Genomic DNA, 45,364 nt, shown 5'->3' on the forward strand with positions numbered 1-45,364 from the left:
TGCAGGATCAAGCGTTACGGCGCCTTCTGGACCACCCCCACCTCCAACTCCTCCCCACAAGGGCTAGCGAATTCACACATCTGGGTCGGCAGGATACGCTGGAGACACCACGGCTCTCCCTCCCCCCTCTGCGGGGGAGGGTGGCCCCCGAAGGGGGTCGGGAGAGGGGAGCGACGGTGCAGGATAGAGCGCTTACCCTCACGCCTGCTCTGCTTCATCCGGAAGCCGGGTTCCCCTCTCCCGACCCCTGCTGACGCAGGGGCCACCCTCCCCCGCAGAGGGGGGAGGGAGCGCGCTCCTGCCCTTCCGGACCAGGACCTGCCGGTACCGGCATGGCACCAAGGGGAGTTGTGTGAACGTCGTAGCCGCAAGGGGGAGGAAAGCGTGTCGCGTCTCGCCCGAACGCTGTGCCAAACACCTCGAAAGGGCTGGCTCCGAGATCATCGGGAGCAGCCTATGTGTCGACGGAATCGGTGAGCGGAGCCGGCTGCGACGTGTTGTAGCGATGCCAACAAAAGCTCCAGACATTGAATAGAGTTTGTGCCGTGTCAAACTTGACATTTTCCGGGTTATGTCAGTCTATATGATGATATGTTGTTACATTTAGGCTCGGAAGTATGACGCCACAGGTGCGATATGAGATCTTGGATGGGCTGAGAGGAGTTGCTGCAGTCGGGGTTATGCTTTTCCATCTGTCGATCATCGATTTGCCGCTCGCGCCGCATGGCTATCTGGCGGTCGATTTCTTCTTTGTCCTGAGCGGCTTCGTCTTGTCCCACGCCTATGCGGGTCGACTCCGCGTCATGCCGCTCAGTGATTTTATGCGGCTGAGACTCATCCGGATGCTTCCGCTCAGCGTGCTGGGACTGTTGGTCGGCAGTCTTTATTTCTTGATGAGATTTTATGTTCAGAACTATTCGCAATACGGGTTGGCGGATATCACCATTGGAACCTTGTTCAATGCTGCCTTGCTGCCGAAGCCATGGACGAGTCCGGCGCCGACGGACACGATCTTCACGACCAATTCGCCCCTCTGGTCCTTGTCCCTCGAAATGCTCATGAACATCGTCTGGGCCGCGTTCTTCTACAGAGCGCGGTCGTCGATCCTGTTGCTTCTGGTGCTTGTGTCCGCGATCAGCATCACCGTTCTCGCCATCGAGAATGGGTCGGCCGATATAGGCGCCACCTGGCCCACCTATCCGGGCGGTCTCGCCCGGGTTGGATTTGGGTTCTTCATCGGTGTCGTCCTGTGGCGGTACCGGCCAGAACCTGATCGCGGCGGCTTTCTGCCCGAAATCGCGGCGGTTCTGCTCATCGCCGTCCTGTTCGTGCCGGATATCGGCCCGGAATTCGATATCTTCGCGATCCTCGTCGTGTTGCCGGCGATCATCTATCTCGCGGCCTGTTCGGATTATCGCAAGGAACGGGCGCTGTTCAGAGTCGCCGGTGCGCTGTCATACCCCCTCTACGCCATCCATGTTCCGATCCTGCAGTTCATGGTCGGCTTCATGAAGATCCTTCACCTGGAGGATCGCCGGGCGTTCGTCGCCATGCTCGCCGTGCTCGTGTGCATCGGGATCGCCTATGCGCTGGATCGTTTGTACGATCGCCCGGTGCGCAGGTTGTTGACGCAGGCGTTCGTCCGCTGAACGTGCGCGGGTCTCACCCCAGCCGGTAATCCGCCATCCGCGCCCGCCGGGCGCTGCGGCGGTAGGCCATCACCGAGTCGGGCCACAGGGTCGTGTTGCGCCCCTGGGCATCGAGGTACCAGCTGCGGCAGCCACCCGCCTGCCAGATGCTGTCGGCGAGCCGGGTCCGGATCCGGTCGAGGAACCGGGCCTGCGCCTCCGGGCGGACCTCGATGTCCCGGGCGCCCCGGCGCAGGGCCGCCAAGCAGTCGAGCACGTGCTGCACCTGAACCTCGATCATCGCGATGATCGAGTTGTGCCCCAGCCCGGTATTGGGCCCGAGCAGCATGAAGTAGTTGGGGAATCCGGCGACCGTGATGCCCTGGTAGGCGCCCATCCCGCCGCCGGCCCAGGCATCGGCCAGGCGCAGGCCGTCGCGCCCGACGAGCTTCATCCGGGCGAAGCTGCCGGTCACGTCGAAGCCGGTGGCGTAGACGATCACGTCGAGCTCGTGGGCGGTGCCGTCCGCCGTGGTCACACCGGACTCGGTGATCCGCGCGATGTCGGCGGTCTCAAGCGTGACGTTCGGGCGCTGGAGGGCCGGATAATACGTGTCGGAAATGAGCACGCGCTTGCAGCCGAGGCGGTAGTTCGGCGTCAGCTTCGCCCGCAGGTCCTTGTCCTTCACGGCCTTGGCGAGGTGGTGGCGGGCCAGGCCCTCGGCCTGCTTGGTCAGCTTCGAGACCTTGGTGAAGCCGAACAGCGCGCGCAGCTCGTGCAGCCAGAACAGCCGCGCCCGCTCGATCTGCCGGAGCAGCGGCAGGCGCCGGTAGCGCGCCTTCGTGGCCTCCGCGATGGCGTGGTCGTGCTTGGGCATGATCCAGGGCGGGGTGCGCTGGAACAGGGTGAGGTGGGCGGCGACCTTGGCGAGTTCCGGCACGACCTGAATCGCGCTCGCCCCGGTGCCGATCACCCCGACGCGCTTGCCCGTCAGGTCGACCGAATGGTCCCACGCCGCCGTGTGGAAGGCCGGACCCGCGAAGACGTCCCGGCCGGGCAGTGCGGGATAGGCCGGATGGTGCAAACCGCCCATGGCTGAGACGATCGAACGGGTCGTCAAAGGCCCGCGATCGGTCTCCACGTGCCAGAGGGCGCGGGCTTCGTCCCAGGTCGCCCCGGAGAACGCGGTGCCGAGCTGGATCAGCGGCGTCAGGCCGTGGCGCTCGGCGGTCTCGCGGAGATAGGCCTGGATTTCCGGCTGCGGGGCATACATCCGCGTCCAGTCGGCCTTGGGGGCGAAGGACAGCGAGTAGAGGTGCGAGGGCACGTCGCAGGCCGCACCCGGATAGGTGTTCTCCCGCCAGGTTCCGCCGATATCGTCCCCCTTCTCGATCACCCGCAGGGGACCGATCCCGGCCTGCTTGCAGCGGATCGCCATGGCGAGGCCGGAGAAGCCGGCGCCGACGATCAGGACCTCCAGGGTCTCAGGGGCGGTTGCGTGCGCACTCATCGCGAAGCACTCCCCGATCCGCCCGCGTTCTGCGGGGCATGGGCCTTCAGAAAGTCGGCGGCCTCGTCGAGGGAGGCCCGCGCCTCCGGCAGCATGTGCGCGGCGAACTGCCAGGCATGCGACACGACCGGGAAGACCTTCAACTCGGTCACCACCCCGGCCGCCCGGGCCTTCTCGGCCATGCGGATGGAATCGTCGCGCAAAACCTCGCGCTCGCCGACATGGAACAGCAGGGGCGGGTAGCCGGTCGGGTCGGCGTTGATCGGAGAGATCCGCGGATCGGCCGGGTCGGCTTTGCCGAGATACATGGTGCGGATCACCGCCAGCGCCCCGGGGTCGAACATGGCATCGCGCCACGCATTGGTGTGCCGCGAGCCGTCCTCGGAGACGAAGTCGGTGGCCGGCGAGAACAGGGCCGCGGCCCAGGGCAGGGGCAGGCCGCGCGCCCGCGCCTCGCCGATCAGCACCAGGGCCATGTTGGCGCCGGCCGACTCGCCGGCGACGCAGGCCGGCCCCTCGGCGCTGAACGCCTGCCAGACCGCCATCACGTCCTCGACCGCCGCCGGGAACGGGTGCTCGGGGGCGAGGCGATAGTCGGGGACGAACAGCGTGAAGCCGCGATGGGCCAGCGCCCCGGTGACGGGCCGGTGGGTCCGCGGCGAGCAGGCGATGAAGCCGCCGCCATGGATGTACAGCATCCGCAGCCCGGCCCCTGATTTCGGCCGGACCCATTCCCCCCGCACCCCGCCGACCGTGCCGGGCTCGTAGGTGACGCCCTTGGGGTCGGGGAAGGCCGGCGCCTCGAAGATCCGGCGGAACGCGGCCGCGTCCCGGGCCTTCGACAGGGGGCCGCGGACCTTGTTGCGGACCATCCAGGTGCCGAGATACGCACGCAGGCTCGCCATCTCAGACCTTCCCGCCGGACAGGCGCACGATCGTCTTCCAGTAGCCCGACGGCATCAGCCTCTGGATCAGGGCCGCGCTGTTCGCGTCCTTGCCGATCAGGATACGGGGCTGCCGGCGCTCGATGCCGCGGATGATCGCGGCCGCAGCGTCCTCGGGCGAGAGCGTCAGCAGCTTGCCGAACGCCTCCCGGGCCTTCTCGTCCTCGACCCGGGCGCGCTCGGCCGCTTCCGGGTCGGTGGGCGGCCGCGTGCCCCGAGCGCTGCGGGCGATGGCGGTGGCGACGCCGCCCGGATGGACAACCGTGACCCCGAGCCCGGTGCCGGCATATTCGTGCCGCAGGGCCTCGGTGAAGCCGCGCACCGCGAACTTGCTGGTGGCGTAGGCGACCTGGCCGGGCGGGGCGATCAACCCGAACAGGCTCGACAGGTTGACGATCTGGGCCGCCGGCCGGGCGCGCAGCATCGGCAGGAAGGCATGGCACATCCGCACGACGGCGCGCAGGTTGATGTCCATCAGCCACTCGAAATCTTCGAGATGGGTCTCGTCGAACCGCCCGCCCAGCGCCACGCCGGCATTGTTGATCAGGATGTCGAGGCGGCCGAAGCGGCCCTCGGCCCAGTCCGGGAGCTTTTGGATCGCCTCGGCGTCGGCGAGGTCGAGAACCTGAGTCTCCACCGCGGCGCCGGCCGCGCGGGCCTTGCCGGCGACGGCCTCCAGGGCCGCCGCGTCGCGGTCCACCAGCAGAAGGCTGCAGCCCTTGGCCGCCAAGCCCAGCGCCAGGGCGGCGCCGATGCCGCTCGCCGCGCCGGTGATGAGCACCACCGCGCCCGCGAGTTGGAGTTTCTGGGCCAAGCCTCGCCTCCCGTTCCGCCGGGCAGGCCCGACGACCGCACGGGGATAGCCTCCACCGCGCGGATTGTCTAGGGTGAATACCCTAGATCGGATTTGGAGATCATGCTGAAGGGCGACGGCCGAAGAGGGCAGGGGGGCGAAGGCCTGGAGCGACCCACGGGGACGCGGGAAAAAATCCTCGCGCAGAGCCTCGCGCTGTTCAACGCCCGCGGCCTCGGCCGGGTGACCACGGCGGAGATCGCCGCCGCCTCCGGGATCCGGGAGGGCAACCTCCAGTACCACTTTCCGCGCAAGAGCGGCCTGGTGGAGGCGCTGTTTGCCGCCTTCGAGGTCGAGGCGGAGGCGGTGGCCGGGCGGATGCCGGCCGATCCCGCCGCTCCCGAGGCGCTGCTCACCTATCAGCGCGGCTGGTTCGACCTGATCTGGCGCTATCGCTGCGTCTACCGCGACGGCATCGCCATGGTGGAGATCGCCCCGGCTTTGCGCCCGCGGGTCCATGCCCTGCGGGTGCGGACGCAGGCGCTCGCCCGCGGCGTGTTCGAGGCGGCCGTGCGGGCCGGGCGGCTGCGGATCGAACCGGACGCCCTCGGGCGGCTCATCGACAATGCCTGGATCGTCTCCAGCCACTGGATGAGCCACCGGCTCCAGGGCAACACCGAGCTGACCCAGGCCGATCTCGACTGGGGTTTCGCGCAGGTCAGCGACCTGTTCGCCCCCTACCTCGGGGCCGATCGCCCGGGTTGACGGGGACTTGGCCCGAACCTTCCATCCGGCGGCCAAGCTCGAGACCCAAGGAACCGATGCCCGACCGACTGATCCATGCCGGCTTCTCCGTCCTGCTGCTGCTGGCGATCGCCGCCCTGTTCTCCACCAACCGCCGTGCGATCCGCCCCCGGGTCGTGCTCACCGCCCTGGCCTTGCAGGTCGGGCTCGGCGCCCTGGTCCTGTTCCTGCCCGCCGGGCAGGCCGCACTGAAGGCCGCCGCCGACGTGGTGGCGACGGGGCTCTCCTACGGCGACCGCGGCACGGCGTTCCTGTTCGGCGGGCTGGTCGAGCCAAAGATGTTCGAGCTGTTCGGCGGTTCCGGCTTCATCCTGGCCCTGCGGGTGCTGCCGCAGATCCTGTACGTCTCGGCGCTGATCGGGGTGCTGTACCATCTCGGCGTGATGCAGGCGCTGGCCCGGGGCCTCGGCGCCGTGCTGCGGCGGATCCTCGGCACCTCGCCGATCGAATCGTTCTCGGCGGTGATCACCATCGCCATCGGCCAGAGCGAGATCGCGGTGGCGTTGCGCCCATTCCTGCCGCTGCTCACCGGAGCGGAGCTGTTCGCCGTGATGGCGAGCGGCGCCTCCTCCACCGCCGGGTCGATCCTGGCCGGCTACGCGGCGCTCGGCGTGCCGATGACCTATTTGCTCGCGGCCTCCGTGATGGCGATCCCCGGAGGGCTGCTCTACGCCAAGATCCTGATGCCCTCCACCGAGCCCACCCGGATCGCCACCACCCGCGTGGAGTTCGGCGAGACCCGGGCGGCCAACATCATCGAGGCGGCGGCCGACGGCACCCAGAAGGGCCTCGCGGTAGCGGTCTCGGTGGGCGCGATGCTGATCGCCTTTGTCGGCCTCATCGCCCTCGCGAACGGGATCGTCGGCTATCTCGGGGGCCTCGCCGGCTTTCCGGCGGCCTCGATCGAGGGCGTGCTCGGCTGGGCGCTCGCCCCGCTGGCCTGGCTCCTGGGCGTCCCCTGGGACAGCGCCACGCTGGTCGGCGGCGCGATCGGCCAGAAACTCGCCTTCAACGAGTTCCTGGCCTACGCCAACCTGTCGCCGAGCCTGAAGGGCGGCGCCCTCGATCCGCGCTCCCAGGCGATCGTCTGCTTCGCCCTGTGCGGCTTCGCCAACTTCGCCTCGATCGCGATCCAGCTCGCGAGCTTTTCCAGTCTCGTCCCCGAACGCCGGGCCGAAGTCGCCCGCTACGGGCTGCGGGCGATCCTGGCCGGGACGCTGTCGAACCTCACCAGCGCGGCGATCGCCGGGATGTTCGTGGCCTGAGGGGCTCCGATGTTCACACAGCGCACGGCGAAAGGCGCGGCGCGCGCTCCTCCCCCTTGCGGCTACGGGCTACACAGACTTGAAACACAAGCGTTGTTGCAGGCCGCGACGCACCCCCTCTCCCGTGCGGGAGAGGGTTGGGGTGAGGGACCAGGTCTTTCCGGAGAGGTCGCATCCCTCACCCTGTCCCTCTCCCGCACGGGAGAGGGGACCCGCGCCTTCTGCACCCGAGGCATGATCACGGCTACGACATTCGCACATCTCACTCTGGTGCCATGCCGGTACCGGCAGATCCTGGTCCGGAAGGGCAGGTGCGCGCTCCCTCCCCCGCAGAGGGGGGAGGGAGAGCCGCGGTGTCTCCAGCGTATCCCGCCGACCCCAATGTGTGCCTCCGCTCGGCCTGAGCAGAAGGCGCGTCAGGGACCGAAGGCCGGGCCGTCGTATCCGCTCTCTTTCGGCGACACGTAGGACGGGTCGTGCGCGAAGGGCAGGGGCCGCCCGTCCCGCAGGGCGTCCAGGATTTCGGCGAAGCCGGTCCGGCAGCGGAAGCCGAGCGCGGTCTCGGCCAGACGCGACTCATAGACCCGGCCGATGCTGGCGGGCAGCGTCCAGCCCCTCCGGGCGTAGAGCGCGGCGGCGTCGGGGAAGTGGCGCGCGATGACGGCGGCCGCGTCCCGCTTCAGGTCCCGGGCCTCGGCGCGGTCGAACGGCGTCGGCGCGGACAGGATGAACAGGCCGAACCCGAGCGCGGGCGCCCGCATCAGCGCGGCGACGTGCGCCTCGGCGGCGTCCTCGACGGTCAGGCGCCGGTTCAGGAACTCGTTCGCCTTCAGGTTTTCGCCGGAGAGGTCCCGATGGGTGTCGTCCTCCTCCGGAAAGAACCGGCCGGTGCGCAGGACCACGCAGGCCAACCCGCGCTCGGCAGCGGTGAGGCGGCACAGGCCCTCGGCGGCGAGCTTGGTCACCCCATAGATGTTGCGCGGCGCCAGCGGCCCGCTGGTCTCGTCCAGCCAGATCGCCGCCTCGCCGGCTTCCTCACGGATCGCCTGGCTGATCATCAGCGAGGTCGTGGAGGTGAACACGAACCGGTCGTTGCCGGCCGCCACCGCCGCTTCCAGGAGGTTCAGCGTGCCCGTGACGTTGCAGTCGACGAAGGCCTGGGCCGGGTAGCGCGCGATGTCGGGCTTGTGCAGGGCGCCGGCATGGATCACCGCCTCGATGCCCCGGTCGAACGCCCGGCTGACCAGGCTCCGATCCGCCACCGAGCCGACCAGATCGGTCTCGGGCCCGGGGGCCAGGTCGAGGCCGGTCACGCGATGGCCGAGGGCCCGCAGGCGCGGGGCGAGGAACCGGCCGAGCCAGCCGGAGGAACCGGTGAGCAGGACGTGCATGGCCCGACCCTAAAGGACCGGCGCCCCCGTCTGGGAGAGCGCCACGACTTCTCGAAGGATCCCGGGCGGCGTCCGCTGCACGCGAGCGCCGAGGGATGAGGTCGGGGCTAAGAAATCCGAAGTGCCGCCGGCGATCAAGATCGCCCAGCGGGACACCCCACAAACAAAAAGCGCCGCTTCAGCTGAAGCGGCGCCCAAAAACGTCCGAGGAACGTCTTAGTTGAACGTGTCGATCTCAGCCGACTCGTAGCTCGTGACTTCCATGCCGACGCAGATCTCGGACACGACGGGAGCGGACCAGGCCATGATTTCCTCCAAGGAATAGATGTTTGGTGATTAAGACCGCCATCCCAGGATCTACAGCGATCCAGGGACTGAGTCGACTCAGTTGAACGTGTCGATCTCGGCCGACTCGTAGCTCGTGACTTCCATGCCGACACAGATCTCGGACACGATCGGGGCAGACCAAGCCATGGCGTCTCTCCTCGTTGTTGCTGAGATCCATATAGGCAATATCTTGGACGCAATACAAGTGAGCACAACACTTATATTTCTCATAGGCGCCTGACCCGCTTCGGTCGTCCCTGGCCGCGGCGTCCCGGCCACAGCGTGCCGCGCGCGTGAAACGGGCCCGGGACGGAGGCCGGTTTCGGCTTGACGGATTTTTCCCGCAGGGGCACGAGGCAGCCGTGCGGGGCCGCCATCCGGGGGGCGCCGCGCTCCCTTTCAGCATCGACCAGCGAAGCGACGTGCCAGACCGATCGTGCCTGCCGTGCCCGGCGACGCGCCGTCATCCCGCCTGAGCCGCTGAGGGGCCCGGCCGCGGGGTGCGCGGCGTGGCTGACCGGTCGCGGCCCTGAGAGCCAGCAAGACCGGCGGCGCGCCGTCTCGTAACCCGCGAGGCGAGGCCATGAACGAGATCGCCCCCATCGACGCGCGCGTCGACCCGTCCGTGCTGGCCGCGCGCCTGTCGGACGAGCGCGCCCCCGACATCGTCGAGGCCTTGAACGAGGAGGCCCCCGAGGTCGCCGCGGCGATCATCCTCGGCCTGCCGATGGAGCGGGCGATCGAGGTCCTGGACCAGCCGGAGCTCGACTGCGCCGCCGACATCATCGAGATGCTGCCGCGCGACCGGGTGGCCGCCTACCTCTCGGGCATGTCGGCCGACCGGGTCACGGACGTGTTCCGGGAGATCGAGGAGCCCGGCCGCTCCGACCTGCGCGCCCGCCTCGACGCCGAGACCCGTGGCGCCGTCGACCGCCTGTCGGCTTACGGCGAGGAGACGGTCGGCTCGCTGATGACCACCGAGTTCGTCACCGTGCCGGGCACTTGGACGGTGGGCCAGACCCTGGAGCACATCCGCCACGTCGAGAAGACCCGCGAGACCATTTACGCGATCTTCGTGCTCGACCCGCGCACCCGGGCGCTCACCAAGGCGGTGCCCCTGCGCCGGCTGATCTCGGGCGACCCGAACGACAACGTGCTCAGCGTCGCCCCCGGCCGGCGGCCGCTGGCCGTCTCGCCGACCGCGAGCCGCGAGGAGGCCGCCCGGCTGATCTCGAAATACGACCTGCTGGCGCTGCCGGTGGTCGACGCGGTCGGGCACGTGATCGGCATCGTCACGGTCGACGACATGATCGACGCCATGATCGAGAAGCAGACCCAGGACGTGCAGCGCTTCGGCGGCATGGAGGCGCTGCCCGAGCCCTACATGGATATCGGCTTCTTCACGATGATCCGGAAGCGCGCCGGCTGGTTGTGCGCGCTGTTCCTCTCGGAGATGCTCACCGCCTCGGCCATGCAGGGTTTTGAGGGCGAATTGGAGAAGGCGATCGTCCTGACCCTGTTCATCCCGCTGATCATGAGCTCGGGCGGCAATTCCGGCAGCCAAGCGACCTCGCTGCTGATCCGGGCGCTGGCGCTGCACCAGATCCGTCTCAGCGATTGGTGGCGGGTGGCCCTGCGTGAATTGCCCACCGGCATCGTGCTCGGCAGCATCCTCGGTGTGATCGCAGTGATCCGGATCGTGGCCTGGCAGAAGCTCGGCCTCTACGATTACGGCGAGCACTGGCTGCTGGTCGCCGCCACGGTCGGCGCGGCTCTCGTCGGCATCGTGATGTTCGGCTCGCTCGCCGGCTCGATGCTGCCGTTCATCCTGCAACGGATCGGTTTCGACCCCGCCACCGCCTCGGCCCCGTTCGTGGCGACCCTGGTCGATGTCACCGGGCTCGTGATCTATTTCTCCGTGGCGCTGCTGATCCTGCGGGGGACGCTGCTGTAGGGGCGCGGTCGCCCACATCCTTCATCCTCGGAGCCGGCGGATCGGGTCGTTGCACGGCGTGACGGCCGGCGGATGGATCGACCGATGCAGGGCCGCCTTCCTGAGTTCCGTCTGGCCCTGATCCTCTGCGTCGACCGTGGCGCTTACGACCGAGCCCGATCTATGACTCCGCCCGTCCGGTCACGGCGCCACCGACCAGAACCGCTGGCGGTTGAACAGCATGTCCCGCGTGCCCACCGTCGGGCCCTCGGCCGGCTTGGCGCAATCCGGCTCGCGCGGCTTCGGGACGGCGGCCAGGGCCGCCACCACCGGCGCGGGCCTCAGGCCGAGGCGCGACTGGACTTCCGGTTGCCGGGCCGCCGCGATGGTCAGAACGGCGGCGATCAGACCACCAGCCACTGTTCCGAGGAAGAAATTCAACATCTCTGACGCGATCCGGAGGCCGGTTTTCTGGGGCCACAATCTCTGGTCCCTGTCCAACCCGGCGGGATCATGGCGGACCGCATGCTCACGTGGCCTTAACACTTGATCTGCGACAGCTACACGCAAGCCTGCCCGCCCGGCAGGTCTGATGACGGGGGCTGGACCACCTATGAACTACGCCGCCAACGCCTATGCCCGGACATCCCGGTCGGCTCCCTTGACGCCGCGCGAGGCCGAATCGGCGGTCCTGATCAAGGCGGCCCAGCAGCTGATCGGCGCCAGCCACGGGCTCGCCACCGGCAACACCAAGCAGCTCAACGAGGCCCTGTCGTTCAACCAGCGCGTCTGGACCATCCTGGCCTCCGAGGCGACCGCCGACGAGAACCCGTTGCCGGTCGATATCAAGCAGGGCATCTGCAATCTGGGCGTGTTCGTGCTGCGCAACTGCCTCGACACGATGATCGACCCGACCCCGGAGAAGATCGCCAACCTCGTGGCGATCAACAACGAGATCGCGGCCGGCCTCCAGGGCAATCCGGGCTGAGATCGGGTTTCGGCGCGGTCAGGCGGCCGCGCCGGGCTCCGGGGGCTTGGCCGCCTGGGCCAAAGCCGCGCTCTCCCACTCGACGAGCTTCCGGCCGAGCTTGATCGCCGGATAGAAGGTCCCGGCCTCCACGGCCTCGGCAATGGCGGCGATCTGCGGGGCCGCCGCCGGCGCGAGCCGAATCAGCTCCGCGGCCTGCCGGAAGAACAGGTCGATGCCCGACGCCGGGTCGTCGGCGAGGTAGATCACCGTCAGGGTCAGGTGGATCTGCTTGCAGGCCGTGTCGGCCTCGCTCTCCGTGATGATCTCGCTCTCGCGCAAAAACTTGCACTGGGTCTCGATCAGGAAGGTCGAGCGTCGGTCGCCGTTGCGAATCAGGGCGCCGTTGATGATCAGCCGTTCGAACGGCTTGAGTTCGAGGCGAAGCGGCATCGCGTGTTCCTTTCTAGAAGACGCGCCGATCTGATTCCGAAAGCGTTAACGTTTGGACAATGGTTGCCGACCCTCGGCATCCGGGCCGGCGATCGGGACAAGATTGTCGCGACCCGCTAAACCTCGACTCTTCGAAGAGCCTTCGCAGGGTTCGTGATTCTGCGACGCCTCAGCCTTCGGAGAATTGCCGATGTCCTCTTCCTCGACGCGCGCCATCTACCCGTCACGGCGCGACAAACGCATCCTGGTGACGGGCGGCGCCTCCGGGATCGGCGAAGGTCTGGTCGAAGCCTTCGTCGCCCAGGGCGCCCGCGTCGCGTTCTGCGACATTGCCGATGAGGCCGCGCAATCGCTGGTCGCGCGGCTTTCCCCGGGCGCGGCGCATCCGCCGCTCTACCGGCGCTGTGACCTCACCGATGTCGAGGCGGTCCGCGCCCTGGTGGCGGAGGCGGAGACGGCGCTGGGCGGCCTCGACGTGCTGGTCAACAACGCCGGAAACGACGACCGCCACAAGCTCGAAGACGTGACGCCGGCCTACTGGGACGACCGGATGGCGGTGAATCTGCGTCACCTGTTCTTCGCCGCGCAGGCCGCGGTGCCGGCGATGCGCCGGGCCGGCGGCGGCGTGATCCTGAACTTCGGCTCGATCAGCTGGCATCTCGGGCTGAAGGACATGCCGCTCTACCAGACCGCCAAGGCGGCGATCGAGGGGATGACCCGGGCGCTCGCCCGCGACCTCGGCCGTGACGGCATCCGGGTCTCCGCCATCGTGCCCGGCAACGTCCAGACGCCCCGTCAGGAGCGCTGGTACACCCCGGAGGGCGAGGCCGAGATCGTCGCCTCCCAGTGCCTGGACGGCCGGATCCAGCCTTCCGACGTCGCCGCCCTGGTCCTGTTCCTGACCTCCGACGACGCCCGGATGTGCACCGGGCACAATTACTTCATCGACGCGGGCTGGCGCTGAGGCGCGAATTAAGCTCACGAGTCACCCGCGACACGCGGCGGAGGAGCCGGCCGTCGATGGCCGCCAGGCCGCAGCCGATCAGCGCCATGCCGAGATAGTGCCGCGGCTCGAGATGCTCGCCTAGCACCAGCGCCCCGAGCAGGATGGCCGAGACCGGGATCAGGAAGGTGACCAGCGAGAGGTTCGTCGCCCCCGCCCGCGCCAGGATGCGGAAATACAGCACGTAGGCGAGCGCCGTGGACAGCGTCGCGATGCCGAAGACCGCACCCCAGACGGGCGCGCCGGGGATCGGCAGGGTCCAGGGCCGGTCGACTGCGAGCGCCACGGGCAGCAACACCAGCGTGGACATCGTGACCTGTCCGGCCGCCACCGCGAGCGGCGGCACGCCGAGGCGTAGGAAACGCCGCCCGAACACGCCCGCGAAGGCATAGGATAGGGCCGCGCCGAGCACGGCGAGTTGCGCCAGGAGGCCGGCACTGAGCCCGGCCAACGCCGTGGGCCCGACCATCACGGCGACGCCGCCCAAGCCCACCAGCACCCCCGCGAGCCGGTTGCCGGTCATCCGCTCGTCGGCGGTGAGCAGGTGGGCGACGATGACGGTGAAGAGCGGCGTCGTGGCATTGAGGATGGCGGCGAGGCCGGACGCGATATGGGTCTGCCCCCAGACGATGAGACAGAAGGGCAGGACATTGTTCAGCAGGCTCATGCCGAGGCAGGCCGTCCAGATCCTGAGCCCGCGGGGCAGGCGCAGCCCGGTCAGCGGCAGGACGAGGTTCAGGATCAGCGCGGCGAGCCCGACCCGCAGGACGACCAGGGTGAGGGGCGGCAGCTCGGAGAGCGCGATGCCGGTGAAGAAGAACGAGCCGCCCCACAGGTCGGACAGGGCGAGCAGCATCGCCCATTCGGGCGCGGACATGGAGCGGTTTCCGGCGGGCGACATAGCGGATCTCCAACAGGTCGATCCGAGCCTAGGGGTCCGCTTCGGGAGCAGGCAACCCGTTTCTTGCTGTTGAATTCACCCAATCCAAGAGACCAAGGAATCGATTTCTGATCAGATGAAATCGTGCCTCACGTAGATCGGCAATCATTGCTGAAATATTTTCTTCTGATGCCTCAAATGGGGATTTTTTGACTTAGACCATATCCTGAATGACTTCGGCGCAACGAGAGCCTCGGCGAAGCCCGCCGGCCGGCGGCGCGTTCTCTGGATTCCACCGCCAAGGGATGCGCACGCCTCCGATCGCGAGGGGGTGCTCGATAGCCGGCAGATCAGGCCGCGCCGCTCACGCGGTTTCCAGCCCTACCAGCCGAAAACAATGCGCCACGATCTTGGGCTCGATCGCGTCCGCTTGCCCTTTCCTGGCGGCGTCCAGGATGACGCCATGAAGGGCGTTGAACAGGAAAACGGCCGTGAAACGCGCGTCGTCGATCGCCCAGGTCGTCGCGTCGCCGCCATCGGCGAGCAGTTGCGCCAGATGGTCGATCAGGACGTTGTCGGCCAGACCGTCCTGGTTGGGCGGCGGCACGTCGGTGAAGACGATGTCGTGCAGGCGCGCGGATGCGGCGTACCCGCGGCCGCAAGCCGTCGCCCAGGCCGCCAGCTTCCCGCTCCAGTCCCCGTCCGGCTGTTCTTCGACCGCGGCCGCGATGGTGCCCAGCAATCGCGCGACGAAGCGCCGGCGCAGGCCCTCGACCACATCCTCTTTCGAGGCGAAGTGCAGGTAGAAGCTGCCCTTCGCCACGCCCGCCCCGGTCGTGATCTGCTCGATCGTGGTCGCGGCGACCCCCTGATCGAGGAACAGGCGCTCGGCGGCGTTCATCAGATCCTCGCGCCGTTCCTGGGGGGGCTTGGTCCTGGGCGTGGTTCTCGGCTTGGGCTTGGTCGGCACGAAGCGATCTCATGACGGGCGGGCGTTCGGCCCCTGCCTGGCCGGATATCGCCGGGATGGAAAGGGGCTGGGCGGGGCCCCGGTAGCGGCGAGCACAACGTTGAGCGGAACTCCGCAGATCATAATTGACTGACCGCCAGTCATTTTGTTAGGCCGGCGTTGCCCCGGCGGCTGCGGCTTTGCCCGCGCGCCGCAAACCCCATCTCGGAACACGCCATGCACTGTCCAGTCGAGCGTTGCCGCGAAGTCCGGCTCCTCGCCTATCCCGATGGGATGATCCAGCCGCGCGATCTCACCATCGTGGAGACTGCCTTATCCGAAGCTGGCCCGAACGATCTGGTCGTACGCAATCGCTGGTTCCGCATCTCCATCTCGACGCGGCTGATGGCCAACCCGGATGCGCAGGCGGTCGAGGGCATTCCCTTCCCGGTGCTCAAGCCCGGCGATGCGCTGGCGGATGGTGCAATCGGCGAGGTCGTGGCCTGCCCGGCCGGCAGTGGGTTCGAGGTCGGCACGTATGTCTCGCATCCCCTGGGCTGGCGCGACTATGCCGTCGTCGATGCCGGAAGCTGCGTCGCATTGGGCCGGGGGCCGATCGAGCCGGCGGCCTATCTCGGCCATGGCTGGACCGCCTATGCCGCCCTAACACGCGGCATCCGGATCTGGCCGGGCGACACGGTCTTCGTCTCGAGCGGTGCGGGGGCGATCGGGTCGATGGCGGGGCAGATCGCCCGCCGGCTCGGCGCCTCGCGGGTGATCGGCAGCACCAGCACCCAGGACAAGGCCGACTGGATGACGACCGATCTCGGCTATGACGCGGTGATCCTGCGCAATCGGGGCTCGATCACGGATCAGCTGAGAGCGGCGGCGCCCGATGGCGTGGACGTGTTCGTCGACATGGTCGGCGGCGAGCAGCTGGCCGCTGCCGCTGCCGCCGCGCGCGCGGGTGCGCGGTTCGTCCTGCTCGGTGCGCTCACCGCCGAGTTGAACGTCGCGGGCGCCAGCATCGTCGCCCCGGTGGAACTCGACTCGTTCCAGCTGATCCTCAGAGATGTCACCCTGCGCGGCTACAGCGCCGACCGGGACAGCGCGGAGGCGTTCCCGGAATGGATCGCCTGGCAGCGCGAGGCGGGGCTCCACTTCGCCTGTTCGACGGTCGCGGGGCTGGAGAACGCGCCCCGCGCCCTGCACGACGCCTGTGAAGGCCGGCTTAGGGGCCTCGTCATGGTGGAGGTGTGACGACCGACTTGTTGCGAGACCGGCCGATCAGCCCTTGCTGGCCTCGTAGCGTGCCTTGTTCTCGGCGTTTGGCGGGTAGAGGCCCGGGAGCGCCGCACCCTTGCCGACCTCCTCCATGATCCAGCCCTCGAAGCGCTCCTGCTCCGGGGCGAGTTCCATCACGGCGTCGATCAGGGCCGCGGGGATCAGCACGGCGCCGTCCTCGTCCACCACGATCACGTCATCGGGGAACACCGCGACGCCGCCGCAGGCGATCGGCTGCTGCCAGGCGACGAATGTCAGGCCGGCCACGGAGGGCGGGGCGGCCGCGCCCTGGCACCAGACCGGCAGGCCGGTACCCAGGACCCCCGCGACGTCGCGGACCACGCCGTCCGTGACCAGGGCTGCCACGCCCTTCTTGGCCATGCGCGCGCACAGGATGTCGCCGAAGATGCCGGCATCGGTGACGCCCATCGCGTCCACGACCGCGATGCAGCCGGCCGGCATCGCCTCGATCGCCGCCCGTGTGGAGGTCGGTGACGACCACGATTCGGGGGTAGCGAGATCCTCGCGCGCTGGAACGAACCGCAACGTGAAGGCGCGGCCGACGATCCGGGGCTGACCGGGCCTCAACGGCCGGGTGCCGCGCAGCCAGACATTGCGAAGGCCCTTCTTCAGCAGGATCGTCGTGATCGTGGCGGTGGTGACCTTCGAGAGGGTCTCGACGATCTGGGCGTCGCTCGACATCGGCGTATCCTTCCCGGCTGGGGCGGACGGTGTTGCCCGCTGCCGAGCGCTGTACCCGATTGCGATCCGATCGGGTACAGCCTTAAGTCGCTGTTTTGCTATGTTCTTTCGGTGTCATCGAATCAGGCGACGAGCGCCGTCCTTCCGATGCCAATCGCCCGATGCGACGCCGTGCTCAGTCGCACGTTTCTTTCTTGACGGTCTTCGAGTCGCCCATCTCGTCTTCCTTGCGCACCGTCTTGGTGACGCAGCCGTCGCCGTGATCGTGGACGGTGACGGACTTCGACTCGGTGGCCGGACGATCGACCACCACGGCGGGCCGGTCGCGCTCGATCACGGTGGTCTGGGCTTGGGCGGCGGCGCCGAGGCTGAGCAGGGCGGCGGCCGCGAGGAACGTCTGGCGCATAGGAAACTCCGGATCCGATTTCGGTCCCGAGTAACGGCGGCCCCAGCTTGAGCGTTCCGCAATTTCTGGTGGTTGGACACGATGCTGAAAAGCGGGCCGAACCCGTAGAGGAACGCGGCTCGGCCCACGTGCCGTTCGGCTTGAAACGCGGCCGGAGCGACACCGTGAAAGACCCCGGGACCGCCTTTCTTTCAAGAGCGGCGGACTACGTGCCGGGATTTCCGCGGGCTCAGAGCCTCTTTGACGTCGCGATCTCGGTCGGAAAACGGGTCCGAGCACACGATATCCCAATCTCTCCCCTCATCCTTGAGGTGCGAGCGCAGCGAGCCTCCAAGGAGCCCTCCAGGGATCGCGCGGCCGGCTGGAGACCTCCTTCGAGGCCTCCGCTTCGCTCCGTCGCCTCAGGATGAGGGCAAGGATGGGACAGATTGGTCAAACAGGCTGTCAGCCGCCGGTCATCGGCGGGAAGAACGCGATCTCGCCGGCGCCTGCGATCATCGCATCTGGTTTGGCATGGGCCCGGTCGATGGCCGCGCGGACGACGCCCGGATCCTCGAAGGCGTAGGCGTATTCCTCGCCGCGCCCGCGCAGCCAAGTGACCAGATCGGTGACGGTGGCGACCTCCGGCGGCGGGGCCAGCTCTTCCTCGGCGCGGCCGATCCGCTCGCGGACCCAGGCGAAATAGACGAGCTTCATCGCGTCACCGTGCCGGAAAGGGATCGCGGACCGCGCCGTCAGCGCGGGTCGTCGATCACGTGTTTAATCCCGGCCCGCATATAGTCCCAGCCGGTCCAGATCGTGAGGGCGGCGGCGAGCCACAGCAGCGCGAGGCCGATCGCCTCCGTGCCGGGCAGAACCCGCTCGCCCGCGGGGCCGGCCACTAGGAAGCCGAGCGCCACGAGCTGCACGGTCGTCTTCCACTTGGCGATCTTGCTGACCGGCACGCCGACCTTCAGCTCGGCGAGGTACTCGCGCAGGCCGGAGACCAGCACCTCTCGGCACAGGATCACGATCGCCGCCCAGACCGACGAGCCGACGATTGTGTGGTCGGCCGCCAGCATCAGCAGGCAGGCCGAAACCAGCAGCTTGTCGGCGATCGGGTCGAGCATCCGGCCCAGCGCCGAACTCTGGTGGTAGGTCCGCGCGACGTACCCGTCGAGGTAGTCGGTGATCGCGGCCGCCACGAAGACGCCCAGCGCCGTCCAACGCGCGGTGTGCGAGTCGGGCCAGAACAGCAGCGCGACCATCACCGGCACCGCCACGAGGCGCCCGTAGGTCAGGCAATTCGCGAGCGTCCAGGCCGGCGACCGTCGTCGGGGAAGGACGGCGTTCATGGCCGGGGTGAAATCAGAGCTTGGCCCGGGCGTCAACGTCTCGACCGCGGGCGCGGCCGAGACGACGGGATCCTCAGGCGCCGGCATGGAAGAAATCGTAGACCGCGCGGGCGGTCGCGGCATTCACCCCGGGGGTCTTGGCCAGGTCCTCGAAGGCGGCCCGCTCGATCGCCTTCACGGTGCCGAAATGGTGCAGCAGCGCGCGCTTGCGGCTGGGGCCGATGCCGGCGATCTCGTCCAAGGGATTCTTGATCATCTCACGCTTGCGCTTGGCCCTGTGGCTGCCGATGGCGAAGCGGTGGGCCTCGTCGCGCAGCCGCTGCACGAAGTAGAGGGTCGGGTCGCGCGGTGGAAGCTTGAACGGCGGCCGGCCCGGCACGAAAAACGTCTCACGCCCGGCATCCCGGTCGCGACCCTTGGCGATGCCGATCAGCGGGACATCCGAGACCCCGATCTCGTCGAGCGCCGTGCGGGCGGCATCCAACTGGCCCTTGCCGCCGTCGATCAGCACCAGATCCGGCCAGGCGGGAAACGCCTCGCCGTCCTCGGCGGGCGCCGGGACCGGCTGCGCGTCCACGCCCTCGGCGGCTGCGACGGCGGCCTCCCGCTCGGTGCGCGGCGCCTCCTTGACGAGGCGCTTGAAGCGCCGCTGCAGGACCTCGCGCATCATGCCGTAATCGTCCCCCGGGGTGAGTTCCTCCGACTTGATGTTGAACGTGCGGTAATGCGTCTTCATGAACCCGGTCGGGCCGGCGACGATCATCCCGCCCACCGCGTTCGTGCCCATGATGTGCGAGTTGTCGTAGACCTCAATCCGCCGCGGCGTCCGGTCCATGCCGAAGGCCTGGCCCAGGGCCGCCAGCAGCTTGCCCTGCGAGGCGGTGTCGGCGAGCCGCCGGGCCAGCGCCTCCTTGGCGTTGCGCTGGGCATACTCGACGAGGTTCTTCCGCTCGCTGCGGCTCGGTTTGTGAATCTCGACCCGGTAATCGACCCGGCTCGACAGGGCGGCGGCGACCAGCTCGGCATCCTCGATCGGGTGGCTGGTCAGCACCGTGCGGGGCGCGGGCTTGTCGTCGTAGAACTGGCTGATGAACGAGCCGAGCACTTCCTCCGGTGTCATCGACCGGTCGGCCTTCGGGAAGTAGGCGCGGTTGCCCCAGTTCTGGAAGTTCCGGAAGAAGAATACCTCGATGCAGAACTGCCCGGCCTGCTCGTCGAGGGCGAACACGTCGGCCTCCTCGACGCCCTGCGTGTTCACGCCCTGCACCCCCTGGATCGCCGAGAGCGCCGCAATCCGGTCTCGGTAGCGGGCGGCGCGCTCGAACTCCATCGCCTCGGACGCCTCCTGCATCTCGGCGCGCATCCGGTCCTTCACGGCGTTGGACTTGCCCGCGAGGAACGCGCGGGCGGCATCCGCCATCGTGGCGTAATCGTCGGTCCCGATCTCGCCGGTGCAGGGGCCGGAGCAGCGCTTGATCTGGAACAGCAGGCAAGGCCTGGAGCGGTTCTCGTAATAGCTGTCGGTGCAGGTGCGCAGCAGGAAGGCCCGCTGCAGGGCGTTGACCGTGCGGTTGACCGCCCAGACGCTGGCGAAGGGGCCGTAATAATTGCCCTTCCGCCGCCGTGCGCCGCGGTGCTTCACGATCTGCGGCGCCGGGCCGTCGGCGGTGACCAGGATGTACGGGAACGACTTGTCGTCCCGCATCAGCACGTTGAAGCGGGGCTTCAACTGCTTGATCAGGTTGGCTTCGAGGAGCAGCGCCTCGGTCTCGGTGGCGGTGGTGACGAACTCCATCGCCGCCGTCTGGGAGATCATCCGAGCGATGCGGTTCGAATGCGCCTGGCCGCGGGCATAGGAGCCGACGCGCGCCTTCAGGTTCTTGGCCTTGCCGACATAGAGGACGTCGCCGCGATGATCGAACATCCGGTAGACGCCGGGCGAGTTCGGCAGCGTCGACCAGAAGCGCCGGATCACCTCGGTGCCGGCCTGGACCGCCCCCGGATCGAAATCGAAATCGATCTCCGGCGAATCCTCGGCTGGCAGCGCGGCCTCGGGCTCGCCCGCGCTCTCGTCACGCTCGGCGTCGCGGCCGTCGTCGAACGTATCGGGGGGCAGGTCTGAGAGGGCTCTGCGGTTCATACCGCAGATCTAAGCGTTCCTGGCCCCGAGGGGGACCGGGTCGGCCGACAAAATTGCCGCGCCGACCCTGCCGGGCCGAATCAGTCGAACAGCGAGTCGATGTCGTTCTGGTCGACGTGTCCCGGATCGTCGTCGAGCTTCGGCCCGTTGAGCAGGCTGCTCTCGTCGTCCAGCGCGGTCGGGACCGGCATGACGGTGATGAGATCGCGGAAGCTGTCCAGCTGCGTCCAGGCCTCGATCAGCCGATCGAGGTGCTCCTCGATGAACTTCATCACGCCGACGATCTTGTTGATCCGCTGGCCGGTCAGGTCCTGGAAGTTGCAGGCCTCGTAGGCCGAGATCACCCGCTCCTGGATGATATCGACGTGCTGCTTCATGCCCGGCGGCAGATTCGCCGTGTACAGCATGCCGGCATTCGTCTCGATCTCCTCGACCGCGTTGAGCAGCTGCGTCGTGGCGCGCTCGGTCGATTCGACCACCGCGTCGAGCTCGTCCGCTGCCCGGCGCATGCCTTTACCGCTGTTCTCCGAGCGGTGGAGCGTCGCCAGCTCGGACTTGGTCCGGGTGATCGCCTCCTTCATCAGGTCGAGCTCGGAGCGCATCGCCAAGGCGTCGTGCAGCTCCCGCCGGCACGTCTCGATCGTCTCGTCCGCGCTCATCTGGGTGATGCGGCGCAGGTCCAGGATCGCGCCCAGGATCTGGTCCAGACGCTCGTTCGAGACCTCCGGATTTGGTGCTGCAGGCAAAACCGCGGGAAGCCCGAGGCTGTCTTCGATGCGATAGCGCTTCTGGGTCATCGTCGGGGCGTGAGCCTTCAGGATCTGTGGTGCGAACTCTCTACCACAATCGGTTAGCGGACTGTGACTGCCAAGCTCGCCTGCCGTCGATTCCTATGCGTGCGGGACATTTGACCTATCGGTGGTTGTGGCCGGCGGCATTTTACTAGCGATTCACGCTAATTATGCATCCTCGGGGAGGACCCTGCGCGACCGGCGTGATTCACCATGTTGATTCACCGAAACGGCCGGCCGCGGGTGGATCGTTCGTGCATCGGGGGGCTTGCCCCCGCGGGAGCGTCCGACGATGCGTGGCTCGGTCCGTCTTGGTCTCTGTGCGATCGTGGTCTCGGGTTCGCTGTGCGCCCCCGTGGCGGCGCAGCAGGCGCGTTACGCCGAAAGCGGCGGCTATGGTGGCGGCCTGATCGAGTATCTCGTGACCGGTCATGCTGGCGGCGGCGGCCGCGGCGGGCCGCAGCGCGCGGCGGCTCAGCAGCGGGTCGCGGCGTATTCCGGCGAGCTGCTGCCCGCCGAGCCGGAGCCGTTTCAGGCCGCTCCGCCGCAGCAGGTCTACGGTGTGCCGCAGGCGGATCCGACCCGCATCGCCCGGGAGGTCGGCCCGGAATACCGCCGTCAGGAGGTCGCGTTCGCCGGGCCGCAGCGGCCCGGGACCATCGTGATCGATACTGCGGTCAAGCACCTCTATCTCGTGCAGCCCGGCCAGCGGGCTCTGCGCTACGGGATCGGAGTGGGCCGTCCGGGCTTCGCCTGGAGCGGCCTCAAGACCGTCACCCGCAAGGCCGAGTGGCCGGACTGGACACCGCCGGCCGAGATGCTCGCCCGCCGTCCCGACCTGCCGCGGCACATGGCGGGCGGTCCGGACAATCCGCTGGGCGCGCGCGCCCTCTATCTCGGCTCCTCGCTCTACCGCATCCACGGCACCAACGAGCCGGGGACGATCGGCCAGTCGGTCTCGTCGGGCTGCATCCGGATGATGAACGAGGATGTGATGGATCTCTACGACCGCGTCCCGGTGGGAGCCCGGGTCGAGGTTCTTTGAGAGTTGTGCGAGCGCGGGACGTCTGTCGGTAGGAGACGGAAGTTTGTCGGCTCCGTCGAAAGCCTCAGAGCGCAAGAACGTGACCGTGCGAGAAACGGCTGACCGTTCAAGGCTTTTGGTCCTCCACGCGTCTAGGTCGCGAACGAGGTTCTACGCCCAAGATGTGGCCTTGCCTTCGGCGTATCCGCTAAGCTCATACAGCGCGGAGACATCGTCTTGCGTAACGGTCGAGCCGAGCTACCAGCGGACGGTCGCCGTCATCCTCAGGAAGCATTCCGAAGGCGTGGATCTGTTGTGCCCGATGATCTTCTCGAGGGTGTCGCCCGTCAGCCGGGCGAAGCGGGATTGGCGAGGATGGTCTGATTATCGTCGCGCCGCGGGTCGGTGATGGTCATCGGCATGCGTGTGGCGCGCACGGCGGCTGCGAACGGATTGATGGGCCCGGCCCCGCCCGCGACCTCGGAGAGGATGCGGTGGGTATCGCGGCCGTGAATCGGTGACGAAGCGTGCCTCCGGAATATATGTCGCTAACTCTTTGCAGTAACTGCAAGCATTTATATAGATGTGGGTCACGGAGGGCGCCGATCGTGATCCCACTTCTTCATACAATTCAGTCGTCATCTCTATAACTGAAGCCCGCTTGCAAAACGGGTGACGCTCCCACGCCGATCCGCGGGAGATTACGGCGGGCGTGGTCGATGCACGGACCGGCGAGGGATTTGGCGATCGTCCGACGCGGCTCGTCCGCCCAGACGTTGGGAATGCGACCGCGACCGACACCGCGTCGCCACCGTCTCCGGCCTTACGGGCCCGAGAACGCGACGCTCAACTTCGAATTCCCGTAGGATCGCTACCAGCGCACCTGAATCGCGTCGCTGAAGCTGCTGATCATGCGTGCGTCTGGCGGGTGTTCCACGTCCGACGCCCGATCATGGCTTCGTTCGGCCATTGACGGCGAAGCGCACGCACAATAGATGATGACCATAATTTTTATGGCATGATCGGCTGGACGTGGAGGCGGGCAATGGACGCGAGATGGATGCTCGGGCTTTCCGCATTGGCCCTCGCGGCGTGCTCGCCGGCCGAAACCGCGGTGCCTCCGGAGCCGCCGCTGGTCCAGACCATCGAGGTCGGACCGGGGACCGGGGCGGTCGCGCGCTATACCGGGGTCATCCGCGCCCGCACGGAGAGCAATCTCGGCTTCCGCGTCGGCGGCAAGATCTTCGAGCGGCTCGTCGACCCGGGGGACCACGTCCGGTTCGGGCAGCCGCTGATGCGCCTCGACCGGACCGATTTTACCCTGGCGCTCAACGCGGCCCGCGCGTCCGTCGAGGCGGCCCGGGCGCAGATGATCAAGGCGAAGGCCGACGAGGAACGCAGCCGCAAGCTCGTCGGGGACGGCTGGACCTCGAAGCAGACCTACGACCAGAACAAGGCCGCCGCGGACGCCGCCATCGCCCAGTTCGCCAACGCGGAGGCCCAGGCGAGCCAGGTCTCCAACCAGGCCGGCTATTCCGAACTCCAGGCCGATGCCGACGGCGTCGTGATGGAGGTCCCGACCGAGCCCGGGCAGGTCGTCGCCGCTGGCCAGACCGTCGTCAAGCTGGCCCGTGACGGGGCGCGCGAGGCGGAGGTCTTCCTGCCCGAAGCGAGCCGGCGCTTGGCCAAGGGTGCGGCCTCGGCGACGCTCTACGCCGAGGGCGAGACGACCTATCCGGCCCGGCTGCGCGAGCTGTCGGCCACCGCCGACCCGGCCACCCGGACGTACCGGGCGCGCTATATCCTGTCGGGCGGCGGCGAGGATGCGCCGCTCGGGGCGACCGTGACGCTCCGGCTCAAGCCGACGGATGCCGGGCGCGCCGCGTCGGTCGACGTGCCGCTCGGGGCCCTGTTCGACATCGGGCACGGCTCGGAAGTCTGGAAGTTCGACACCGAGACCAAGACCGTCGCGGCCCAGCCGGTCGCCGTCGCCCGCCTGTCCGAGGAAGGGGCCGAGGTCGTGTCCGGCCTCAATCCGGGCGACCGCATCGTGTCGCTCGGCGCCCATCTCCTCAAGGCCGGACAGACGGTGCGCCAAGCCCCCCCGAGCCTAACGGGAGTCGCGCGATGACCGGCTTCAACCTCTCCGCCCTGGCGGTCCGCGAGCGGGCGGTCACGCTCTTCCTGATCATCGCGGTGACCGCCGCCGGCTTCTTCGCCTTCCAGAAGCTCGGTCGCGCCGAGGATCCGGCCTTCACCGTCAAGACGATGGCGGTCTCGGCCGCCTGGCCCGGTGCCACGACCTCGGAGATCCAGCGGCAGGTGGCCGACCCGTTGGAGAAGCGCCTGCAAGAGCTTGTCTACTACGACCGCGTCGAGACGACGGTGCGGCCCGGCCTCATGCTGATGAAGGTCTACTTCAAGGACAGCATGCCGCCGGCAAGGCTACAGGAGGAGTTCTACCAGGCCCGCAAGAAACTATCCGACCAAGCGTCCACCCTGCCGCGCGGCGTCATGGGACCGCTGTTCAACGACGAGTTTTCGGACGTCTACTTCGCCCTCTACGCACTCCAGGCCCAGGGCCTGCCGCACCGGCACCTCGTGCTGCGGTCCGAGGACCTGCGCCAGCGGCTGCTGCGGGTGCCGGGCGTCGAGAAGATCAACATCCTGGGCGAGCAGGCCCAGAAGATCTTCGTCGAGATCTCCTACCAGCGTCTGGCCACGCTCGGCATCACCGGGCAGCAGTTGCTCGCGGCGCTGGCCAACCAGAACGACGTGACGCCGGCGGGCTTCGTCGAGACCGCCGGCCCGCGGGTGTACCTGCGCCTGGACGGCGCCATCGACGGCCTGGACACGATCCGCAACCTGCCGGTGGCAGCCGGCGACCGAAGCCTCAAGCTCGGCGACATCGCGGAGGTCAAGCGCGGCTACGAGGACCCGAAGGTCTTCGCGATCCGCAATGACGGCGAGCCGGCCCTGATGCTGGGGCTGGTGATGAAGCCCGGCTTCAACGGCCTGGCGCTCGGCGAGGCGCTGAACGCCGAGGAGGTGGCGATCCACCACGAGCTGCCGACAGGCATCGCGTTCACGAAGATCACCGACCAGGCCAAGGTCATCGACGACGCCATCCACGAGTTCATGGTGAAGTTCTTCACCGCCCTCTCGGTGGTCATCGTCGTCAGCCTCGTGGCGCTGGGCTTCCGCGTCGGCATCGTGGTGGCGCTCGCGGTCCCGATCACGCTCGCGGCCGTGTTCGTGGTGATGATGGTCACCGGCCGCGACTTCGACCGCATCACCCTCGGCGCCCTGATCATTTCCCTCGGCCTGCTCGTGGACGACGCCATCATCGCCATCGAGATGATGGTGGTGCGCATGGAGGAAGGCGTCGATCGGATCGAGGCGGCCACCCATGCCTGGAGCGCCACCGCCGCGCCGATGCTCACCGGCACGCTGGTCACAATCGCGGGATTCCTGCCCGTGGGCTTCGCCGCCTCGACGGCGGGCGAGTACGCGGGCAACATCTTCTGGGTGGTCGGCTTCTCGCTGATCATCTCCTGGATCGTGGCCGTGACCTTCACGCCCTATCTCGGCGTCAAGCTCCTGCCCAACATCAAGAAAGTGGAAGGCGGCCACGAGGCGATCTACGCCACGAGGAACTACCAGCGCCTGCGCCGCGTGGTGCGGGCCTCCGTCGATCACAAGTGGCTGGCGGCCGGGATCACGGTCGGGCTGTTCGCCCTCGCCGTCGTCGGCATGGGCAAGGTCGAGAAGCAGTTCTTCCCGAACTCGGAGCGGCCCGAACTCATCGTCGAGGTGACCCTGCCCACCGGTTCGGCCTTCGCCACGACCGAGGCCAGCGTCAAGGCGGTCGAGGCGGCCGTCCGTGGGCTCCCGGAGGCGCGCGAGATCACGAGCTACATCGGGCAGGGCATGCCGCGCTTCGTGCTCTCCTTCGACCCGGAATTGCCCGATGCCGCCTTCGCGCAGATCGTCGTGCAGACCACCGACGCCGCATCCCGCGACGCGCTTCGGATCAAGCTTCGCAAGCTCGTGAGCGACGGGCTCTTCCCCGAGGCGCGGGTGCGGGTCCTCCAGATCGTGTTCGGGCCGCCGATCCGCTTCCCCGTGGCCTTCCGGGTGGTCGGGCCGGACCCCGACGTGATCCGCGGCATCGCCGCCGAGGTCCGCGACGTCATGATGGCCAACCCCAACATGCGCCTCGTCCATCTCGACTGGGGCGACAAGACCCCGAGCCTGCACCTCGTCCTCGACCAGGAACGCCTGCGCCTGATCGGCCTGACCCCGAAGGAGGCCGGCCAGCAGCTGCAGAGCTACCTCAACGGGACGCCCGCGACCCAGGTGCGCGAGAACCTGCGCTCGGTGGATGTGCTCCTGCGCAGCCCCGGCCCCGAGCGACGCTCCCTCGGCGAGATCGGCGACCTGACCCTGACCACCCATGACGGGCGCCAGGTGCCGGTCTCGCAGGTCGCGCACCTCGAGAGCCGCAACGAGGATGCGGTGCTCAAGCGCTACAATCGCGAGACCTACATCCGCGTGCAGGGCGACGTGCTCGACGGCAAGCAGCCGCCGGACATCCACGCGCAGATCTTCCCGCAGCTCGACGCGATCAAGGCGAAGCTGCCGCCCGGCTACCGGATCGACACGGCCGGGGCGGTGGAGGAGAGCGCCAAGGCGATGAACGCGCTGGTCGCGGTCTTTCCGCTGATGCTGATCGTGACGCTGACGGTCATCATGCTCCAAGTCCGGTCGTTCACGACGATGTTCATGGTGTTCGCCACTGCGCCGCTCGGCCTTGTCGGGGCCGCGCCGACCCTGCTGCTGTTCCACCAGCCCTTCGGCTTCAATGCGATCCTGGGCCTGATCGCGCTGTCGGGCATCTTGATGCGCAACACGCTGATCCTGGTGGACCAGATTCACCACGACCGCGCCGCCGGCCTGTCGGATTACGAGGCCATCGTCGAATCCACGGTGCGGCGGGCCCGTCCGGTGATCCTCACGGCGGCAGCGGCGATGCTGGCCTTCATCCCCTTGACGCACTCCGTGTTCTGGGGGGCGCTGGCCTACGTGCTGATCGGCGGCGTCGGGGTCGGGACCCTGCTCACCCTGCTGTTCCTGCCCGCTCTCTACGCCCTGTGGTTCCGGGTCGGACGAGAACCGATCGTTGCGGGCGTCGCATCCGGTTCGGATGCGGTGCCGGTCCAGGCCAAGCCCTGACCCGGGATCCCAAGGTCCATGCCCCGACGGCGGGGCATCCCAGGATCGCACGTTCAGCGATGGAACGTGCGAGGCGTCGACCGGCCTGCGTTCATGCCCCCCTACGCAGGCCGGTCGGTCGAAATTCGAGACCTCCCTCAGCGCGCTCGGTTCCAGAGCGCCACCCGCCACAGGGAACGACCCGTGGTCCAAGGCTTCTTTAGATGACGGCCTGCCTTTATATAGGCGTCAGGACCGTCGAAGGATCAGGCAATGCCCAGAGTCTCGCAGGAGCAGGCCAAGCTCAACCGCCAACGCGTCGTCGAAGTCGCCGCGTCGCTGTTCCGGGAGCGTGGTCTCCATGGCGTTGGGGTCGCCGATATCATGGCGTCCGCCGGACTCACCCATGGCGGCTTCTACGGCCAGTTCGCCAACAAGGAGGCCCTGGCGGCCGAGGCGTTCGACACCGCGCTGTCCGAAGATCGCCGCGGGAGCCTCGATTCCCTCCTCGCCAACTACCTGTCCCTCGCGCACGTGAAGTCGCCCGGTATAGGCTGTCCTCTCGCGGCCCTGGCGAACGACGTGGCGCGGGAGCCGCGGGGCGGTCCCGTCCGCTCGCGATTCACGCACGGTGTGGAGCGCATGGCCTCCATCCTCGCCGGCCTGACGCCCAGGGTCGCCAAGGAGCGCCGCAGGCAGCGGTCCCTGGCGACGTTGTCGACAATTGTCGGCGCTGTCGTGTTGGCGCGGGCCGTCGACGATGAGGCTTTGGCGAGCGAACTGATCCAGGCGGCGCAGGCTTCCGTTTCCGCGTGACGTCGACGGGGCCGGGCCGGCGGTTCCGGCCCGCGCCCCCATGAGCGCGTCCCCGACGACCTAAGCCAGCGACCCGGAGCGCCCAATCGGGACCCGCATGTGCCGTGCGCCGCACGCCGCGCGACCAGACTTTGCGAGAGGATACCGATGCGCGAACGGATCGTGGTGACGGGACTGGGTGTCGTCTCGCCGCTGGGCTGCAGCGTCGAGGGGATGTGGCGCCGGCTAATCGCGTCCCGGTCAGGCCTGCGGCGCCTGCCGGACGACCTCGTCCCCGACATCGACGCGAAGGTCGCCGGGCTCGTGCCATCCATCGGCGAGGACCCGGAGGGGTTCGATCCGGACGCCCTCATCCCGGTTAAGGACCGCCGCAAGATGGACCGCTTCATCCAGTTCACGCTGGTGGCCGCGGATCAGGCGCTTCGACAGTCGGGCTGGAAGCCTTCGACCGAGCGGGAGCGCGTACGCACCGCGACCATCGTGGCCTCCGGCATCGGGGGCTTCCAGACCATCACCGACGCCGTGGAGACCGTGCGCGCCCGCGGCGCGCAGCGCCTGTCGCCGTTCACGGTGCCGGCCTTCCTGGTCAACCTGGCTGCCGGCCATGTCTCCATCCGGTATGGCTTCAAGGGACCACTCGGGGCTCCCGTCACCGCCTGCGCGGCGAGCGTCCAGGCCATCGGCGATGCCATGCGCCTCATCCGCGCCGGCGAGGCGGACGTCGTCGTCTGCGGTGGTGCGGAGGCGTGCGTCACCCGCGTCGCCCTCGGTGGCTTCGCCGCGGCGCGCAGCCTCTCGACAGCCTACAATGACACCCCGGCAGCCGCCTCGCGCCCGTTCGACCGAAGTCGCGATGGCTTCGTCATGGGCGAGGGTGCCGGCATCCTCGTGCTTGAGACGCTGTCGCATGCGCTGGAACGGGGTGCCGTCCCACTAGCCGAGTTGGTCGGGTACGGCACCAGCGCCGACGCCTACCACCTGACCGCCGGACCGGCGGATGGCAGCGGCGCCCGCCAGGCGATCACCACAGCCTTAGCCATGGCGGGGCTCGAACCGGCCGCCATCGGTTACGTGAACGCGCACGCGACTGCGACCTCGGTTGGTGATGCGGGCGAACTGGCGGCGCTCAGATCCGTGTTCGGCGAGGCCGGCCCGGCGATCTCCTCGACCAAGTCCGCGACCGGTCACCTCCTCGGTGCGGCCGGCGGCCTGGAGGCGGTCATCACGGTGCAGGCGCTCCGCGCGGGCGTCCTCCCGCCGACGCTTAACCTCACCGATCCCGACGCGGCAGCCGCCGGCCTGGACCTCATCGGACCGGAGGCGCGACACGCATCCGTGGACTACGCGCTGTCGAACGGCTTCGGGTTCGGGGGCGTGAACGCCAGCATCGTCCTGAAACGGATCGTCCCCGGTCAAGAGATCACCACGCCTGGAGGTTGATCCGGCGCTCTTGGAACTTCATCGCGGTTGACGCGTCATCCAGGCTCGAATAGATGTTAGTCATCATATTAATTGAACCTGGTAGGCCGGTCGATCCCGGTTCCGCCAGCCCCGGCAGGCCATGGGAGTTCGCAACCGATGAACAGCACCGACCTGGCCGATGACCGGACATCCTCAGGCCAAAACAGGCGCCTCGACGGGCCCGGTCCGGTCGGATCCGGCCTCGACCTGCTCCGCGCCATGGCCGCCGGCGAGATCCTGCCGCCGCCCGCGATGGCGCTGCTCGACATCGCGTACGTCGCGGTCAGGGACGGCGGCGCGACGGTGCGCCGGAAGCCGGGCGTCGACCTCTACAATCCCTTCGGACCGGTTCACGGCAGCGCCGTGGCCGCCCTGCTCGACCTGGCGCTCGGTTCAGCGGTTCAGTCCGCCCTGCCGGCTGGACAAACCTACACGACGCTCGACACCCGGATCAGCTACCTGCGTCCGCTGACGGCCGCGTCGGGAACCCTAACCGCGGTGGCACGGGCCATCGACGTCGGAGAGCAGCGGGCGGTGGCCGAGGCACAGCTCTCCGATGCCGACGGCCAGGCCTGCGCCACGGCGACGATGACCTGCCTCCTCGTCGAGACATCCGAGGAAAGTTCGCCGGAGAAGCCGAACCGGACGTGGGACGTCTCCGACTGGTTCCAGATCGCCTGACACCGCGCCGCCGGCACCCCTGGAGGAGGCCAGACCATGCGTGACATCGTCCTTTGCAATCCCGTTCGGACCGCCATCGGCGGCTACGGCGGCAGCCTGAAGGGGACCGCCGCCACCGAGCTCGGCGCGACCGCGATCCGCGAGACGCTTCGCCGTTCGGGACTGGACGCCGGCAGGCTCGGAAGCGTGACGATGGGCAACGTCGTCCAGGCCGGCAACCGCATGAACCCGGCTCGCCAGGCCGCGGTGCACGGGGGCGTTCCGGTCTCGGTACCGGCCCTAACGGTCAACCGCGTTTGCGGCTCCGGCGCCCAGGCCATCGCGACGGCGGCCGACGAGATCCGGCTCGGTCACCATGACGTCGCGGTCGCGGGCGGCATGGAGAACATGGACCGGGCGCCGTACCTGATGGAGGGCGGGCGCTGGGGCCACCGCATGGGCCATGCCCAGATCCTCGACAGCATGTTGAGCGATGGCCTCAACGACGCCTTCTCCGGCGAGCATTCGGGATGGCACACCGAGGACCTGGCGACGCGGTTCCAGATCGGTCGTGAGGCCCAGGATGCCTGGGCGGCCCGCTCCCAGGCGCGGTTCGCGCAGGCGCAGGCCGCGGGCGCGTTCGACGCCGAGATCGCCTCCGTCGAGATCAAGGGCCGCAAGGGTGTTGAGGCCTTCGGGCGGGACGAGGCCCCGCGGCCGGAGACCACCGTCGACACGCTGTCGAAGCTCAAGCCGGCCTTCCGCAAGGACGGGACGATCACGGCCGGCAACGCGCCGGGCCTGAATTCCGGGGCGGCGGCGATGGTGGTGGCGGAGCGGGGCTTCGCCGACGGCAACGGCCTGGATGCGTTCGGGCGCCTCGTCGCCTACGGGGTCGGGGCCTGCGAGCCGGGCCTGTTCGGCCTGGGCCCCGTACCGGCCGTCCGCCAGGCGCTGGAGCGCGCCGGCTGGTCGCTCGGCGACGTCGAGCGCGTCGAGATCAACGAGGCCTTCGCGGTCGTGCCCCTGGCCGTGGCGCGGGAGCTCGGCCTGCCCGAGGACATCGTCAACGTCGAGGGCGGTGCCATCGCGCACGGCCACCCCATCGGCGCGACCGGCGCGGTGCTGACGACGCGCCTGCTCCATTCCATGCGTCGCGACGGCATCCGACGCGGCTTGGTCACCCTCTGCATCGGCGGGGGCCAGGGCATCGCGCTGGCAGTCGAGGCCGCCTGACGGGGCCCGCCTACCTCGGGCGGCGCCCAGCCTCCCGGGCTTCGGCGCAGCGCCCCGGACGCGAACGAACCCGGCACCCGGTGAACGAAAAGGTCCTGCCATGAGCGGCCTCGAGACGGTTCGGCACGCGCTCCGGCTTTCGGCGCTGTCGCTGGTGATTGCCTGGGCAGCCTTGCCCGCGGCCGCCGCGGACAGGTCGACGGCGATACGGCTGCCGGATACCAGCCGTTTTCCGGAGAGCGTGACGTCGCTTGCCGACGGCACGCTCTTCTTCAGCAGCATCGCCGACGGGGGCGTCCTGAGGATCGAGGGCGGCGGGGCGGCCGCGACGCCCTTCCTGAAACCCGGCGAATACGGGACGCGATCGACCTTCGGCCTCCTGGCCGACGAGCGGCGCGGCACTCTCTGGGTCGCCTCGAACGACGCCACGGCCATCGGCGCACCCGGACCGACCACCACGGAGGGCGGGTGGGTCAAGGCGTTCGACCTCGCGACGGGTGCGCTCAGGCTGAGCGTCCGGCTGCCGGGCGGGAAGGCCCTGGCGAACGACTTCGCCCTGGACGGGGACGGCGCGCTCTACGTCACCGACACGCTGGCTCCCCGGATCCTGAGGCTCAAGCCGGGCGCCACGGCGTTCGAGGTCCTCGTCGAGGACGATACGCTCAAGAACGGGCTCGACGGCATCGCCTTCGGGATCGACGGAAACCTGTACGTGAACACCTTCCTGGGCGGGGAGATGTTCCGCATCGGCATGACGAATGGCGTCGCCGGTCGGGTGACGCGGCTCGAGACGACGCGGCCCCTGAAGTTTCCGGACGGGCTGCGCCCGTTCCGCGACGGCTTCGTGATGGTCGAGGGCAGCGGCGCCCTGAGCCGCGTCACGGTCTCGGGTGACGGAGCCAAAGTCCAACCCATCGGTCAATTCGCCGGCGCGACCGGCGTGACGGTCGTGGGCAACAGGATCTGGGTCGCCGAGGGTCAGCTGTCGCTGCTCGCCAAGACGCTCAAGGACAGTCGGGAGGCCCCGAGCTTCCACCTGCGCACCATGGACGTGGAGTAGGCACCCATCGGGATTTTCAGAGCGCTGTGCGGTCCGAACGCCTCGAAGACAGCAATCGGCAAGCTGAGGATGACGATGATCGGCTCCACGGTTCGGACACTGCTCGCGCCACCGACGTGGCGAAGCCTCTGGGACAGGCTCCGAGCGATTGAGGACGCTTTGGGCACGACCGAAGCGGAGATCCACGCCAGACGCATCTCAAAGCTCGAAGCGGAGATGGCCCGACTCTGCGCGCCCGCCGGGCTCCCGCCCCCTGCCGCCGCCAGAGAGCGCGATCACCCCGCGCCGCGGCGGTCAGCGCAAGCCCAATAATGGATCGTACAGATCCGCTCGACCTCAGGAAGCGTTATCATGACGAAGCAAACGAACGATGCCGTCGGGGATGCGGCTCTGAATTACACGCGCCGCTGGCTCGACGCGGGTGAGGTTTCCTTCGCCACTCTGCGGGACGGGACCCGGATACGCTATGTCCGGGCCGGCGAAGGGCCGGATCTCGTCTTGACGCACACCGTGCGCACGCAGCTCGATATCTTCCAGTTCGTGATCCCCCTGCTGTCGCGGCATTTCACCGTCTACGCTCTCGACCTGCCGGGTTTTGGTTGGTCGGACCTCCTGCCGGAGGGCCCAAAGGACGAGCCGACACTCCGGGCGCAGCTCAAGGCGTTCCTGCAGGTCCTGGGCCTCCGCCGTCCGATCCTGGCCGGCGAGTCGATCGGCGCCACGCTCTCCCTTTCGCTGGCGGCGGAACTCGGTGACGGGGTGGATCGCGTCGTGGCCTTCAACACCTACGACTACCTGCCCGGTCTGGAGCGCGCCAACCTCCTCGCGTCGATCATCATCAAGAGCGTGCGCGCGCCCCTCATCGGTCCGATCTTCGCGTCAACGGAGAACCGGTCGATCACCGGCGGCATCATCAGAGGCGGCTTCCACGACCCGAAGAAGCTCCCTGACGACCTGCTCGATGAGATCTCGCGTGTGGGCATGCGTCGCGATTACGGGAAGGGTATGCGGCGCCTTCTCAAGGCGCTTCCGAGCTTCGTCGCAGCCCGCCAGCGATACGGCAAGATCAAGGCTCCGGTGACGCTTGTCTGGGGCGAAAATGATTGGTCATCCAAAGAGGATCGTGCCGGCGTCGAACGCAGCGTGCCCGCGCCGAAGGTCATCACCCTTGCGAATACCGGTCACTTCAGTGCGCTTGAGCGCCCTCAGGACTGGGCGAGCATCGTCATCGCCGCGGCACAGAACTGAACGTCGATAACCTCGATATGCCTGATACGGCCATCGTCTCACCGGTTTTCGAGTTCGGGCGGTCATTGAATACCGAGATGCAGAGGCGACCTCCTGTCGGCGCCAGTGACCTGCCGGTGCGCCTTGAAGCGTCAAGCGGGCGGCCGTGTTCCGAACCGCTACAAAGAAGTTCGCGGATCCGTCGGGCGGCCAACGGTCTGTCTCGTCGAACCGTAGTGTTCGGCAGTGGAGTATTCATGCTTGCCGGCAACACCGCTCGCGGTGCCGGATCTTCTCCGAGAGGAGTAGGAGACCCGATGACGAACCCTGAGATATCGTCCGTTCCCGTCACGACCGAGCACGTCACGATCCGGTCCGCGAAGCCGTTCGAAGCGGTGAGGACGGCTTTGGAGGCCGCGCTGCCCAAGCTTGACAATGCCTACGTTCAGCTTCTGGCTTCCGGAAAGGTGGACGCGGCCCGCGATCTTTTGGGGAGGCAGGCCCCTCTCTCGATCTTCGGCACCCGAAATCATGGCCAATTGCTGCAGATCGCCGGACTGCAACGCCGGGCGATCCAGTATGACATCGGCAACCCGCTCACGGCCTCGATGATGACGCGACATGTCCTCTCGTCCGCGCTCTACGCCCCGATCAGGGTGCTTCTGAGCGAGGATCAGGACGGACGCGTCGCCTTCGAATACGATCGGCCGAGGGCCAGTTTCGGTCAGTTCGGCGACAAGGACGTCGACGCGGTGGCAGGCGAACTCGACGGACGCTTGCTGGAGGTGCTTGTGGCTGCATCCACCTGAAACGCGACAGGACTCAGGGTCGCCGGTCGTGATGTGTCCGCGTCCCTGGCCTACCGATAGCGCGACCCCGTCACGGCCGCGGGCCGCGGCGATGGCTCTGCGCACCGGTCCCATCGGGCGCGTCTTCGGTGATGGCCCTCGTGGCGGTCATGGCTCGAGAGCTCTCGCCACCCGGAGGCCCAAGGTGTCGAACGCCACGTTGATGTTGCGCTTGAAGCGAGCGGCCGCGCGGACGAACGCGCTCTCGTTTCTCCAGGAGCCGCCGGGTATCACGCCGCAGCTCGGATCGCCGCCCGCACGCCGCGCCGATCCGTCGCTCGGTGCGCCATCATAGGTATCGTGCCAGCAGTCCTCGACCCCTGTTCGCCAATTTCGGCTCATCGCCGTTCAATGATGGCGCGGTCCTTGGTCGACCGATCCCCGGTCTCGATGACCGTGTGCAAACGGCACTGATCCGTGCGTTACACGCCCGATAGCTTTTCCTTGGCGAGCGGCAGGCTCCGTACGCGACGGCCGGTGAGAGCGGCGACGGCGTTGACCACGGCGGGCGGCACGCCGGGAAGGCCCGGCTCGCCGATGCCGCCCATCGGGGCGCCGCTCTCCACGATGGTGACGTGCACGCGCGGCATCCGGTCCCGGTCTAGGATCGGGTAGGTGTCGTAGTTGCGGGCCTGCCGCGTTCCACCCTCGTAGACCACCTGCTCCAGCAGTGTCGCCGAGAGGCCGAGAGCTGCGGCGCCCTCGACCTGGCGCTTGACGATGGCCGGGTTGACGATGCTTCCCGGATCGATGGCGATCCAGAGGTCGTGGACCTTTGCCTCGCCATCCTTGAGCGACACCTCGGCGATGGTGGCGGTCTCCGAGCCGAAGGGCGAGGCCATGGAGACGCCGCGTGCCCGCCGGGTCCCGTCCTCGGCCTCGAACGGGCCGCGCTTCCAGCCGCCCGCGAGGTCGGCGACGGCCTTGAGCAGCGTCGCGTGGCGCCGGCTGTCCTTCAGCAGCGCCATGCGCAGGGCGAACGGATCCTTGCCGCCGGCCTGTGCGACCTCGTCGAGGAAGCTCTCGTAGAAGAAGTCGTTCATCGAGTGCCCGACCGAGCGCCAGAAGGCGATGGTGACGGGATGCGCGACCTTCACGTAGTCGAGGCGCCGGTTCGGGATCGCGTAGGGCTTCTTGTCGAGGCCCTCGACCACGGAGGAATCCACCGGCGCCTTGAAGATCGAGCTGAACCAGCGGCCGATCGGCCCTTCTCCGACGGCGACGGTCTGGATCGCGAGGGGCATCCCGTCGGACCCGAGTGCGGCGCGGAAGCGGGCGAAGCCGAGCGGCCGCACCGCGTCCATACCGAACTCCTCCTCGCGCGACCACAGCAGCCGCACCGGCCGGCCCGTGGCCTTGGCGAGCAGGATCGCCTGCGGGAACGGGTTGGACGAGCCGTAGTAGAAGTGGCGTCCGAAAAACCCGCCGAGCATCGGCGAGTGGATGCGCACCGCGTCGGGCTGGAGCCCGGCGACCTTCGCGGCCACGGACTGGAACAGCTCCGGCATCTGGTTCGGCAGCCAGACGTCCAGCGTGCCGTCCCCATTGAAGCGGGCGATGGATGAGGGCGGTTCCAACTGCGCATGGGCGAGGTAGGGCGCGTCGTATTCCGCCTCGACCACATGGCTTACCTTGGCGAACGCTCCGGCAACGTCCCCCTCTGCCTCGGCCGACAATCCAGGCTCGCGCGTGGCCTTGAGGGCCGCCAGCATGGCCGCCGACGAGAACGTGCCCGAGACGGTGGCGAGGCCGTCGGCGGCGGGTTCTGTCCAGGCGACGTGCAGGGCCTCCACCGCCTTGCGAGCCCGCCACCAGCTGTCGGCGACCACCGCCACGGCGCCGGGCAGGCGGTGGATCGAGTGGACGCCCGGCATCGCCCTCACGACCGCCTCGTTGGTCAGCGCCTCGGGCTCGGTCCCGAGATGCGGCGCGTGCTGCACGGCCGCGTGGAGCATGCCTTCGACCTTGAGGTCGATCGCGTAGGTGGCCTTGCCCGTCGATTTGTCGCGCATGTCGAGGCGGGCCATCGGCTTGCCGATGTAGCGGAAGTCCCTGGGGTCCTTGAGCGGCACGTCCTCGCGCGGCAGCAGGGCGAGGGCGGCCTCAGCCAGTTCGCCGTAGCCGAGACTACGATTCGAGGCCTTGTGCACCACCCGCCCGTCGCTGGTGGTGAGCGTCTCCTGCTTCACGTCGAGTCGGGCGGCGGCGGCGCGCAGCAGCATCTCCCGGGCGGTGGCGCCGAGGCGGCGCATGACGGCGTAGCTCGATCGGGTCGAGAAGCTGCCGCCGGTCAGGCGCAAGCCGTTGACGACGGCGTAGTCCGGGCCGGGCGGCGCGCATTCCACCACGAACCGGCTCGGTTCGAGGTCGAGTTCCTCGCCGATGGTCTGGGCGAGGCCGGTGTTGATGCCCTGCCCACCCTCGACGAAGGGGCTCAGGAGCTTGACCGTGCCATCCGGACGGATTTCGAGGAACGCGGCGATCCGCGTACCGGGCTTCGGCGCGATGGCGGCCGCGCCTTCAGCTTGAGCCAGAGCGGGATCCACCGGCACTCCGACGCTAAGGATCAGGGCGCCGCTCGCTGCACCGAGGAAACCGCGCCGGGAGAGATTGCGCACCGGCTCCGCGTTCGCGCGGGGAGTTGCGTGGGTGAGGTGCAGGGGGGTTAGATCGTTCATGGCGCGTTGCTCCTCAAGCCGCAGCCTGCCGCACGGCGGCGGCGATGGCGTTGTAGGTTCCGCAACGGCACAGATTCGTCATCGCCTGCCCGATGTCGCCGTCGGTGGGTCTCGGGTTCTGCTGCAGGAGGGCGGTGGCGGCCATGACCTGACCGGACTGGCAGTAACCGCATTGCGGCACCTGCACGCCGACCCAGGCCTCCACGACCCGCTTGCCGACCGCGTCCTGCCCGATCGCCTCGATGGTCGTGATCTTGGCATCGCCGACGCTTTCCACCGGGATCTGGCACGACCGCGTGGCCTGCCCGTCGAGGATCACGGTGCAGGCCCCGCATTGACCGATGCCGCACCCGTACTTCGTGCCGGTGAGCCCAAGGGTGTCGCGCAAGACGAAGAGCAGAGGCGTATCGCCTTCGATATCCAGGTCGTGCCGGGTGCCGTTGATCGTGAGGGTCTGCATGATGCGGCTCCTAGGATTTCGCCGTGGCGGGGTAATCGTCGGCTCGGACCATGATGGGTCGGGAGGCCGGACGCGCGGGCAGCCAGGCGCCAAAGGCCAGCGACGCGGCGTTCCCGATTCCCATCGCGGCCAGTCCGAGACCGAGGGCGAGGAAGAGGCCGTTCGTCCCCCAGCCGAGGTGGAGCGCCAGGGCGCCGCCGCCGAGGGACACGACGACCCGGAGGATGCCGGAGGCCAAGGGCCAGCAGACGCGGCCGGCACCCTGCGCGGCGAAGTACAGCGCCAGGCCGAACCCGAAGAACCCGTAGAAGGGACCGACGATGCGCAGATACGCCGCCCCCGTCGCCAGCATGGCGGCATCGTCGCCGAACAGGCGCAGCCACGCATCCGGCGCCAGGGCTGCGGCGATGCCCAGCACCTCCGTGACGCATCCCGAGATGATCGCCCCGGTCCAGGCCGAGCGTCGCGCCCGATCGATGTCGCCGGCACCCGCCGCCGTGCCGACCATGGCTGAAAGCGGGGCGCCGAAGCCGAATACGATCGGCACCAGCAGATATTCGAGTCGCACGCCGGTGCCGTAGCCGGCGACCGCTCCCGGTCCCTGCTGTCCGACGAGGCCGGTCGCGGTCGCGATCGTGACATTGGTGGTGACGGTGACCAGCGCCGAGACCGCACCGACCCGGAGGATCGCGGCGAGCGCCGCACCGGACAGCGCCGGTGGGCGCAGGGGCGGCCGGAGCACGCCGCGCCCCGACCACAGGTAGGTGGCGAAGATCGCCACGCCGACCGCGTAATAGACGAGCACCGCGACGCCGCCGCCGAAGATGCCGAGTTGCGGGATCGGCCCCCAGCCGAAGATCAGCGCCGGCGACAGGGGGACGAGCGCGACCGCTCCCCCGCAGGTCACGGTGGCCGGCAGGCTCATGTTGCCGGTCCCCCGGATCACCGCGGCGAGCGCGTTGAACAGCCAGACCAGCAGCGCGCCCGAGAACACGGCGGCGGAATAGGTCGTGGCCGCATCGAGGGATCCGCCCGTGCCGCCCATGGCCCGGAACAGGGCCGGTCCGAACGCCAGCGCCAGCGCCGTGGTGAGGATGCCGAGGGCCGCCGCGATGGCCACCGCATGCCATACCAGGCCGTTCGCCTCGTCCTGGCGACCGCCGCCAAGCGCGCGCGAGATCGCCGAGAGCATCCCGCCGCCGACCGCACCGGCGGAGACCATCTGCACGAACATCAGGATCGGGAAGACCAGGGCCATGCCGGCGAGGGCGTCTGTGCCGAGCTCGGCTACGAAGTAGGTCTCGATCAATCCGACCGAGGCCTGCACCACCGACATCAGGACGTTCGGGGCGGCCAGGCGCAGCAACGTCGGCGTGACCGGATCCTGCAGCAGGGCTCGTGTGCGCACGTCCATCGTGTGACCTCGACGGCGGAGGAGCCGGCCCCGCGGCAATGCCGCGATGGCGTGGCGCCCATATCGAACTTACATAGGTGCATATGCAAGTTATTGGAACTTGCATATGCACCTTCTTGCGCGGGTGGGTCAAGTTGCTCGCGGAGTCTCTGTCAGGACCGGGCAGCGCTCATTCGGAGCGGCGCGTGTACCCCGCTGCGCAATCGCGATAGGACGCGACCATGACCAACGATCCGAGCACATGCAGCAACGCCGTCCTGCGTCAGGCCATGCGCCGCATCGGCCAGCTCTACGACGAGGCTCTCGCGCCGAGCGGTCTGCGCGCCACGCAGCATGGGTTGCTCGCGACGGTTCGGAAGATGGGCTCGCCGACGATGCGGGAACTCGCCGAACGGACGGTCATGGACCTGTCCGGCCTCAGTCACACGCTGAAGCCGCTGACGCGGGACGGTTATCTCCAGCTCGTTCCCGATCCGCGGGATCGTCGCGTCCGACGCATCACGTTGACCGAGAAGGGAGAGATCAAGCTCGGAGAGACAGCAAAGCTATGGCGCGGGGCCCAGGATCGTTTCGAAGCGGTCTTTGGCATGGAACGAGCCGTCGCTCTCAGATCCGAGTTGCGCTTCCTCACCTCGCCCGAGTTTCAGGACGCGTTCAACGACACCGGGGCGGAGACGAGGACTGTGACGCGTTGAGCAAGTGGCTTCCGGATCGACTGGTACGACCGTGCGGCGACCATTCGCTCCCCTGTACGGACGGAAGCCGGATTCGCATGACTGAACCGTCTCAGAGCTCGGACACGCGGTAGGCCCGCACGGTTTTCCTGGTAATCCGACGCGTCCCGTCCGAGGCAAGGGACGCGATCACGCCGCCAAAGTCGTTGGGTGTCGGACGAGATCTAATCGCTCACGCGACTTTCGCCGCTCGGCCGGAAGTGAACATTCAAACTGGGTCGGCCCACCTCTCGTAGCGGATGGCGAGACGGCAGAACTGGGCGAGCTAGGCCGAGGTACCCTCATCCTGAGCGTGTCGAAGGATCGACGACCTACCTCTGACGTCCCAGCCGCTGGCTGCTCTCGATCCCGCGGCGGGCGATGCGGTCCTGGATGCGACGGCGGGTGAGTTCCATCGCGATTTCTACGATAGGCCGTTCCGACCAGAATGCCCGCACTGACGGGCACGGAAACGGAAAACTCAGGCGAGGCGCTTTGAGTTGGTGACGAGGTTTCGGCTCCGCGGGACGGACTGATCGTAGAACTCAGCTTCCTCACTCGACGATTGAGCAAAAAGCCCCGCCAGGGTCACGCTGGCCGGGCCTTTCGTGGTTGGTGTTCCAGAAAACACGCTGGGCCGCCCGATGGTGTGAGGGCCCTATCGAAAAGTCTCCGTCCTCAACGGCAGTTGTTCACTTACGATCGTTTCACTCGGGTCGCCGTTCGCAAGCGGGCCCGGCCCCAAATGAACGGGTCCGTCGAACCCGGTTCTGCACGCCGGTTGCTATAGATCTGCCAGCGCCGACGCCTTGATCGACCTTGCGTGCCCGGTCTAAATAAATAGTCCGCGGTAAAGTATTGAATTAGTTTGATTATAAACTGGCACAATCCAGACGGCTCGGGATCGCAGCGCCGCCAGGTGCCGGGTCATCGCCCCGCGTCACGACGGGGCGGACGATGCCGCTTGCGGTGAGCCGGTCTGTAGTCGGCGATATCGGCGTGCGCCTCGGCAGATCCCTGTCCGGCATGCGGCCGCTGGCGCCGTTCTTCTGCCTGTACATGACCTTCGGCGCCACGCTCGGCTTCCTGTCCGGTGGCGCGCCGCTGATCCTGCGGGTTCGGGGCCTTGAACTGGCCGAGGTCGGGCTGCTGCAACTCATCAACCTGCCGGTGGGGCTGACCTTCCTGTGGGCCGCGGCCCTCGACCGGATCCGCATGCCGTTCTTCGATCACCGGGTCGGCTGGATCGTTGCGGCCCAGGGCCTGACGATCCTCCTGCTCGGCATCCTGAGCTTCGGCGAGCACTGGCCGTTGCCGGCGCTGCTCCTGCTGGCGGTCGCGGCCTGTGCCTGCGTTGCCACCATGGACATCGCGCTGGAAGCGCTGGTGGTCGAGACCGTGCCGGCCGAGCGGCGCGCCTTCGTCGCCTCCGCCAAGCTCTGCGGCGCGTCCCTCGGCGGGATCCTGGGCGTCGGCGTCCTCGTCGGGTCCTACGATCTCCTGGGATGGCGCTTGGCGGTCCTGGCCTGCGCGGCGCTCGACGCCCTGTGCCTCCTGCCGATCCTCTTCTATCCGGAGGCGCGTCTCCATGGGATCGGTGGGGCGTTGGATCGTTGGTCGGGCTCGTTCGCGCGCCTGTGCGCCCTCGCGGCGCGGATCCTCGTGCTCGGCGCCTATTTCGCTGCCGCCTACCTGCTGTCGGGACCCAACACCCTGGCCTTGCTCGACCTCGGTGTCTCGCTCGCGCAGGTCGGCTTCCTGACCGGAACCGTCCTGCCGGCGATCAACTTGGTCATGGCGCTGGTCGTGGGCGGCCTCGCCGCACGCTTCGGCACGGTGCGGCTGATCGCCCTGGGGGCGTTCGGCGTCCTCGCCTCCGGCGGCCTGATGGCGGCAGCCTGCGCTGCCGCAGCGGTGAAGCTTGCGGTCGCCGCTACGATCCTGAACTTTCTGTGCGGCGGGATCCTGGGCGTGCCGGTGTTCAATATGATCTACCGCTGGGCGCAGGGGCCGCGGCCGGCCACGGATTACGCCCTGCTGTTCGGCGCGGCCTTCTTCGCGGCGATGCCGCTGCGGGTCGCCGCCCCGGCCCTGGCGGGGTGGGTCGGATGGCCGGGTTATTTCGGGGCGACGCTACCGATCTACGCGGCGGCGGTGGCGGGGCTCGTGATCGCGGTGGATCGGACCCTGCGGGCGGATGAAGAGAGACCGCGATGATCGCTGAAATCGCCGCGCGCGTTCCCGACTCGTTGGCCGCCTACCGGGACGGCGTCGCCGTCGGCCCCGGCGATGCCTCGGCGCTGCCGGTGGCGGCGCTGCGCGATCCGGCCGTGTTCGACACGACGCTGTCGGCCTTCGGGGCGGGATACGGGCCGGTCGATCGGCGCGTCCTGGTCTCGTACTGGAGCCAGTTCTATCTGGCCGCGCTCGCGACACCGGCCTTGACCGCCCTGGTCTGCCTCGGGCGCACCCTGCCGCTGGCTTTCGACACCACGCGCCTCGAGCTCGATGCCGCCGGACGCCCCGCCCGCCTGCTGGTGCCGGTGGATCCCCCGGACTGCCGGTCCGGTTGCGCGCTCGGCCTCGCCGGGCTGGTCGAGGATCATCTGCGCCCCTTCGTCGCGATGTGTCACGCCCGGTGTGGCATCGCCCCCCGGGTCCTCTGGGGCAACGCCGCGGTGATCGTCGACTACGTCGCCGGGGAATTGGGTTGCGGGGACGAGCCGGCCTGCACGGTCGCCGCGACGCGGCTCGGATGGCGCGGTGCGCTCGCCTGCGGTAAAAACCCCCTCGCGCAGGCTCTGTGCGCAGATGCGTCGGGCTGCCGGCGTCGGCGGGCCTGCTGCCTGCGTCATCGCCTTCCGGGCGTTCCCTCCTGCGGGGCGCTCTGTCCCCTCGAATGCGCCAGAGATCGCTGATCCGCCCCCATGCTGAAGGCCTTCCTCGCCTATTACCGGCCGCATCGGGCGCTGTTCCTGATGGATTTCGGCTGCGCCGTGCTGTCCGGCTTGCTGGAGCTCGGCTTCCCGATCGCGGTGAAGACTTTTGTCGACCGGCTCCTGCCGCAGCAGGATTGGAGCCTGATCGTGCTGGCGGCCTGCGGCCTCGCCCTGGTCTACGTGGCCAATGCCGGCCTGATGGTGGTGGTGACCTATTGGGGTCACGTGCTCGGCATCAACATCGAGACCACGATGCGGGCCCGGGCCTTCGACCACCTGCAGAAGCTGTCGTTCCGGTTCTATGACGGGCAGAAGACCGGCCATCTCGTCGCCCGGGTGACCAAGGATCTCGAGGAGATCGGTGAGGTCGCCCACCATGGCCCTGAGGATCTGTTCATCGCCGTGATGACACTGATCGGCGCCTTCGCGCTGATGGTCTGGGTCCACCCGACCCTGGCGCTGATCACCGGCGCGATCCTGCCGGTCATCGCCTTCGTGAGCCTGCGCTACGGCGGGCGCCTGACCCGCAACTGGCAGACGCAGTACGGCCGGGTCGGCGCCTTCAACGCCCGCATCGAGGAGAATGTCGGCGGGATGCGGGTCGTGCAGGCGTTTGCCAACGAGCAGCACGAGCGCGCCCTGTTCGCCCGGGACAACGCCCGCTACCGGGACACCAAGCTCGAAGCCTACCGGCTGATGGCGGCCAGCCTGTCGATCAACTATCTCGGCCTGCGCCTGGTCCAGATCGCGGTGCTGCTCGGTGGCGCGGCCTTCGTGGTCCGCGGCGACCTCACCGCCGGCGGCTTCGTCGGCTTCCTCCTGCTGGTCGGGGTGTTCTACCGCCCGCTGGAGAAGATCAGCGCGGTGATCGAGACCTATCCCAAGGGTGTCGCGGGCTTTCGCCGCTACCAGGAATTGCTCGCCAACGAGCCCGATATCGTCGACCGCCCGGATGCGGTCGAGGTGCAGGCCCTGCGCGGGGACATCCGCTTCGAGAATGTGAGCTTCGGTTACGAGAGCGGCCGCCCGATCTTCACCGGCCTCGACTTGACGATCGCCGCCGGCGAGACGGTCGCGTTCGTCGGCCCGTCGGGCGTCGGCAAGACCACGCTCTGTGCGCTGCTGCCGCGCTTCTACGAAGTCGCCGCCGGACGGGTGACGGTTGATGGCCTCGACGTGCGCGCCCTGACCCTGGCGTCCCTGCGGCGGCAGATCGGGATCGTGCAGCAGGACGTGTTCCTGTTCGCCGGCACGATCCGCGAGAACATCGCCTATGGCCGCCTCGACGCGACCGAGGCCGAGATCGACCAGGCCGCCCGCCGCGCCCGGCTCGGCGCGCTCATCGACAGCCTGCCCGCTGGGCTCGACACGGTGGTGGGCGAGCGCGGCGTGCGGCTGTCGGGGGGGCAGAAGCAGCGCATCGCCATCGCCCGGGTGTTCCTCAAGAACCCGCCGATCCTGATCCTCGACGAGGCGACCTCCGCCCTTGATACGCAGACCGAGCGCGAGATTCAGCAGGCCCTCGCTGACCTCGCCCAGGGGCGCACGACCCTGGTCATTGCCCATCGGCTCGCGACCATCCGCGACGCCGACCGTATTGTCGTCCTGGGTGAGGACGGCATCGTCGAGCAGGGGCGGCACGCGGCGCTGCTCGACGCCGGCGGCATCTACCGCCGCCTGCACGCGGCGCAATTCGGCTCTGTGGGTGAAGATGGGTTTTCCGCCACGGCGGCAGAGTAAGGCTCAGCCCTCTCTTCTCCGTCATTGCGAGCGTAGCGAAGCAACCTCGGGACACGCGATGTTCTGAAAGCCTGTTCGACTGCGCGATCGCAGTCGAAGGACGGTTCTGATCGATGGAAATCCCAATCTCTCTCCTCATCCTGAGGTGCTGCGCAGCAGCCTCGAAGGAGCCCTCCAGCGATCGCGCGGCTGGCTGGAGGGCTCCTTCGAGGGCGCCGCTCCGCTACGCCACCTCAGCGACTGTGTTGGAGGTCAAGCGCTTTGCCATGGTTTTTCATCCCTGAGCATGGCGTTGAGGATGGTGAGGAGCTTGCGGGCGGCGGCGATGACGGCGACCATCTTGGGCTTGCCGGCAGCGACCAGGCGGTCG

At 68.3% G+C, this 45,364-nt stretch carries 41 protein-coding genes and 1 pseudogene; 21 read left to right on the forward strand and 21 right to left on the reverse strand.

All coding sequences use genetic code 11. From position 1 onward, the window contains the following. The first annotated feature begins 617 nt into the window (after positions 1-617). Positions 618-1,649 (forward strand): acyltransferase family protein, encoded by a 1,032-nt coding sequence (locus MKK67_RS11695; RefSeq protein ID WP_279601589.1) that lies wholly within the window; start codon positions 618-620, stop codon positions 1,647-1,649. A gap of 13 nt (positions 1,650-1,662) precedes the next feature. Here MKK67_RS11695 and MKK67_RS11700 read toward each other — a convergent pair whose 3' ends face one another. The 3 genes from MKK67_RS11700 to MKK67_RS11710 are packed head-to-tail and all read right to left on the reverse strand — an operon-like array spanning position 1,663 to position 4,896. After that, on the reverse strand, positions 1,663-3,138 hold the full coding sequence (locus MKK67_RS11700; RefSeq protein WP_243964628.1) for a flavin-containing monooxygenase: 1,476 nt from the start codon (positions 3,136-3,138) through the stop codon (positions 1,663-1,665). Continuing rightward, complete coding sequence (locus tag MKK67_RS11705; RefSeq protein ID WP_243964637.1) at positions 3,135-4,043, reverse strand: alpha/beta hydrolase; 909 nt, start codon at positions 4,041-4,043, stop codon at positions 3,135-3,137. The genes MKK67_RS11700 and MKK67_RS11705 overlap by 4 nt, the downstream gene beginning before the upstream one ends. A gap of 1 nt (position 4,044) precedes the next feature. Next, entirely contained in the window at positions 4,045-4,896 is an 852-nt protein-coding gene (locus tag MKK67_RS11710; protein ID WP_243964646.1) for an SDR family NAD(P)-dependent oxidoreductase, read from the reverse strand. Positions 4,897-4,998: 102 nt separating this feature from the next. Here MKK67_RS11710 and MKK67_RS11715 point away from each other — a divergent pair, with 102 nt between their 5' ends. Further along, positions 4,999-5,640, forward strand: coding sequence for a TetR/AcrR family transcriptional regulator (locus MKK67_RS11715; protein WP_243964653.1), 642 nt, complete (start codon positions 4,999-5,001; stop codon positions 5,638-5,640). Positions 5,641-5,696: 56 nt separating this feature from the next. Next, entirely contained in the window at positions 5,697-6,944 is a 1,248-nt protein-coding gene (locus tag MKK67_RS11720) for a NupC/NupG family nucleoside CNT transporter (RefSeq protein ID WP_243964655.1), read from the forward strand. Between the two features lie 416 nt (positions 6,945-7,360). Here MKK67_RS11720 and MKK67_RS11725 read toward each other — a convergent pair whose 3' ends face one another. From MKK67_RS11725 to pqqA (MKK67_RS11735), 3 genes are all read right to left on the reverse strand, one after another. Continuing rightward, complete coding sequence (locus MKK67_RS11725) at positions 7,361-8,335, reverse strand: NAD-dependent epimerase/dehydratase family protein (protein WP_243964658.1); 975 nt, start codon at positions 8,333-8,335, stop codon at positions 7,361-7,363. 216 nt (positions 8,336-8,551) lie between these two features. Next, complete coding sequence (gene pqqA / locus MKK67_RS11730) at positions 8,552-8,641, reverse strand: pyrroloquinoline quinone precursor peptide PqqA (RefSeq protein WP_007559225.1); 90 nt, start codon at positions 8,639-8,641, stop codon at positions 8,552-8,554. Positions 8,642-8,719: 78 nt separating this feature from the next. Then, a complete protein-coding gene (gene pqqA / locus MKK67_RS11735; RefSeq protein WP_007559223.1) occupies positions 8,720-8,809 on the reverse strand; it encodes a pyrroloquinoline quinone precursor peptide PqqA in 90 nt (29 codons plus the stop codon). Positions 8,810-9,245: 436 nt separating this feature from the next. Here pqqA (MKK67_RS11735) and mgtE point away from each other — a divergent pair, with 436 nt between their 5' ends. Then, positions 9,246-10,616, forward strand: coding sequence for a magnesium transporter (mgtE, locus tag MKK67_RS11740; protein ID WP_243964668.1), 1,371 nt, complete (start codon positions 9,246-9,248; stop codon positions 10,614-10,616). A gap of 180 nt (positions 10,617-10,796) precedes the next feature. Here the strand turns inward: mgtE and MKK67_RS11745 are convergent, their stop codons facing one another. Continuing rightward, positions 10,797-11,039 carry a hypothetical protein gene (locus tag MKK67_RS11745; RefSeq protein ID WP_243964670.1) on the reverse strand — a complete coding sequence of 81 codons (243 nt, stop codon included), beginning with the start codon at positions 11,037-11,039 and terminating at the stop codon, positions 10,797-10,799. Positions 11,040-11,208: 169 nt separating this feature from the next. Here MKK67_RS11745 and flaF point away from each other — a divergent pair, with 169 nt between their 5' ends. Then, positions 11,209-11,583, forward strand: coding sequence for a flagellar biosynthesis regulator FlaF (gene flaF / locus MKK67_RS11750; protein ID WP_243964676.1), 375 nt, complete (start codon positions 11,209-11,211; stop codon positions 11,581-11,583). Positions 11,584-11,601: 18 nt separating this feature from the next. Here flaF and MKK67_RS11755 read toward each other — a convergent pair whose 3' ends face one another. Continuing rightward, a complete protein-coding gene (locus MKK67_RS11755) occupies positions 11,602-12,015 on the reverse strand; it encodes a flagellar biosynthesis repressor FlbT (RefSeq protein ID WP_243947442.1) in 414 nt (137 codons plus the stop codon). A 190-nt stretch (positions 12,016-12,205) separates the two neighbouring features. Here MKK67_RS11755 and MKK67_RS11760 point away from each other — a divergent pair, with 190 nt between their 5' ends. Beyond that, complete coding sequence (locus MKK67_RS11760) at positions 12,206-12,979, forward strand: SDR family NAD(P)-dependent oxidoreductase (RefSeq protein WP_243964678.1); 774 nt, start codon at positions 12,206-12,208, stop codon at positions 12,977-12,979. On the opposite strand, the gene MKK67_RS11765 is transcribed toward MKK67_RS11760, so the two are convergent. Further along, a complete protein-coding gene (locus MKK67_RS11765; protein WP_409568394.1) occupies positions 12,957-13,919 on the reverse strand; it encodes a DMT family transporter in 963 nt (320 codons plus the stop codon). The two genes, MKK67_RS11760 and MKK67_RS11765, sit on opposite strands and share 23 nt — an antisense overlap. A gap of 343 nt (positions 13,920-14,262) precedes the next feature. Beyond that, entirely contained in the window at positions 14,263-14,799 is a 537-nt protein-coding gene (locus MKK67_RS11770; protein ID WP_243964682.1) for a TetR/AcrR family transcriptional regulator, read from the reverse strand. Between the two features lie 285 nt (positions 14,800-15,084). Between MKK67_RS11770 and MKK67_RS11775 the strand changes: the two genes are divergently transcribed. Next, positions 15,085-16,107 carry an MDR family NADP-dependent oxidoreductase gene (locus MKK67_RS11775; RefSeq protein ID WP_243964695.1) on the forward strand — a complete coding sequence of 341 codons (1,023 nt, stop codon included), beginning with the start codon at positions 15,085-15,087 and terminating at the stop codon, positions 16,105-16,107. A 27-nt stretch (positions 16,108-16,134) separates the two neighbouring features. On the opposite strand, the gene MKK67_RS11780 is transcribed toward MKK67_RS11775, so the two are convergent. The 6 genes from MKK67_RS11780 to MKK67_RS11805 all read right to left on the reverse strand — a co-directional run bounded on the left by MKK67_RS11780 (position 16,135) and on the right by MKK67_RS11805 (position 21,510). Further along, positions 16,135-16,833 (reverse strand): ribonuclease activity regulator RraA, encoded by a 699-nt coding sequence (locus MKK67_RS11780; RefSeq protein ID WP_243964701.1) that lies wholly within the window; start codon positions 16,831-16,833, stop codon positions 16,135-16,137. A gap of 175 nt (positions 16,834-17,008) precedes the next feature. Continuing rightward, the gene (locus tag MKK67_RS11785; RefSeq protein WP_243964703.1) at positions 17,009-17,239 is read right to left on the reverse strand and encodes a hypothetical protein; all 231 of its coding nucleotides are present in this window, start codon (positions 17,237-17,239) and stop codon (positions 17,009-17,011) included. 444 nt (positions 17,240-17,683) lie between these two features. Next, positions 17,684-17,935, reverse strand: coding sequence for a molybdopterin converting factor subunit 1 (moaD, locus tag MKK67_RS11790; RefSeq protein WP_243964711.1), 252 nt, complete (start codon positions 17,933-17,935; stop codon positions 17,684-17,686). Positions 17,936-17,973: 38 nt separating this feature from the next. Next, positions 17,974-18,573 (reverse strand): CDP-diacylglycerol--glycerol-3-phosphate 3-phosphatidyltransferase, encoded by a 600-nt coding sequence (gene pgsA, locus MKK67_RS11795; RefSeq protein ID WP_163006196.1) that lies wholly within the window; start codon positions 18,571-18,573, stop codon positions 17,974-17,976. 73 nt (positions 18,574-18,646) lie between these two features. Continuing rightward, entirely contained in the window at positions 18,647-20,713 is a 2,067-nt protein-coding gene (gene uvrC, locus MKK67_RS11800; RefSeq protein WP_243964713.1) for an excinuclease ABC subunit UvrC, read from the reverse strand. An 80-nt stretch (positions 20,714-20,793) separates the two neighbouring features. Continuing rightward, the gene (locus MKK67_RS11805; protein WP_243964721.1) at positions 20,794-21,510 is read right to left on the reverse strand and encodes a protein phosphatase CheZ; all 717 of its coding nucleotides are present in this window, start codon (positions 21,508-21,510) and stop codon (positions 20,794-20,796) included. Between the two features lie 286 nt (positions 21,511-21,796). Between MKK67_RS11805 and MKK67_RS11810 the strand changes: the two genes are divergently transcribed. From MKK67_RS11810 to MKK67_RS11855, 10 genes are all read left to right on the forward strand, one after another. Beyond that, positions 21,797-22,549 (forward strand): L,D-transpeptidase, encoded by a 753-nt coding sequence (locus tag MKK67_RS11810; RefSeq protein WP_243964723.1) that lies wholly within the window; start codon positions 21,797-21,799, stop codon positions 22,547-22,549. 1,024 nt (positions 22,550-23,573) lie between these two features. Then, positions 23,574-24,659, forward strand: a complete 1,086-nt coding sequence (locus MKK67_RS11815) for an efflux RND transporter periplasmic adaptor subunit (protein WP_243964732.1) — start codon at positions 23,574-23,576, stop codon at positions 24,657-24,659. After that, a complete protein-coding gene (locus MKK67_RS11820; protein WP_243964735.1) occupies positions 24,656-27,763 on the forward strand; it encodes an efflux RND transporter permease subunit in 3,108 nt (1,035 codons plus the stop codon). Before MKK67_RS11815 ends, MKK67_RS11820 begins: the two co-directional genes overlap by 4 nt. Before the next feature lie 252 nt (positions 27,764-28,015). After that, the gene (locus MKK67_RS11825) at positions 28,016-28,558 is read left to right on the forward strand and encodes a TetR/AcrR family transcriptional regulator (RefSeq protein ID WP_243964737.1); all 543 of its coding nucleotides are present in this window, start codon (positions 28,016-28,018) and stop codon (positions 28,556-28,558) included. A 147-nt stretch (positions 28,559-28,705) separates the two neighbouring features. Further along, positions 28,706-29,998 (forward strand): beta-ketoacyl-ACP synthase II, encoded by a 1,293-nt coding sequence (fabF, locus tag MKK67_RS11830; protein WP_243964761.1) that lies wholly within the window; start codon positions 28,706-28,708, stop codon positions 29,996-29,998. 138 nt (positions 29,999-30,136) lie between these two features. Next, the gene (locus tag MKK67_RS11835; protein ID WP_243964763.1) at positions 30,137-30,700 is read left to right on the forward strand and encodes a PaaI family thioesterase; all 564 of its coding nucleotides are present in this window, start codon (positions 30,137-30,139) and stop codon (positions 30,698-30,700) included. 36 nt (positions 30,701-30,736) lie between these two features. Continuing rightward, positions 30,737-31,915 (forward strand): thiolase family protein, encoded by a 1,179-nt coding sequence (locus tag MKK67_RS11840; RefSeq protein ID WP_243964774.1) that lies wholly within the window; start codon positions 30,737-30,739, stop codon positions 31,913-31,915. 100 nt (positions 31,916-32,015) lie between these two features. Then, entirely contained in the window at positions 32,016-32,975 is a 960-nt protein-coding gene (locus MKK67_RS11845) for a hypothetical protein (RefSeq protein ID WP_243964776.1), read from the forward strand. Positions 32,976-33,473: 498 nt separating this feature from the next. Continuing rightward, entirely contained in the window at positions 33,474-34,223 is a 750-nt protein-coding gene (locus tag MKK67_RS11850) for an alpha/beta fold hydrolase (RefSeq protein WP_243964778.1), read from the forward strand. A 296-nt stretch (positions 34,224-34,519) separates the two neighbouring features. Beyond that, positions 34,520-35,011, forward strand: a complete 492-nt coding sequence (locus tag MKK67_RS11855; protein WP_243964780.1) for a DUF302 domain-containing protein — start codon at positions 34,520-34,522, stop codon at positions 35,009-35,011. Between the two features lie 147 nt (positions 35,012-35,158). On the opposite strand, the gene MKK67_RS32905 is transcribed toward MKK67_RS11855, so the two are convergent. The 4 genes from MKK67_RS32905 to MKK67_RS11870 all read right to left on the reverse strand — a co-directional run bounded on the left by MKK67_RS32905 (position 35,159) and on the right by MKK67_RS11870 (position 39,602). Beyond that, positions 35,159-35,392 (reverse strand): SUMF1/EgtB/PvdO family nonheme iron enzyme, encoded by a 234-nt coding sequence (locus MKK67_RS32905; RefSeq protein WP_409568395.1) that lies wholly within the window; start codon positions 35,390-35,392, stop codon positions 35,159-35,161. 80 nt (positions 35,393-35,472) lie between these two features. Continuing rightward, positions 35,473-37,728, reverse strand: coding sequence for a xanthine dehydrogenase family protein molybdopterin-binding subunit (locus MKK67_RS11860; RefSeq protein WP_243964792.1), 2,256 nt, complete (start codon positions 37,726-37,728; stop codon positions 35,473-35,475). Between the two features lie 13 nt (positions 37,729-37,741). Further along, complete coding sequence (locus MKK67_RS11865) at positions 37,742-38,188, reverse strand: (2Fe-2S)-binding protein (protein WP_243964803.1); 447 nt, start codon at positions 38,186-38,188, stop codon at positions 37,742-37,744. A gap of 10 nt (positions 38,189-38,198) precedes the next feature. Continuing rightward, entirely contained in the window at positions 38,199-39,602 is a 1,404-nt protein-coding gene (locus MKK67_RS11870) for an MATE family efflux transporter (protein WP_243964816.1), read from the reverse strand. Between the two features lie 221 nt (positions 39,603-39,823). On the opposite strand from MKK67_RS11870, the gene MKK67_RS11875 reads away from it, so the two are divergent. The 4 genes from MKK67_RS11875 (at position 39,824) to MKK67_RS11890 (ending at position 44,994) form a co-directional block, all read left to right on the forward strand. Then, positions 39,824-40,297 (forward strand): MarR family winged helix-turn-helix transcriptional regulator, encoded by a 474-nt coding sequence (locus MKK67_RS11875; RefSeq protein ID WP_243964818.1) that lies wholly within the window; start codon positions 39,824-39,826, stop codon positions 40,295-40,297. A 975-nt stretch (positions 40,298-41,272) separates the two neighbouring features. Beyond that, a complete protein-coding gene (locus MKK67_RS11880) occupies positions 41,273-42,532 on the forward strand; it encodes an MFS transporter (protein WP_243964820.1) in 1,260 nt (419 codons plus the stop codon). Beyond that, positions 42,529-43,233, forward strand: coding sequence for a siderophore-iron reductase FhuF (gene fhuF, locus MKK67_RS11885; RefSeq protein ID WP_243964831.1), 705 nt, complete (start codon positions 42,529-42,531; stop codon positions 43,231-43,233). The genes MKK67_RS11880 and fhuF overlap by 4 nt, the downstream gene beginning before the upstream one ends. A 9-nt stretch (positions 43,234-43,242) precedes the next feature. Then, positions 43,243-44,994: an ABC transporter ATP-binding protein gene (locus MKK67_RS11890; protein ID WP_243964833.1), complete on the forward strand. Its 1,752-nt coding sequence runs from the start codon at positions 43,243-43,245 to the stop codon at positions 44,992-44,994. A 252-nt stretch (positions 44,995-45,246) separates the two neighbouring features. Here MKK67_RS11890 and MKK67_RS11895 read toward each other — a convergent pair. Continuing rightward, positions 45,247-45,364, reverse strand: a pseudogene (locus MKK67_RS11895) (IS110 family transposase); the annotation flags it as partial.

It is taken from the genome of Methylobacterium sp. J-072 (assembly GCF_022829425.1).
Classification (GTDB): Bacteria; Pseudomonadota; Alphaproteobacteria; order Rhizobiales; family Beijerinckiaceae; genus Methylobacterium.

What these genes read in the sequence shown, in the direction of transcription:
- MKK67_RS11695 (WP_279601589.1), top strand. Translation starts at nt 618, where the DNA reads ATGACGCCACAGGTGCGATATGAGATCTTGGATGGGCTGAGAGGAGTT.
- MKK67_RS11700 (WP_243964628.1), bottom strand. Translation starts at nt 3,138, where the DNA reads ATGAGTGCGCACGCAACCGCCCCTGAGACCCTGGAGGTCCTGATCGTC.
- MKK67_RS11705 (WP_243964637.1), bottom strand. Translation starts at nt 4,043, where the DNA reads ATGGCGAGCCTGCGTGCGTATCTCGGCACCTGGATGGTCCGCAACAAG.
- MKK67_RS11715 (WP_243964653.1), top strand. Translation starts at nt 4,999, where the DNA reads ATGCTGAAGGGCGACGGCCGAAGAGGGCAGGGGGGCGAAGGCCTGGAG.
- MKK67_RS11720 (WP_243964655.1), top strand. Translation starts at nt 5,697, where the DNA reads ATGCCCGACCGACTGATCCATGCCGGCTTCTCCGTCCTGCTGCTGCTG.
- MKK67_RS11725 (WP_243964658.1), bottom strand. Translation starts at nt 8,335, where the DNA reads ATGCACGTCCTGCTCACCGGTTCCTCCGGCTGGCTCGGCCGGTTCCTC.
- pqqA (WP_007559225.1), bottom strand. Translation starts at nt 8,641, where the DNA reads ATGGCCTGGTCCGCTCCCGTCGTGTCCGAGATCTGCGTCGGCATGGAA.
- pqqA (WP_007559223.1), bottom strand. Translation starts at nt 8,809, where the DNA reads ATGGCTTGGTCTGCCCCGATCGTGTCCGAGATCTGTGTCGGCATGGAA.
- mgtE (WP_243964668.1), top strand. Translation starts at nt 9,246, where the DNA reads ATGAACGAGATCGCCCCCATCGACGCGCGCGTCGACCCGTCCGTGCTG.
- MKK67_RS11745 (WP_243964670.1), bottom strand. Translation starts at nt 11,039, where the DNA reads ATGTTGAATTTCTTCCTCGGAACAGTGGCTGGTGGTCTGATCGCCGCC.
- flaF (WP_243964676.1), top strand. Translation starts at nt 11,209, where the DNA reads ATGAACTACGCCGCCAACGCCTATGCCCGGACATCCCGGTCGGCTCCC.
- MKK67_RS11755 (WP_243947442.1), bottom strand. Translation starts at nt 12,015, where the DNA reads ATGCCGCTTCGCCTCGAACTCAAGCCGTTCGAACGGCTGATCATCAAC.
- MKK67_RS11760 (WP_243964678.1), top strand. Translation starts at nt 12,206, where the DNA reads ATGTCCTCTTCCTCGACGCGCGCCATCTACCCGTCACGGCGCGACAAA.
- MKK67_RS11765 (WP_409568394.1), bottom strand. Translation starts at nt 13,919, where the DNA reads ATGTCGCCCGCCGGAAACCGCTCCATGTCCGCGCCCGAATGGGCGATG.
- MKK67_RS11770 (WP_243964682.1), bottom strand. Translation starts at nt 14,799, where the DNA reads ATGAACGCCGCCGAGCGCCTGTTCCTCGATCAGGGGGTCGCCGCGACC.
- MKK67_RS11775 (WP_243964695.1), top strand. Translation starts at nt 15,085, where the DNA reads ATGCACTGTCCAGTCGAGCGTTGCCGCGAAGTCCGGCTCCTCGCCTAT.
- MKK67_RS11780 (WP_243964701.1), bottom strand. Translation starts at nt 16,833, where the DNA reads ATGTCGAGCGACGCCCAGATCGTCGAGACCCTCTCGAAGGTCACCACC.
- MKK67_RS11785 (WP_243964703.1), bottom strand. Translation starts at nt 17,239, where the DNA reads ATGCGCCAGACGTTCCTCGCGGCCGCCGCCCTGCTCAGCCTCGGCGCC.
- moaD (WP_243964711.1), bottom strand. Translation starts at nt 17,935, where the DNA reads ATGAAGCTCGTCTATTTCGCCTGGGTCCGCGAGCGGATCGGCCGCGCC.
- pgsA (WP_163006196.1), bottom strand. Translation starts at nt 18,573, where the DNA reads ATGAACGCCGTCCTTCCCCGACGACGGTCGCCGGCCTGGACGCTCGCG.
- uvrC (WP_243964713.1), bottom strand. Translation starts at nt 20,713, where the DNA reads ATGAACCGCAGAGCCCTCTCAGACCTGCCCCCCGATACGTTCGACGAC.
- MKK67_RS11805 (WP_243964721.1), bottom strand. Translation starts at nt 21,510, where the DNA reads ATGACCCAGAAGCGCTATCGCATCGAAGACAGCCTCGGGCTTCCCGCG.
- MKK67_RS11810 (WP_243964723.1), top strand. Translation starts at nt 21,797, where the DNA reads ATGCGTGGCTCGGTCCGTCTTGGTCTCTGTGCGATCGTGGTCTCGGGT.
- MKK67_RS11815 (WP_243964732.1), top strand. Translation starts at nt 23,574, where the DNA reads ATGGACGCGAGATGGATGCTCGGGCTTTCCGCATTGGCCCTCGCGGCG.
- MKK67_RS11820 (WP_243964735.1), top strand. Translation starts at nt 24,656, where the DNA reads ATGACCGGCTTCAACCTCTCCGCCCTGGCGGTCCGCGAGCGGGCGGTC.
- MKK67_RS11825 (WP_243964737.1), top strand. Translation starts at nt 28,016, where the DNA reads ATGCCCAGAGTCTCGCAGGAGCAGGCCAAGCTCAACCGCCAACGCGTC.
- fabF (WP_243964761.1), top strand. Translation starts at nt 28,706, where the DNA reads ATGCGCGAACGGATCGTGGTGACGGGACTGGGTGTCGTCTCGCCGCTG.
- MKK67_RS11835 (WP_243964763.1), top strand. Translation starts at nt 30,137, where the DNA reads ATGAACAGCACCGACCTGGCCGATGACCGGACATCCTCAGGCCAAAAC.
- MKK67_RS11840 (WP_243964774.1), top strand. Translation starts at nt 30,737, where the DNA reads ATGCGTGACATCGTCCTTTGCAATCCCGTTCGGACCGCCATCGGCGGC.
- MKK67_RS11845 (WP_243964776.1), top strand. Translation starts at nt 32,016, where the DNA reads ATGAGCGGCCTCGAGACGGTTCGGCACGCGCTCCGGCTTTCGGCGCTG.
- MKK67_RS11855 (WP_243964780.1), top strand. Translation starts at nt 34,520, where the DNA reads ATGACGAACCCTGAGATATCGTCCGTTCCCGTCACGACCGAGCACGTC.
- MKK67_RS32905 (WP_409568395.1), bottom strand. Translation starts at nt 35,392, where the DNA reads ATGAGCCGAAATTGGCGAACAGGGGTCGAGGACTGCTGGCACGATACC.
- MKK67_RS11860 (WP_243964792.1), bottom strand. Translation starts at nt 37,728, where the DNA reads ATGAACGATCTAACCCCCCTGCACCTCACCCACGCAACTCCCCGCGCG.
- MKK67_RS11865 (WP_243964803.1), bottom strand. Translation starts at nt 38,188, where the DNA reads ATGCAGACCCTCACGATCAACGGCACCCGGCACGACCTGGATATCGAA.
- MKK67_RS11870 (WP_243964816.1), bottom strand. Translation starts at nt 39,602, where the DNA reads ATGGACGTGCGCACACGAGCCCTGCTGCAGGATCCGGTCACGCCGACG.
- MKK67_RS11875 (WP_243964818.1), top strand. Translation starts at nt 39,824, where the DNA reads ATGACCAACGATCCGAGCACATGCAGCAACGCCGTCCTGCGTCAGGCC.
- MKK67_RS11880 (WP_243964820.1), top strand. Translation starts at nt 41,273, where the DNA reads ATGCCGCTTGCGGTGAGCCGGTCTGTAGTCGGCGATATCGGCGTGCGC.
- fhuF (WP_243964831.1), top strand. Translation starts at nt 42,529, where the DNA reads ATGATCGCTGAAATCGCCGCGCGCGTTCCCGACTCGTTGGCCGCCTAC.
- MKK67_RS11890 (WP_243964833.1), top strand. Translation starts at nt 43,243, where the DNA reads ATGCTGAAGGCCTTCCTCGCCTATTACCGGCCGCATCGGGCGCTGTTC.